The 57,671-nt window shown below is 43.4% G+C and carries 48 protein-coding genes (1 of these 48 running past the window's edge); 39 read left to right on the forward strand and 9 right to left on the reverse strand.

The window, feature by feature from the left end; translation table 11 throughout:
- Positions 1-39: 39 nt before the first annotated feature.
- Positions 40-498 (forward strand): HipA N-terminal domain-containing protein, encoded by a 459-nt coding sequence (locus BLT94_RS22690; protein WP_407641566.1) that lies wholly within the window; start codon positions 40-42, stop codon positions 496-498.
- Here the strand turns inward: BLT94_RS22690 and BLT94_RS18700 are convergent.
- Together BLT94_RS18700 and BLT94_RS18705 are read right to left on the reverse strand one after the other, a co-directional pair.
- A complete protein-coding gene (locus BLT94_RS18700) occupies positions 417-2,207 on the reverse strand; it encodes an SLC13 family permease (RefSeq protein ID WP_014958091.1) in 1,791 nt (596 codons plus the stop codon). The genes BLT94_RS22690 and BLT94_RS18700 overlap by 82 nt on opposite strands.
- Before the next feature lie 191 nt (positions 2,208-2,398).
- Positions 2,399-3,946, reverse strand: a complete 1,548-nt coding sequence (locus tag BLT94_RS18705) for an NAD(P)/FAD-dependent oxidoreductase (RefSeq protein WP_092237519.1) — start codon at positions 3,944-3,946, stop codon at positions 2,399-2,401.
- Between the two features lie 581 nt (positions 3,947-4,527).
- On the opposite strand from BLT94_RS18705, the gene dbpA reads away from it, so the two are divergent.
- Both dbpA and rsgA read left to right on the forward strand, forming a co-directional pair.
- Positions 4,528-5,904 (forward strand): ATP-dependent RNA helicase DbpA, encoded by a 1,377-nt coding sequence (gene dbpA, locus BLT94_RS18710; RefSeq protein WP_092237521.1) that lies wholly within the window; start codon positions 4,528-4,530, stop codon positions 5,902-5,904.
- Between the two features lie 13 nt (positions 5,905-5,917).
- Positions 5,918-6,841, forward strand: a complete 924-nt coding sequence (gene rsgA, locus BLT94_RS18715; RefSeq protein ID WP_092237523.1) for a ribosome small subunit-dependent GTPase A — start codon at positions 5,918-5,920, stop codon at positions 6,839-6,841.
- Positions 6,842-6,983: 142 nt separating this feature from the next.
- Here the strand turns inward: rsgA and BLT94_RS22695 are convergent, their stop codons facing one another.
- Entirely contained in the window at positions 6,984-7,166 is a 183-nt protein-coding gene (locus BLT94_RS22695; protein ID WP_083863673.1) for a YaeQ family protein, read from the reverse strand.
- A 234-nt stretch (positions 7,167-7,400) separates the two neighbouring features.
- Here BLT94_RS22695 and BLT94_RS18725 point away from each other — a divergent pair, with 234 nt between their 5' ends.
- The 34 genes from BLT94_RS18725 to BLT94_RS18885 all read left to right on the forward strand — a co-directional run bounded on the left by BLT94_RS18725 (position 7,401) and on the right by BLT94_RS18885 (position 47,764).
- Entirely contained in the window at positions 7,401-8,129 is a 729-nt protein-coding gene (locus BLT94_RS18725; RefSeq protein WP_014958095.1) for a LytR/AlgR family response regulator transcription factor, read from the forward strand.
- A complete protein-coding gene (locus tag BLT94_RS18730) occupies positions 8,126-9,286 on the forward strand; it encodes a response regulator (protein ID WP_092237525.1) in 1,161 nt (386 codons plus the stop codon). Before BLT94_RS18725 ends, BLT94_RS18730 begins: the two co-directional genes overlap by 4 nt.
- A gap of 261 nt (positions 9,287-9,547) precedes the next feature.
- The gene (locus BLT94_RS18735) at positions 9,548-10,126 is read left to right on the forward strand and encodes a DUF4255 domain-containing protein (protein WP_014958097.1); all 579 of its coding nucleotides are present in this window, start codon (positions 9,548-9,550) and stop codon (positions 10,124-10,126) included.
- A gap of 9 nt (positions 10,127-10,135) precedes the next feature.
- Positions 10,136-10,921, forward strand: coding sequence for a hypothetical protein (locus BLT94_RS18740; protein ID WP_092237527.1), 786 nt, complete (start codon positions 10,136-10,138; stop codon positions 10,919-10,921).
- A gap of 19 nt (positions 10,922-10,940) precedes the next feature.
- A complete protein-coding gene (locus BLT94_RS22405; protein WP_092237530.1) occupies positions 10,941-12,620 on the forward strand; it encodes a phage tail sheath family protein in 1,680 nt (559 codons plus the stop codon).
- A gap of 42 nt (positions 12,621-12,662) precedes the next feature.
- Positions 12,663-13,121 (forward strand): phage tail protein, encoded by a 459-nt coding sequence (locus tag BLT94_RS18750; RefSeq protein ID WP_092237533.1) that lies wholly within the window; start codon positions 12,663-12,665, stop codon positions 13,119-13,121.
- Positions 13,114-13,593, forward strand: a complete 480-nt coding sequence (locus BLT94_RS18755) for a phage tail protein (protein ID WP_092237536.1) — start codon at positions 13,114-13,116, stop codon at positions 13,591-13,593. Before BLT94_RS18750 ends, BLT94_RS18755 begins: the two co-directional genes overlap by 8 nt.
- Complete coding sequence (locus BLT94_RS18760; protein ID WP_092237539.1) at positions 13,583-13,792, forward strand: DUF5908 family protein; 210 nt, start codon at positions 13,583-13,585, stop codon at positions 13,790-13,792. Before BLT94_RS18755 ends, BLT94_RS18760 begins: the two co-directional genes overlap by 11 nt.
- 32 nt (positions 13,793-13,824) lie before the next feature.
- Positions 13,825-14,517, forward strand: a complete 693-nt coding sequence (locus tag BLT94_RS18765) for a CIS tube protein (RefSeq protein WP_092237542.1) — start codon at positions 13,825-13,827, stop codon at positions 14,515-14,517.
- Between the two features lie 3 nt (positions 14,518-14,520).
- The gene (gene vgrG, locus BLT94_RS18770) at positions 14,521-16,311 is read left to right on the forward strand and encodes a type VI secretion system tip protein VgrG (protein ID WP_092237545.1); all 1,791 of its coding nucleotides are present in this window, start codon (positions 14,521-14,523) and stop codon (positions 16,309-16,311) included.
- 17 nt (positions 16,312-16,328) lie between these two features.
- Positions 16,329-16,631, forward strand: coding sequence for a PAAR domain-containing protein (locus tag BLT94_RS18775; protein WP_092237548.1), 303 nt, complete (start codon positions 16,329-16,331; stop codon positions 16,629-16,631).
- 71 nt (positions 16,632-16,702) lie between these two features.
- Entirely contained in the window at positions 16,703-17,113 is a 411-nt protein-coding gene (locus BLT94_RS18780; protein WP_245743184.1) for a GPW/gp25 family protein, read from the forward strand.
- Positions 17,114-17,125: 12 nt separating this feature from the next.
- Positions 17,126-20,884 (forward strand): baseplate J/gp47 family protein, encoded by a 3,759-nt coding sequence (locus BLT94_RS18785; RefSeq protein ID WP_092237554.1) that lies wholly within the window; start codon positions 17,126-17,128, stop codon positions 20,882-20,884.
- 6 nt (positions 20,885-20,890) lie between these two features.
- Complete coding sequence (locus BLT94_RS18790; protein ID WP_092237557.1) at positions 20,891-21,646, forward strand: hypothetical protein; 756 nt, start codon at positions 20,891-20,893, stop codon at positions 21,644-21,646.
- Positions 21,636-21,935 carry a hypothetical protein gene (locus tag BLT94_RS18795; protein WP_092237560.1) on the forward strand — a complete coding sequence of 100 codons (300 nt, stop codon included), beginning with the start codon at positions 21,636-21,638 and terminating at the stop codon, positions 21,933-21,935. Before BLT94_RS18790 ends, BLT94_RS18795 begins: the two co-directional genes overlap by 11 nt.
- The gene (locus tag BLT94_RS18800) at positions 21,928-24,417 is read left to right on the forward strand and encodes a hypothetical protein (protein ID WP_092237563.1); all 2,490 of its coding nucleotides are present in this window, start codon (positions 21,928-21,930) and stop codon (positions 24,415-24,417) included. The genes BLT94_RS18795 and BLT94_RS18800 overlap by 8 nt, the downstream gene beginning before the upstream one ends.
- Positions 24,414-27,629, forward strand: coding sequence for a contractile injection system tape measure protein (locus BLT94_RS18805; protein ID WP_092237565.1), 3,216 nt, complete (start codon positions 24,414-24,416; stop codon positions 27,627-27,629). The genes BLT94_RS18800 and BLT94_RS18805 overlap by 4 nt, the downstream gene beginning before the upstream one ends.
- Positions 27,620-27,751, forward strand: a complete 132-nt coding sequence (locus BLT94_RS22560; protein ID WP_281243411.1) for a hypothetical protein — start codon at positions 27,620-27,622, stop codon at positions 27,749-27,751. The genes BLT94_RS18805 and BLT94_RS22560 overlap by 10 nt, the downstream gene beginning before the upstream one ends.
- Positions 27,752-27,924: 173 nt before the next feature.
- Positions 27,925-28,695, forward strand: a complete 771-nt coding sequence (locus tag BLT94_RS18810; RefSeq protein ID WP_092237568.1) for a hypothetical protein — start codon at positions 27,925-27,927, stop codon at positions 28,693-28,695.
- Positions 28,696-28,778: 83 nt separating this feature from the next.
- Positions 28,779-32,054, forward strand: coding sequence for an eCIS core domain-containing protein (locus BLT94_RS22210; RefSeq protein ID WP_217641252.1), 3,276 nt, complete (start codon positions 28,779-28,781; stop codon positions 32,052-32,054).
- Positions 32,055-32,173: 119 nt separating this feature from the next.
- Positions 32,174-33,124: a hypothetical protein gene (locus BLT94_RS18820; RefSeq protein WP_139169071.1), complete on the forward strand. Its 951-nt coding sequence runs from the start codon at positions 32,174-32,176 to the stop codon at positions 33,122-33,124.
- A 249-nt stretch (positions 33,125-33,373) separates the two neighbouring features.
- Positions 33,374-33,610 carry a hypothetical protein gene (locus tag BLT94_RS18825; protein WP_139169072.1) on the forward strand — a complete coding sequence of 79 codons (237 nt, stop codon included), beginning with the start codon at positions 33,374-33,376 and terminating at the stop codon, positions 33,608-33,610.
- Positions 33,610-34,257, forward strand: a complete 648-nt coding sequence (locus tag BLT94_RS18830) for a class I SAM-dependent methyltransferase (protein WP_092237577.1) — start codon at positions 33,610-33,612, stop codon at positions 34,255-34,257. The genes BLT94_RS18825 and BLT94_RS18830 overlap by 1 nt, the downstream gene beginning before the upstream one ends.
- An 81-nt stretch (positions 34,258-34,338) precedes the next feature.
- Entirely contained in the window at positions 34,339-35,358 is a 1,020-nt protein-coding gene (locus BLT94_RS18835) for a hypothetical protein (RefSeq protein ID WP_092237580.1), read from the forward strand.
- Between the two features lie 69 nt (positions 35,359-35,427).
- Positions 35,428-35,646 carry a hypothetical protein gene (locus tag BLT94_RS18840; protein ID WP_092237582.1) on the forward strand — a complete coding sequence of 73 codons (219 nt, stop codon included), beginning with the start codon at positions 35,428-35,430 and terminating at the stop codon, positions 35,644-35,646.
- An 8-nt stretch (positions 35,647-35,654) separates the two neighbouring features.
- Positions 35,655-37,568: a peptidoglycan-binding domain-containing protein gene (locus BLT94_RS18845; RefSeq protein WP_092237585.1), complete on the forward strand. Its 1,914-nt coding sequence runs from the start codon at positions 35,655-35,657 to the stop codon at positions 37,566-37,568.
- A gap of 69 nt (positions 37,569-37,637) precedes the next feature.
- A complete protein-coding gene (locus tag BLT94_RS18850) occupies positions 37,638-39,086 on the forward strand; it encodes an SLC13 family permease (RefSeq protein WP_092237588.1) in 1,449 nt (482 codons plus the stop codon).
- On the forward strand, positions 39,083-40,138 hold the full coding sequence (locus tag BLT94_RS18855; RefSeq protein ID WP_092237590.1) for an ABC transporter substrate-binding protein: 1,056 nt from the start codon (positions 39,083-39,085) through the stop codon (positions 40,136-40,138). Before BLT94_RS18850 ends, BLT94_RS18855 begins: the two co-directional genes overlap by 4 nt.
- Positions 40,139-40,156: 18 nt before the next feature.
- A complete protein-coding gene (locus BLT94_RS18860) occupies positions 40,157-41,086 on the forward strand; it encodes a hypothetical protein (protein WP_092237593.1) in 930 nt (309 codons plus the stop codon).
- 4 nt (positions 41,087-41,090) lie between these two features.
- Complete coding sequence (locus BLT94_RS18865) at positions 41,091-44,066, forward strand: ABC transporter substrate-binding protein (protein ID WP_092237596.1); 2,976 nt, start codon at positions 41,091-41,093, stop codon at positions 44,064-44,066.
- A 20-nt stretch (positions 44,067-44,086) separates the two neighbouring features.
- Positions 44,087-45,457, forward strand: coding sequence for an ATP-binding protein (locus tag BLT94_RS18870; protein ID WP_175530416.1), 1,371 nt, complete (start codon positions 44,087-44,089; stop codon positions 45,455-45,457).
- Between the two features lie 137 nt (positions 45,458-45,594).
- Positions 45,595-46,365: a glycoside hydrolase family protein gene (locus tag BLT94_RS18875; RefSeq protein ID WP_217641253.1), complete on the forward strand. Its 771-nt coding sequence runs from the start codon at positions 45,595-45,597 to the stop codon at positions 46,363-46,365.
- Complete coding sequence (locus BLT94_RS18880; protein WP_092237598.1) at positions 46,359-46,592, forward strand: hypothetical protein; 234 nt, start codon at positions 46,359-46,361, stop codon at positions 46,590-46,592. Before BLT94_RS18875 ends, BLT94_RS18880 begins: the two co-directional genes overlap by 7 nt.
- An 83-nt stretch (positions 46,593-46,675) precedes the next feature.
- The gene (locus BLT94_RS18885) at positions 46,676-47,764 is read left to right on the forward strand and encodes a (Fe-S)-binding protein (RefSeq protein WP_092237601.1); all 1,089 of its coding nucleotides are present in this window, start codon (positions 46,676-46,678) and stop codon (positions 47,762-47,764) included.
- Here BLT94_RS18885 and BLT94_RS22085 read toward each other — a convergent pair.
- Together BLT94_RS22085 and BLT94_RS18890 are read right to left on the reverse strand one after the other, a co-directional pair.
- On the reverse strand, positions 47,733-47,888 hold the full coding sequence (locus BLT94_RS22085; protein ID WP_175530417.1) for a hypothetical protein: 156 nt from the start codon (positions 47,886-47,888) through the stop codon (positions 47,733-47,735). The two genes, BLT94_RS18885 and BLT94_RS22085, sit on opposite strands and share 32 nt — an antisense overlap.
- Entirely contained in the window at positions 47,885-50,350 is a 2,466-nt protein-coding gene (locus BLT94_RS18890) for a cache domain-containing protein (RefSeq protein WP_175530418.1), read from the reverse strand. Before BLT94_RS18890 ends, BLT94_RS22085 begins: the two co-directional genes overlap by 4 nt.
- A gap of 310 nt (positions 50,351-50,660) precedes the next feature.
- Here BLT94_RS18890 and BLT94_RS22215 point away from each other — a divergent pair, with 310 nt between their 5' ends.
- Together BLT94_RS22215 and trmB are read left to right on the forward strand one after the other, a co-directional pair.
- Complete coding sequence (locus BLT94_RS22215) at positions 50,661-50,948, forward strand: VF530 family protein (RefSeq protein WP_092237608.1); 288 nt, start codon at positions 50,661-50,663, stop codon at positions 50,946-50,948.
- A gap of 2 nt (positions 50,949-50,950) precedes the next feature.
- Entirely contained in the window at positions 50,951-51,610 is a 660-nt protein-coding gene (gene trmB, locus BLT94_RS18900; RefSeq protein ID WP_217641254.1) for a tRNA (guanosine(46)-N7)-methyltransferase TrmB, read from the forward strand.
- A 31-nt stretch (positions 51,611-51,641) separates the two neighbouring features.
- On the opposite strand, the gene arsB is transcribed toward trmB, so the two are convergent.
- The 4 genes from arsB to BLT94_RS18925 form a co-directional block, all read right to left on the reverse strand.
- On the reverse strand, positions 51,642-52,826 hold the full coding sequence (gene arsB / locus BLT94_RS18905) for an ACR3 family arsenite efflux transporter (protein WP_092237614.1): 1,185 nt from the start codon (positions 52,824-52,826) through the stop codon (positions 51,642-51,644).
- Between the two features lie 198 nt (positions 52,827-53,024).
- Positions 53,025-54,308, reverse strand: coding sequence for a CDP-alcohol phosphatidyltransferase family protein (locus tag BLT94_RS18910; RefSeq protein WP_092237617.1), 1,284 nt, complete (start codon positions 54,306-54,308; stop codon positions 53,025-53,027).
- A gap of 256 nt (positions 54,309-54,564) precedes the next feature.
- Complete coding sequence (locus tag BLT94_RS18920; protein ID WP_092237623.1) at positions 54,565-57,126, reverse strand: ABC transporter permease; 2,562 nt, start codon at positions 57,124-57,126, stop codon at positions 54,565-54,567.
- On the reverse strand, positions 57,126-57,671 hold the 3' portion of the coding sequence (locus BLT94_RS18925) for an ABC transporter ATP-binding protein (protein WP_092237626.1). The gene runs 117 nt beyond the window's last position; only the last 546 of its 663 coding nucleotides appear in the window; the start codon falls outside the window, past its right edge — the gene reads right to left on this strand; its stop codon occupies positions 57,126-57,128. Before BLT94_RS18925 ends, BLT94_RS18920 begins: the two co-directional genes overlap by 1 nt.

The following is a 57,671-nucleotide window of genomic DNA, read 5'->3' on the forward strand; positions in this document are numbered from 1 at the left end:
CCATCTCATTAAACGTGGAGATCGCTGATATTGGATACCTTGAATGTTTTTTTTGAACAAACCAGAGTCGGTTCCCTAAGCATTAATGACAGGAGGCAGTTTCCATTTCAATATTCTAAGAAATGGTTGACATCACCTGATGCGTTTCAAATATCAATTTCTTTGCCGATGCAGGAAGAAATTTTTCCACATAACAAAGTAAAATCATTTTTTTCCAATCTGTTACCTGAAGCTGCCGTTAGAATATTAATCGCGAAACAACTTGGAATTTCCGATAAAAATGATTTTATGCTTCTCAAACGTATTGGGGGAGAGTGTGCCGGGGCACAGGAAAAGCTGGCACTTTTCTACAGGGTGTCAGTTTGTATCAAAAGTTTAATTAATAAGGTATTTTCTTCCGATCAAAAGAAGATGTTTCAAAAAGGCCAGAAAAAAGGGATCAAAATAGAAGAAAGGACAATCACAATTATATTCAGCGGCAGCCCTATTTTTATGTAATCTGAAAACCGGTAACGCCCGGGGCCGTATACCAGTAAATTGGTCTGATACCCGATGGGAGTTGCAAAACAGGCACTGGCACCAAAGCAGATACCAATTATAAAAGGTCGGGGATCGACACCAAATGACGCTGCAGTCGTCACGGCAATGGGCAGCAAAAGAACGGCCGTGGCATTATTGCTCAATATATGTGTACAGAAGCTGGAAAGAAAAATCACCCCGAGAAGAACAGCATGGGGACTTTTGCCGTCAAAAAGGCTTAAAAATGCATCGGCATAAAGCTGTGTTGCACCGGTTTTCTGCATGGCAACCCCCAGGGCAATCGTGCCGACAATCAGCAGCAAAACTTCGGATTCCAGGGAACGATAGGCATCTTTTAAGCGAAGACAATTGGTGAGTGTCATTAAGAATACTCCCGCAAGAGAACAGACAAGTATATCTGCAAGGCCGGTTGATGCACAGAATACCACACCTACAAATATAAGGGCTGCCATTCGGGCTTTTTCTGTATCAATCATGGAATAGTGAATATCTTCAATGACAATAAATTCATTGGAATTTCGTATTTTGGAAAGCTTTTCCCTGGGACAGCGCACCAGTATGGTATCGCCGACTTTAAGCTTTACCGTTGTTATCTTTCGGTATGAATAATGGTGACGACGGGTCCGGATAGCGATAATCTTAATTTCCGGATCATTTTGAAGTTCAGTAGACAATAGTTTTTCCCGCAGCAATCCAGACATGGGCGGTACAATCAATTCAACAATCAGGTCGTCCTTAAGACCGTGTCCGAAGGCCATGTTTTCCTCTCCATGTGCCAGTTCCATGATCTGCTTTTTCAGGCATGAAACAATATCTTCCGCAGAGCCTTTAACAAGAAGAATATCCTCTTGTTTGACGGTAAGCGGGCTTCGGACGGGATCAAAAATATTTCCATTCCGAAACACTTCAATGACACTCAGGCCCAGTTGCTCCCGGGCATATTCAATGATGTGTTCTTCACCGATCAAGGGACTGTTTTGGGAAACAATCAGCTCGGCAATATATCGGTTTGATTTTGTTTCATCCAGTTCACAGACCGGTGCTGTTCGCCCGGGTAATATTCTCGGAGAGATAAAAATCAAAAAAACAATCCCAATAATTGCGATGGGAATGCCTACCTGGCTGAGTTCAAACATGGAAAGCGGCTCAAAGCCAAATTGTGTTGAAAGGTCACTGACAATAATGTTGGTGGAGGTGCCGATCAGGGTGCAAGTGCCGGCAAGAATCGACACATAAGATAGTGGAATCAGCAGCTTGGAAGGTGAGAAATCGCACTCACAGCTCAACCCCATAACAATGGGGATAAACAAGACAACTACCGGGGTGTTGTTTATAAAGGCAGAGGCCAGAGCGACGGTTGAGAGAATAAGAAAGACGGCGCGGGTTTTGTTCCCTTTTGAAAAATGCAAAATACGCTCGCTGATAAACCCAACCGCACCTGTCCGAATCAGGCCATGACTTAAAAGAAACATTGCCCCCACAGTGATCACAGCAGGGTTTGCAAAGCCGGAAATAGTTTCACCAGGGCTTAGGATGCCAGTAATTGCAAGGGCAACCATAATGCCAATGGCAGTCTTATCAACCGCTATTTTCTCAGTTATCAGAAGGCTTAATGACGCTATCAGGATAGCCGTAACAACAATAATATCTAAATTCAGTTCAGGCATAATATATCCCGTCCTTGTCCATTTTCGATCAGACATCCTGTCAATTTCTAAGTATTTCTGAATATAAACATTCTTTTTTAATATACAAATCAACAGCAAAATTCATCGCATGTTCATTGCCTCTGCCCCCATTTTTAGACACCTGTGCCTCCCTGCTCATTCCAAGCAGTACCGTAAAAAACATTGCCTTGCTATAATAAGGCCGATGCTGCGTCAGCACCGGCTTCGCCGTCAAGAGCAGAGGATACAATACCGCCTGCATACCCCGCACCTTCACCGACCGGGAATAATCCCACAACCTGGGGGTGCATTCGTGTATTCTGAATCCTTGGAATCCTGACCGGAGAACTGGTACGACTTTCCACAGCCAGTACCACAGCTTCCCGGGTGACATACCCTTTTTTTTGCCGGTTAAAAATACCAAAGCCGGATTTAAGGACTTCTGTGATAACCGGTCCCAGGACTTTGCTTAAAGGATAACTGACTGCTCCTGGAATATAGGAGGTTTTGGGTAATTCTGCAGAAAGCTTGTCTTCCAGAAAATCCGTCAAACGCTGGGCAGGCGCTGCAAGAGTTTTGCCACCTGCTTCAAAAGCCTTCTTTTCCAACTCCTTTTGAAGCTCAATGCCTGAAAAATATTTGTGTCGGCTGTATTTTTCATGCAGGGATGCATCAATGGTTACAACCATTCCGGCATTGGCACGAGACAGATTCCTATAAGAATTCGACATCCCGTTCAACACCAGTTCTCCGGGACTTGTGGCTGCAGGGACAAGCATTCCGCCAGGACACATGCAGAAAGAATAAACCCCTGTTTTGCCAACCTGACAAGAAAACGAATAGCTGGCGGCGGGAAGATCATGGCTTTTGGCATTTTTCCCATACTGCATAAAATTGATAATCTCCTGGGGATGTTCCACTCTGACACCCATTGCAAAGGGTTTTGATTCAAGGGCAATGCCGCATCGGTCCAGCATCATATAAACATCTCTTGCAGAATGGCCTGTGGCAAGAATCACACCATCGGCAAGAAATTCGTCGTTATCGGTTCTGACACCCTTGATCCTGTCATGCTCCATGATAAGATCTTTCACTCGAGTGTTGAAATGAATCTCACCATTACAGGACAAGATCGTGTTCCTTATGGATTTTATAATCCCTGGCAGCTTGTTGGACCCGATATGCGGGTGAGCATTGACCAGAATATCCTGATTTGCGCCATGCTGAACAAGAATGGAAAGCATCCTTCCAACATTCCCCCGTTTTGTTGACCGGGTATAGAGCTTGCCATCGCTGTAAGTGCCTGCTCCACCTTCACCAAAACAATAATTGGAATCCTGATTGCAGATCCCGTCGGCATTGATGGTTTTCAGGTCAAATCGCCTTTGTTTAACATCCTTTCCCCTTTCCAGGACAACGGGAATAATGCCATGTTCAATCAATCTAAGTGCTGCAAAAAGACCGGCCGGCCCGCTTCCTACAACAATGATTTTTTTTGCACTGCTAACCGGTTTAAAGCTGACCGGTATCAAAAGATCCTTAACAGGCTCGCCTGAGTAGACCAATACCTGAAGCTCGAACACAGGCATTTTGCTCCTTGCATCCAGAGAACACCTCCGGGTCTGAACGGCATCAATGGCATCAACAGGAATCTTTAAAACTTTTGCAGCAGCTTTTTTCAGTGCCTTGGAGTCATGAACAGACTCCGAAGAAACTCTCAGGGTTATCTGTTTGATCATTTTGAATCCTTAAATTAATAAAAACAGAGCTGCCATTTCTTAAATGACCCCATATTTTTTTTAGGTTTTATATTATGACAAATCACATCAAAGCCAATTGACAGTTGAGTTTGTTCTCCGTTAAGCCGTTAAGAACTCATTAAAATATTCAAAGAACTCAAACAAATTTTAAAATATTTATAATTTCAACTGATTAGAGCCGCTCGAGTTTAATCCCCATTAATGGCTGAGTCAACGACAATAAAGCTTTTATCCGAAATAAAAATTGCCGGCAGATGTATGTCATCCAGAAACCCGGGCAGGATGCATGCATATCTTTCCACAAAAACATGCTGAAGTACAAGCCGCAGATGTTCAAAATTAAAATCACAGATGACACAAAAAAAAGTGACATCGCAATTGATTTGGTCAGGAAAAGAAAGCCAGACATAAAATCAAATCCAGATCTGATGAACCTGCAGACAGTTACTTTTATTGTATATCTATGATTTGCCTGCTATATTTACAATTCAATCACCGCTGGGTGTGATAAAAGAACACAAAAGGCCTTGCAGGTCTGTATTAAATAAAAAAAGGGGTTTATGAAAGCTTTTACCGCGTTACCATTAACCAAGCCAATGATCGAAAACCTGGAGACCCTGGGATACCAGGAGATGACTCCGGTTCAGGCGGGGAGTTTGCCCCATGTGCTTAAAGGAGAAGACCTGCTGGCCCAGGCCAAGACAGGTAGTGGAAAAACCGCAGCCTTTGGCATAGGATTGCTGCACAACCTGAATGTAAAGCGCTTCAGAGTGCAAGCCCTGGTGATGTGTCCCACCCGCGAACTGGCAGAACAGGTGGCAGGCGAGCTGCGGCGCATAGCCCGGTTTAAACACAATATCAAGATTGTAACCATCTGCGGCGGAGTGCCCTTTTTACCCCAGCAGATTTCTCTGGAGCATCAGGGACATATTGTGGTGGGAACTCCAGGGCGTATTGAACAGCATTTAAAACGCAAAACAATGAATCTTGATCATGTCACAACACTTGTTCTGGACGAAGCGGACAGAATGCTGGATGTTGGTTTTGCCGACAGCATTGAAATGATTATGGGTTATGTTCCAAAACATCGTCAGACCCTTCTTTTTTCCGCTACATTTCCAAAGCCGATCCTTGACTTAAGTACTCGGTTTCAGAAAAACGCGCATCAGGTGGTGGTGGATGTTGAACACGAAGAAAACGTTATTAGGCAATATTTCTTCGAAGCCGGGTGGGAATGGAAGCCCGTTGTTACGGCTCAGATTTTAGATGCATATAAACCGGCATCAGCACTGATTTTCTGCAACACCAAATTGCAGTGCAAGTCTCTTTCAAAGTTCCTTGAGGCAAAAGGGTTTTCATCTCTGGCCATTCACGGAGACCTTGAACAGAAGGATCGAACCCAAATATTGGTGCGCTTTTCCAACGGCAGCACCCCCATTCTGGTAGCCACGGACGTGGCAGCCAGGGGACTTGATATCTCAGGTTTGAGTGCGGTAATCAATTTTGACCTCCCGTTTGAGCCGGAGGTGTATATCCACCGCATAGGCCGGACAGGCCGGGCCGGAAAAGAGGGAATGGCTTTTTCCCTTATGACGCCCAAAGAACGCTTCAGACTCGAAGAAATAAACACCCTTATGGGCACGGCTTTTGAGGTATCTGATATAGAGAATCTTGAGCCCGCAACCGAAAAGCGCGCCACCCCTGCCATGGTGACCTTCTCCATCAATGGTGGGCGAAAAGCCAAACTTCGGCCTGGAGATATCCTGGGTGCTTTGACCAAGGATGCCGGAATCGACGGAAGCTACGTGGGCAAAATCGACTGCTTTGAGTTTTATTCCTACGTTGCCATTGAGCGCACCATGGCTGATAAAGCTCAAAAAGCGCTCTTTAGAAACAAGATCAAGGGGCGTAACTTTATTGTCCACAGACATGAGTAATGGAGATTAACATTTGAAAATCAAGCAAAACAACTCCCCGAGTCCTTCTCCTGGCCCAAAGGGTGTGATCGTTGCCCACCATGGCATTGCCGTGGATATATTGTTTGCATCGGGAGAACGGCGGAAAGTAAAGGTGAAAAGGCGCGCCGGTCATGTTGTCGGCGACAACGTGGCAGTGCAGGATCAACGCCTTACCCGGCTGCCGCGTAAAACTCAACTTTGCAGAAGGGATTCCCGGGGCAGTGTCCGAATTATCGGAGCCAACCTGGATGTTCTCGGCGTGGTGATTTCACACCTGCCTTTGCCGACACCCGGATATATTGACCAGGCAATTGTTGCCGCAAGAGAGGCCGACCTGACGCCGATACTGGTGATCAACAAGAAAGATCTTGAAGGTTCAGAACCCTTTATTGCTAAAATTAGAAACACCTACACAGGAATCGTGGATATTTTTGCTGTAAGCTCGTCTACAGGAGAAGGGCTTGACGAGTTAACCTTGTTTTTGGGACAGGGGTTCAGAAGCTTTTTTGTGGGCATCACAGGGGTGGGCAAAAGCAGCCTGCTAAATGCCATCTGCCCGACACTGGATCTCCAAATCGGCCGGCTCTATGAGGCAGGCAAAAGAGGCTGCAATACCACAACGGTTTCCACACTTCATTCACTGCCGGGCGGGGGAGAACTTGTGGACACACCTGGCTTCAACGAGTTCGGGCTGGTGGATATCTCGACAGAGGATCTTGCAGGGTATTTTCCAGGGTTTGAAGACGCTATGGAGAGCCGCTGCCGTTTCCGGGATTGCCGACACCGCACCGAACCGGGCTGCGCCGTGTTGCAATTGGTTGAAAGCAAAAAAATTACCCGGGAACGGTATGCCACCTATCTTGCGATCTTTGATCAGCTTGAAGCCGGAGAGGCCCGGTTTAAAACCCGGAGGTAGGCATTTTCAGGTGATGCCGGCTATCATTGCAATAAAGGCCATGACAGATCACTCTGCCACAACAAACAATGAAAGAGTTTTAATTTCAGCAGGTTAAAAGTTCTTTCAGATAAACACCCAGGGAACTTCGCAGTCACCATTTTCAGCAGAGACATAAACCATGCCGTCTAAAAATGGTAACAGAAAAATCCATGGTACGTTTCACTATACCTGCCAATGCCTGAATGCTTTTCCATTGAAACTGAAAAACAGATACCTTCAAATCATTTAATTTCTCTTGTTCTTTAACCCGCCAACTATCTGATTTTAAGTTAAACGAACACACCTTAACACTTGGTGAAAGCCGGGCTGTTTTTTTTTATTCTGTCAAAGGCCGGCTCCCCTATGTCAATCCATAACGAATAAACTAATCGTGCCAAAGATGTCAAGCAAATATCCCGGACCTTGGGGCCAGGATATTTACTGACCCTGATCACATTTTATTGATGAAGTATATGTATGGTAATAATTTTCTTTCGCTTACTCAATTTACGAAACCCACAATTGGAGAATTTTTGCAATGACACTGAAAACAATAATTATTGATGATGAACCTTTTGTCCGAAAGGATATTTCCAATATGTTATTATCATATAAAAAGGTTGTTGTTACAAGCCAGGCAGGAAGTCTTGCCGAGGCCAGAAAAAAATTATCCCAAAACAGGTTTGACCTGGTTTTTCTTGATATCTGCCTGAGCGGAGGAACTGGATTTGACCTGATTCCCTTTATTAATCCATCTGCAAAAATTGTGTTTATCACCGGTCATGATGAATATGCCATACGCGCATTTGAAGTAAATGCCCTTGATTATCTGCTCAAACCGGTTTGCCCGGATCGCCTTGACAAAACCCTTATGCGGCTCGAACCCGAGATAAAAAGCCCAGTTTCAAGAAACTTTGATCATCGAGTTCTTGTCAATCTAAATTCCGGTTATCAGTTTGTTTCCCCGGATGAAATCATTGTTATTTCATCCATAGGGGGCAATTACATCTGTGTTCATTTAAAAAACAATGAACAATTGGTTTGCAGAAAAACACTTTCCGAATGGGAATCCCTTCTTCCTGAATCCTGTTTTTTCCGCATCCACAGGTCCACCATTATTAATATGAAATATATAAAAAGCATGCTCCATGAAAAAGACGGTTCCTTTCATATCTTTCTCTTTAATCGGGACAAAAGTTTTACTGTGAGCAGACGTATGGTATCCAGCCTGAAAACAAAAATAAAAAAAATGACTTCAGAACAATGAACAATAATAGATCTTTCCTGTCAGGCCAGGCTGTTCAAGCAAAGCCTCCCGTCTGTAAAACTACAATGCCGGACTTTTTATTCAACCCTGGTGGCCTTGAGTCCCGCGAAGATTACCATGTGCTGGTTGTAGATGATGATCCAGACAACCGTTACTTTGTTAAAACCGTTCTTTTACGGGAAAATATCATATGTCAAACCGTATCAAACGGTCTGAATGCCATAGAAAGGATTAAATCAGGACAAATCCCCCGGCTTATTCTCCTGGATATTGTTATGCCAGGCTTATCAGGTTATGAAGTATGCCGTATATTGAGAAATTTTTTTTCTTCCTCTGAACTGCCGATTATCATGTTGACCAAAGAAAGAAGAACGGATGAACTGTTGGAGACCCACCAATTGGGAGCCAATGATTATCTTTTAAAACCTTTTTCCAAACATGAACTTATTGCAAGAGTCCGATGTCAGCTGGAGTTACTTCAGGCCAATAAAATTGTTAAAACCAACAGAGACCTGGAAAAGGAAGTACAACGGCAAAAACAAAAAAAAGAAACCGCCCGGCTCATGGCGGAAAAAGAAAGACTGGAAAAACTTCGTTACCAGATCAACCCTCATTTTCTCTTTAATGCGCTGTCATCCATTCGAGGTGCTGTTTTCAGCGATAAAAAAGCCGCCGGCCAGATGATTTCCCATCTGGCTGAATTTTGCAGGCTTTCCCTTTCCCATGGGACACAAAATCGCCTTACAGTAGACCAAGAGATTTCTTTCATACAACACTATCTGTTTATGGAAAAAATGCGATTTGGAGATTACATAAATATTTGTGTTGAAATCAAACCGGAAGTTAAAAACGTCATCATACCTGCCTTTGTTCTTCAGCCCCTTGTTGAAAATGCGATCAAATACGGCACCCTGACCAGCCCGGATTTTCTTGAAGTAAAAATAACAATAAAAACCCATAATACCGATGAAATTTTTATCCGAATATCCAACACGGGTTTCTGGATAAGCCCTTTTAATAAAGGGGGACACACAGGCATTGGTCTCAAAAACATCAAAGAAAGATTGAATAAATTTTATTCAGGCCGGCAATGCATAAAAAAACAAACAAATGACGGACAGGTAAGCATTATCATTATCCTGCCGGATACCCTTTAATTGTTTATTTCACCTCATTATTCATTTACATGGATTGATAGACCCTTTTTTAAAACTCTTTTTAACCGTTCATCACAAGATTCCTGCCGTTTATCACATAAAGCTTGAAAGATTACCTTCATGTGAGCATATCAAGAAAACAATTTTGCGAAAAATATTGTAACCAAAAGAGCGGAGCTGTGCGCATAAGGTTTTAAGCACCCCGGCTGACCGGACTATGCCGGAAGGCCAGCCAACACCTTTATAATGGGACACCATGAAATGATCCATTCTGCAGTCAGTCACATCACCCTTGAGCTGAACCAGTATCTTGGAAGGACATTCAGTCTTAACGAGGATATTGCCCTTATGTCCAATATCACGGAACAGGACGGAAGTGTTGCTGTAAATGCAAACAACAAAATAGCGGTGTTCATTGTTAACATTGAAAAAGATGTTACCCCTTCTCATCTAAGGAGCAACGGGTTTACGGATGCAAGGGAACAAATCATTGTATACCCGCCTCTGCATTTAAATCTGTTTCTCATGTTTGCGGCAAATTTCGGGGGACCGAATTATCCGGAAGCTTTAAAATTTTTGTCCCACACCATCCGCTTTTTTCAGAACAATCCTGTCTTTACCCGCCAGAATTCTCCCGACCTTGATCCGAGAATAGATAAAATGATTCTGAATATTGAGAATCTGGATATGAAGGATCTGAGCAGTCTCTGGAACATCATAAGCGGTAAATACCTGCCTTCTGTCCTTTACCGGGTAAAGATGCTCACTTTTGAATCCGAGGATGTAAAAGCAAAAGTTTGGTCGGCATCTGATCCAACAACCTCTGTAAATACCTTATAGTGCAGGTTTATGTCAGCATATAAATTATTATTCAGAATTCTGGTAAAGCACGAATATTATTCAGGATCGCCTGCTGGTGATCTTGAATTTTTGCCCACCCATGCTTGTGAAAAAATAATGAACAATTCAGGTTTAATTCTGAAAAAAGAAGCTGAAGGCATAAGTATGTTTTTTGATGAAACAAGAACAGAGGCTTTAACCCTTTATGCCGCAGATCCTTTTGACCCCCTCTTGTTAAATTTTAAAGTTTATTCAAAAAATCCATTATTTGAAAATTTCACGGGACTGCCTTCTTTTACACAAAAAAATATCCTGTTTTTTAATTCAGAAAAAGCCTTATTAGAGCCCATTTTGCCCTTTTTAACCCGATCCGACAAGGTGATCAGGCCTCTGTGTGTCATATCCATTCATTTTGGGGCTGAATCCGGGTCCTTGTTTAATTCAAGATCATATTATCTTAAATTTCCCGTCAGAAAAACCTTTTGGAAATATTACCTTTTGGGAAAATACACAAAAGAGACCCTGTCAATTGTTGATCTGGATAATAAAATTATTTTTACCCAAAAAGACAATGCATTGATTCCCGGTAACCGGAAGGCCCTGGTTTTTGAATCTGACAAGCCCATACCATTAACCCAGATGCCTTTATGCCGGTTTCAATTAAAAAAACAAACCGCAACGATCAGCAGGATACTTGTCAAACGACTTCCTGTTGCATCGCCGAACCAGACAAACAAAAGAATGAACAAAGAGAATAAAAAAGAATATGTTTCAGAAATTTTTATCAACCCTTAATTTTTAAAAAGAGGTAATTATGGGAGCAATGAAAACACCGGGTGTTTATATTGTAGAAAAAAATGCCTTCCCCAATTCGGTCGTTGAAGTCGCAACAGCTGTCCCTGCTTTTATAGGGCATACACAGTTTGCTGAAACCAGAAAAGACAAAAAAGATTTGGTCAACAAACCATGGAAAATCTCTTCCATGGTTGAATTCCAGCAGTATTTCGGTGGCGGCCCCGACCCAAAGTTCGGCATAAGCCAAATCAATGCCACGGTCGATAATAAAGACCCTGTCACCCCGGAGGCTCCTGACGGCACAGCGGCTCCTGACGGCACAGAGAATCAGGACGGTACGGCTGCTCCTGCCGCGGCAAAAGAAGCGGCTCCGGCTACCGGTCCAGAGGATCTGACTGATTCGGACTTTAATTTTGATAAAAAAGGCTATCGATTAAAACTGGAACAGGGAAATTACCTGCTCTATTATTGCATGAAATTATTTTATCAAAATGGCGGAGGCCCTTGTTATATTGTTTCTGTTGGCGGATATGAACAGAAACTGGAAGCACAGACACTAACAAAGGGCATAGATTTGCTGATTAAAGAGCAGGAACCCACGATGGTTATCATCCCTGAAGCCGTATTGCTGGATGATAAAAATTGTATCAGTGTCCAGCAGGCAGCGTTACAGCATTGCGGCGATAAAATGAGAAACAGAATTACCATTCTGGATATCCACAAGGGTTATAAAGACCGGAAAGATCTTTCAGCCGATCCTGACAAAGGAGAAAAAGAAGGTAGCTGTATAGATAATTTCAGGAATGCACTGGGAATAAATTTTCTTAAATTTTCAGCCGCCTATTATCCCTGGATAAATACCACCATAATCCAGGATACGGATCTGGGATTTGAAAATTTTACGGATGAGGCAAGAAAAACCCTGCTGGCACTTATTGAAACGGAAAAGGGAATAAGCCAAGCAAGTGCGGATGATCCCAAAAAAGCACAGATGGCACTTGAGTTAAAGAAAATGATTGATCCTGACCTGGATGCGGACGAAAAATCGTTGCTGAATACAACCCTGGTTGAGAACAGCGCTCTTTTTAAATCCATTTTAGATGAGATCAAGACCAAGCTGAACCTTTTGCCACCCAGTTCTGCCATGGCCGGCATATACACCATGGTGGACAATTCAAGAGGAGTTTGGAAAGCCCCGGCAAATGTCAGTCTCAATTCGGTGGTCTCTCCTTCAGTCAACATTACCCATGATGACCAGGAAGATCTCAATGTCACGCCTCAGGGCAAATCCATCAATGCCATAAGGACCTTTATCGGAGAAGGAACCCTTGTGTGGGGAGGACGTACCCTGGACGGCAACAGCCTGGACTGGCGTTATATTCAGGTTCGAAGAACCATGATAATGCTGGAGGAATCCATCAAACTTGCCACAAAAGCATATGTGTTTGAAAACAATGTGGCCAATACCTGGGTGACCATCAAAAGCATGATACGAAATTTTTTAACCGGTATCTGGAAACGGGGGGGCCTTGCCGGGGCAAGCCCGGATGATGCGTTCAGTGTCCATGTGGGACTGGGAGAAACAATGACCGGAGATGATATCCTTGAAGGCATTTTAAGGGTCACGGTTCTTGTGGCGCTTATCAGACCTGCTGAATTTATCGAAATTACCTTTCAGCAGCAAATGCAAAAATCATAACTACCCCCCCCCTAATATTCAATATGTAAAAGGAGATATATTATGGCTGATGACGGTTCAGCACAATCCACAACGGTTTGGCCTTTGCCAAAATTTTACTTTGAAGTGAAATGGGATTCACAAGTCATGTCTTTCCAGGAAGTTTCAGGACTTGATATCGAGGCCCAGCCCATTGAATACAGACATGGCGACAGCCCGGAATTTTCAGTTATCAAAATGCCGGGAATTAAAAAATCCGGGAATGTTACCATGAAAAAGGGAATTTTTAAATCAGACAATAAATTCTGGGACTGGTTCAACCAGATCAAGATGAACACCATTAAACGGTTGCCGATCACCATCAGCCTGCTGGATGAGGCAAAAGCCCCCACAATGGTGTGGACACTTGCCAATGCATGGCCCACAAAGATAACCGGCACTGATCTTAAATCAGAAGGCAATGAAGTGGCCATTGAAAGCATAGAGATTGTCCATGAAGGCATCACCATAGCCAATGCATGATAAATCTCAATCAAACGGATACTATCCGCCGCCGGCCTTTTATTTTAAAGTTGAATTTACGGCATTCCAGGGCCAGGACACGTCCTTTCAGGAAGTCTCAGGACTCAATGCAACCATAGAGTATGAAAAAGTGGCGGAAGGGGGAGGAAATTTTTTTTACCAGCTCCCCAAACCGCCCAAATATGACAATTTGATTCTCAAGCGGGGCATGGCAGGCATGTCATCGCCCCTTGTCTCCTGGTGCAGTACTATTTTGAGCCCGAACTTTACAAAACCTGTGGAACCCAGGAGCCTGAATGTATTCCTCCTGAATGAACAAGGTGAGCCCTGCAGGGCATGGAATGTTGTTAATGCCTTGCCGGTAAAATGGCAGATTGATGCTTTCAATTCAACCAAAAACGATGTGGCAATTGAAACCATTGAGCTGACCTATCATTATTTTACAAGAGAAGACGGCAATTATGGTCATTGAAATCAATGAAATTGTGGTCAAAGCCAGTACAGGAGACGACCCGTACGGATCATACCCGTCCGAAAAAAGTCAGTTAAGAGAACAGGAACGTGACAATACCCGGGAAATCTCAAAAGATCTGGAAAAACTTAAACAACAGATACTTTTAGAATGCCGGGAAATGGTTCTGGAAATTTTCCAGAACCAGATGGAAAGATAAGAGACGCAAAGATATGGGACAGATAAATAAAAATGCCTGAAGGAGACAGAAAAAAACTTTCCATTACCAGGTGTAATGTTGATGACGGCATCATAAGTGTTCAGGAAGGCGATGAAAACCGGTTTGATGTCATGCTTAATCCAACGGATTATTCCCAGGAGCGTTACATAGAGTATGACCAGACAAAGGCCATGGGACAACTGGGTTCGGATCAGAAATTCAGTGCCATCAAGCCTGAAAAGCTCTCATTTAAAATCCTGCTGGACGGCACCGGTGCAGTCCAATATCCAGGTGCCGGATCATCTCCCCCGTCTGTGAAAGACCTGTTTCAAAAACTTCATAAAATCACCTATGAATATATAGGAGACAAGCATGAACCCAGTGTTGTCCAGGTACTCTGGGGTGAACTGGTTTTCTACGGCCGTCTTAGTTCGCAGAAATCTGAAAACATCCTGTTCAACTCTGAAGGAGAATCCTTAAGGTCATGGACTACCCTTTTCTTTGAAAGTTTTATCAGCAAAGAAGAAGAAGCCAAAACAGCCAACAAATCTTCCCCGGATCTTTCCCATGCCGTGACCTTCATGGATGGGGATACCCTGCCCCTGCTGTGTTACAGGATATATAAGGATGCCTCCTATTACGCAAAGGTTGCCAGGGCAAATAACATTATTAATTTCAGAAGGATTAAACCGGGCACCCGTATCTGGTTTCCTCCTTTAAGGTAAACAATGGCAATCTCACCTAAAATTGAAGGAAGCGGTATAGTCAGTCTGAGTATCTCCTGCAATGGCAATGAAATGGACGGCACCCGTAAAATTATTTCACTGACGGTAGACAAAAGAGTCAACCAGGTTCCCAAGGCAAGGATTGTCCTGGCTGACGGAGATATCGCCAATGGGGATTTTCCCGTCAGCAACTCCGATGAATTCAAGCCGGGCAGCGAAATTGTTATTGATGCGGGGTATGAGCAAGAGACAGAGACGATTTTTAAAGGAATCGTGATCAAGCACGGCATCAGAATCGGAAACAACAATCAGGCACAGCTGATTATAGAATGCCGGGATAAATCCGTAAAAATGACCATTGGCCGTAAAAATGCAAATTATACGGAAAAAAAAGACAGTGATATCATCGCAAATCTCATCCAGGGGTACGAAGGATTATCCCAGGAAATTGAAAATACTGAAACCACATACAAAGAGCTTGTTCAGTATTATTGCACGGACTGGGATTTTATGCTTTCCCGTGCAGAAGCCAACGGGCTGATTGTCATTGTGGATGATGGTAAAATATCAGTAACCTCTCCCAAGACAGATGCTGAGGCCCAGCTGAAAATCAGTTACGGAACTGACATCATCTCCTTTGACGCCCAGATGGATGCCAGAACCCAGGTGTCACAGGTCACAGGGACCACCTGGGATCCAAGTTCCCAAAAAGCGGTTGAGCAGGAAGGCAGCCAACCCGAATTAAATACCCAGGGAGATTTAAGTTCCAGTGATCTTGCCGGGGTAATAGGGCTTGACACATTAAACATCCAGGCTGCAGCCCCCCTGGATCAGACCGGGCTCAAGACCTGGGCAGATGCCCACATGCTCAGGGCCGGGCTGGCGAGGATACGGGGAAGAATACAATTCCAGGGCAGTGCAAAAGCCAAACCCGGAGGTATTTTGACCCTGGATAAGCTGGGAAACCGATTTAACGGGGATGTATTCATCAGCAGCGCCACCCATTCTTTTCCCACGGGCAACTGGATTACCGAGGTTGAATTCGGGCTTGATCCGGATTTATTTACCCGAAAACCCGATATTATCTACCCTTTGGCATCAGGACTTTTGCCGGGAGTTGAAGGGCTTCAGATCGGGATTGTCAAACAACTCAGTGATGATCCTGAAAAAGAACACAAGGTACAGGTATCCGTCCCGGTGATGAAGAATGAAACCCAGGGAGTATGGGCCAGGATTGCAAAATTCTACGGATCAAACGGGATCGGGTCTTTTTTCATGCCTGAAATAGGAGATGAGGTGGTGTTGGGATATTTTAATAATGATCCCTGCCACCCGGTGATCCTGGGCAGCCTTTACAGCAGCAAAAACCCGCCGCCCTATACCATTGATGATGATAATTTTTTCAAGGCAGTTGTGACCCGGAGCGAACTCAAACTTGAATTCAATGATGACAAGAAAATCATCACCATTGAAACTCCTTCCGGCAATAAAATCATCCTGAGTGATGAGGACAAATCCATCAGCATACTGGATCAGAACAGTAACAAAATCGTACTGAACAGCAGCGGAATAAAAATGGAGAGTCCAAAAGACATAGAGGTCTCAGCCAAGGGAAAAATCAAAATGGCCGGGGCCATGGGAGTTGAAATCGGCTCTGACATGGACATCAAGCTGGAAGGTCTGAATATAAACAGTACGGCCAAAGTCAGTCTTGCTGCCAAGGCCAACGCCTCTGCCGAACTTTCCGCATCAGGGAATACCACCATCAAAGGTGCCATGGTGATGATCAATTAATATATAAGGAGAAGTTTATGCCGCCAGCCGCACGAATTACAGACATGCATACCTGCCCCATGCAGACCCCTGCCTTTCCCTCCCCCATTCCCCATGTGGGAGGCCCGGTGGTCGGTCCCGGCGTGGCCAATGTACTCATTGGCAAACTGCCTGCTGCCGTGGTGGGAGACAGCTGCACCTGCGTAGGGCCCCCTGACTCCATTGCCAAAGGGTCTGCAACGGTTATGATCGGCAAAAAGCCGGCTGCACGCGTGGGGGATACCACGGCCCACGGAGGGAGTATCGTCCTGGGATGTTTCACCGTCATGATCGGCGGATAAAATCGGCGGAAAATAAGATCAGCTGATAAGACCATCAGATAAGACCGGAAAACAAAACAGGAGGTATGGATATGAACAAATCATTTCTGGGCACAGGTTGGGCATTTCCTCCGGAATTTGATCTCAAAACAAGGCAGGCAAAAATGGTATCCCAGGAAGCGGATATCATGGAAAGCCTGAAAATCATTCTGTCCACTTCACCTGGAGAGCGGGTCATGCAGCCGACTTTTGGATGCGGCCTGAGACCACGGATATTTGATAATATCAATCCAGGCACAATCACCCTGATTTCAGATATTATAAAACGGGCCGTTCTTTTTTTTGAGCCCAGAATAACGTTGAACAGCATCCGGGTGGATACTCAAAACCAGTATGAAGGGTTTGTCAATATCCTTCTTGAGTATACCATAAGAAGCACAAACAACAGGAACAACATGGTCTATCCTTTCTATTTCAAGGAAGGGACGGATATCAAAATTTAGGATGAACCTTCCATGAAAGACCTGATAATTCGTGACGGCACAGACCAGAATCACCGTTTTCCCGTGGCATTGGAAACCGGGTATTTCAATGTAGATGAATTAAAATTAGAAAGCCTTGCCGGCATGGGCGCTGATTTTTCAAGCAGTTTAAGTTATTATACCCTTGAAAACACAGTCCAGGGTAACTGGAAGGAATTGTTTTCGTCTGATGAAGCCGTTATCTTTGCAATGATAATCAGTTTTGATTTAAACCGTCAGATGACATGGTTTACCCATCTGTCAAAACAAAAGGAAAACAGGAATCTGGTTCTGCAAAATTATCGCCTGGCTGAAAAAATTAATTATTGGTATGAAACTCTTTTAACGATCAATAATAACCTGGCAAGGGATTGCTGCCGCAGAATCAGACATTTGATTGAAAAAAAACTGAGACCGGATCTCAACATGCTTCAGGCTCTTTATACGAATTCAAAAAAAGGAGATGATAACCACCAAATTGATTTTACACGGTTGAAGGCAATCTGGCACACCAATGAAACCGGCCATACAAAAGATCATGTAGCAGATCAGAGCCCAGAGGAAAACGATAACGACAGGTTGCATTCTCTAACCACCTGTTTTTACAGTTTTTACAATGGCATTATGCTTTTAAAAGACTATACCGCCATTTTGCTGGAGAAATCTTTGAAAAGCCAGATCCATTCACCTTCTACAGGATTATATCTGGCCTTTCTTCGCCTGTTTGAAAAAATTCAGGAGGAACAGAACCTCTTCACCAGTAGGCACCTTGATTTTTATTACAATGAGATACTCAAATGCCGGGTTCAGAACCCTGTTCCCGACAAGGCCTATCTCTGCTTTAAAAAAGCCCCCGGGACAGAAAATGTTTTCCTGCCAAAGGGGACAGGTTTTTCCGCCCCAAAAGGCAAGAACAATCATCCACGGGCATATCTTTCAGACAACGATCTGGTTGTGGGCTCCGCAAGGGTTGAGTCTCTTAAAACACTGTTCTATGAACGTGACGGGCTTGTCTCCCCGGAATCCGACATGAACATGATCACTTCGGCAAGAATCAATACGATTCCACTGATGGAGAGCATGGACTTGGATGAGACACAAACCGGATGGCCCATATTCGGGGCTGAGGCCAACAGGGCCATGTCGGGAACACAGCAGAATGCCTCCCTTGGCTTTGCCGTTGCAGCACCGGTTCTGCTGCTCAGGGAAGGCAAACGCAAGGTATTTGTCTGTCTTCAACTGGCTCGGCACAAAGAGGCGCTAAAAGAAGATGCGCTTTTTGCATTTTTTTTAGAAAAAGCAGCCTCCCTTATCGAAACAACCCCGGAAGATATATTTTTCAAGGTTTTTTCAAAAATTTTCAATATCAGCCTTACAACGGAAGACGGTTGGCTCGATATTCCCGACTATATGCCGGCCATCAACCGTGTGGATAAAAAATGCGACCCGAACAATTTTGATATCAGCTTTGAACTGGATTCCGAAATCCAGCCCATAGTACCCTGGTCGGAGGAGATCCATGGCAAGGGCTATGACACAAAATTCCCCGTCATACGCTTTACCGTCAACAATGAAACATATGCATATCCCTGCTCTATCCTGGAAGATTATTTTATCAAAGAAATAGAGATCCATGCCCATGTCAACGGGATAAAAAATCTGATTTTGCATAATCATCTGGGACGGCTTGACCCCAACACCCCTTTTCAGCCCTTTGGCCCCATGCCTGCGGTGGGTTCCTATTTTATCGCCGGCAGTTATGAAACCTCCATTAAAAAAACAAGTGATTTTAACATTGAACTGGAATGGGGTGAACTGCCCCCGGCAAAGGGCGGATTCAAAACCCATTACCGGGAGTACGGCATGGGAATTGACAACACGTCTTTCAAGGCGGGTGTTTCAGTTCTTCAGGAGGGTCAGTGGCAACCGCCTGCCCCTGATCTACAACCCAGAATTGATCTTATGGGAAACTCAACCGACAAAGACAAAAAAATTGCCGGCAAAACCCAATGGATAACAAAGGGAATCGATCTTTCCAGGCTTGACCCAAACACCACCCCTGAAAAGGACTATGGATTTGATATTAAAACACGATCCGGTTTTTTTAAATTTACCATCACAGATCCTGAACAGGCCTTTGGCCACGGCGAATACCCTTTTCTGCTGACAAACGTACTCGTCCACAATGCCAAGCCCCCTATGTTTACCAAGCCCAAACCCATGCCAAACCCTCCATACACACCTATGGTCAACACTATTACGGCCAATTATAAGGCATTTTCACTGATCAGACCCGACCTGACCGCTTCATCCGCAGACAGGCAGGGCGAAGCCTTGTTCAGTCTTCATCCCTTTGGTATAAGGCCGCTTTATCCTTTGCCAAAACAAAAAAAATGTTTTGTCATACCGGATTATCACAAACAGGGACATGGAAACCTTTTTATCGGACTCTCTTTGCTGGAACCCGGTTCACGGCTGACACTGTTCTTTCATCTGATTGAAGATTCCAGGGCAGATTCCACAAATGCCATGCCTTTTGTCCGCTGGTTTTATCTTAAAGACAATCAGTGGAAAGAGTTTACCGGAAAACAGGTGGTTTCAGATACCACCAGCGGATTTCTTTCATCAGGCATTGTCACCCTGGATATCCCGGAAGATATAAATTGTGACAATACATTGTTTGATGAAAAACTCTACTGGATCAGGGCCTGCGCAGACAAGTACCTGACCGGGGCCTGTTCCCTCTTTTCCGTACAGACCCATGCCGTGGGCGTCACCCTTGAAGACCCGGCAGCCCATGACGGTGTTCTGGGTCCCGGCAGCATCAACCAGCCCCTTTCCAACCTGCCCGGCATCAACAGCATCACCCAGCCGATACCCGCCTTTAACGGAAGGGCAAAAGAGACGGAACACGCCCGTAAAACAAGAATAAGCGAGAGACTCAAACATAAAAACCGTGCCGTCACCCCCTGGGATTACGAACGGCTGATACTTGAAAAATTCCCTGAAGTTTTCAAAGTAAAATGCTTTCCCGGCATCAACTCCATCTCCTGGCAATGCTGGAAGCAAAGGCAGATGTGTCTCAACACAAAACACTGGAACTGCAGCAACTGCAAGACATTTAACACTCAAAATCAACCGGGGCATCTTCTTGTCACCGTTATTCCCCGGTTTAAAAAAAAGGACCGCTCTTTTTCCAAAGACCCTGAACCTATTGCAAACGCTATCCTCCTGAACCGGATAAAATCTTATGTAAAAAGACTTGCATCTGTTTTTGCTTCCATTGAAGTCCAAAACCCTGTCTATGAAAAAATCCAGGTACGGTGTACGGTTCGATTTAAAAACCGGGAAAACTTATGGGGAAATAAAAGCAGACTGAACAAAGCTATTTCAGATTTTATTTCTCCCTGGACAGACGAAGGATACAAAGCCCGCTTTGGCTGGTGTATCCGACGGTCAGAACTGATGTCGCATATCCGGGAACAGGCCTGTGTGGATTTTGTCACCAATTTTTCAATGCTCAGGATTGCAGGAAACAGCCAGAGCCGGTTTGAACTCTTTGACACGGTTACCGGCAATGACACACGCCCCCGTGAAGACGAAAAACAAATTGTTCCCAGATACCCCTGGAGCATTGCCGTTAATGCAGATCATCATTTTATAGAAACAACCAGTGACGTCAGGTCAATCACACCTCAAAAGACAGGAATTGAAGAACTGGAAGTGGGGAATACCTTTATCATTACCGGGTAAAAGGCCATGGATAAAAAAAACAGAGAAACCTTAAAAAAATACTTTAAAAAAGGAAGCCTTCCTTCTGAACAGGAATTTGCCTATTTAATTGATTCAATGCTGAACACCATTGATGACGGGTTTGAAAAAACAAAACAAGAAGGGCTCAAAATATCCTCTTTGGGCAATTCCGATACCCTGGCCGGATTTTACAGGGACATTGAAAAAAAAAGCCCCATCTGGTCCATTGAATTTGCTGATCCAGGCAATCGTCTGCTTTTCAAGGGAAAACAAGGAACCGTTCTTTCCCTTGACCCCACAGGAAAGGTGGGTATCAATACTGATCAGCCGAAAACCCACCTGGATGTGGAAGGAACCATTGCATCCAAGGGAAGAATCGGCAAATACAGGAACGGGAAGGTGCCTGCCGACGGGAAACCCCACACCATTATAGAGGGTCTTGACGGCTGCAGGGCATTTGAAATCATGGCAGGGGCAGGAGGAAAGGAAAAATCGGGTCAATATGCACTGCTACATGCCTTTGCCTTGAACACCTTCCAATCCAAGGGTTGTATTGTCGATCACCAGGCCCATTACGGTTCCCGGTGCAACAGGATAAAGCTCTGGTGGGAAGGCAGCCAACACAATTATGCTTTGAAGATAAAAACAAAATGCTGCTACGGAGATGGGTTTGCCATCCAATACCAGATAACGGAACTCTGGCTTGACCATTTCATGAAAAATCGTCGGCTGCAAACGGAGACCTTGGCAGATGAAAAATAATTTCATATCCATACCCCTGTCCGTGGATGACGGACAAAAGATTTTCCAGGCATTGTCAGAGCTGCCCTTTAAATATGTATATGAACTCATTGGAAAACTTAACCGCACAACCAATGAAACAGCGCAGCTCAACAGAGACTCAAACACCTGTTATGAATATGCACTGGTAAAAGAAGAAATTGATTTGATGATCCAGGCCCTTGGACAGATGCCCTACAAAAGTGTCCATAAGGTTATAGCACACCTTGAAAATACGTTGAACTCCCATGGGCAGGCTGCCAATGATTGACCAATCATTCATTGAAAAAAACAAGCCTGAAGAGCGCTTGTTTGAAATCCTCCGGAAAGAAGGAATAAAACTTATTCAGGAGCTTTGCGGAAAGGTCTGGACAGACTATAATGTCCATGATCCCGGCATTACCATTTTAGAGCAGGTTTGCTATGCCATGACCGAACTGGCTTACCGAACCGGTTTTGACGTGGCCGATATCCTGACCCGTGAAGACGGAAAAATTGATTTTGAGCATCAGGCCATTTTTGCGCCCCATAGGATTTTCCCCAACCAGGCCCTGACCCCTCTGGATTATGAAAAATTAATTCTTGATTCCCTGCCTGAGATAGAAAACATATGGGTGGAAAAATCCGGTGAAATCTCCGGTCTTTACCGGATAAAAATAAGAGCGGAAAAAAACATATCCCAGTCAAAAGCAAAGACGCAAGCCCTCATCAAATCTGTTAAGCAGGTGTTCTGCAAATCCAGGAATCTTTGCGAAGACATCAGCGATGTTAATATGGTTAAAAACAGGTATTGCAGACTTTATGCCGACATAGAGGTTTCCGGACATCGTAATCCCGCCCACATACTGGCACAAATATATGATCAATGTGCAACACTCATTTCACCGGGCATAACTTACAATTCCCGGGATGATCTTATTCAGCAAGGGAAAACCCAGGATGAATTTTTCACAGGTCCGCTATTGGAACACGGGTTTATGGCTGATACCCCTGCCGCCCGGAAACAGGCCTTTGTCAACATTTCCGACCTGCCGGCCCTGATCCTGTCTATTAAAGGGGTAGTCAGTGTGAACTCGCTTTTTCTTGAAGACTGCCAAACCCATGAAAAATATTATGATATTATCAAACAGGATGAATCCGGCTCAATCCTCTGTCTTGAGTTTCCTGAAGAAGAGGATCATATCTTTGTGACCCTGTCCAAACGTCTTCGGCAATATGATATTTCCCTGAATGAATTGACCCGGCAATACGAACGGCTGAAATCCACCCATGGGAGGCTGGGGATTTCAACGGAGGAAGTTGTCAAAAGCCGGCGACTGCCTTCGGGCAGATTCAGGGATCTTGGACAATACCATTCCATTATGGACCAGTTTCCCAATTCATACGGCATCAACCGGTTCGGCATTCCTCCCTCCTATCCTGAAAATGAAAAAGCAAAGGCAAAGCAGTTAAAAGCCTATTTGCTTTTTTTTGAACAACCCATGGCCAATTTTCTTGAGACCCTTGGAAATATTCCGGATATTTTTTCCCTGGACCCTGATCTTGACAGAACCTCTTTTTCCAGGTTGCTGGACAATACCAATGCTCCTGAGATTGAACAACTTTATGTTGACGGCCCGGAGGCATGCGGCCGAAAACTGGACCGGATCATTGAACAATACGACAATTTTTATGACCGAAGAAACCGTGTTCTGGATTATCTGCTTGCCCTTTACGGAGAAAAATTCACCCAAAATTCGCTGGGGGCGTTTAACTATTATTATTCAGAAAGAGGCCTGGCCCGCTGGTTTATCAAAAATAAAATCAAATTTCTGACATATCTTCCCGAAATCAGCAGCAAACGGGCATCCGGCTATAACTACAGGCAAACCTCATGGAATACGGAAAATATTGCGGGATTGAAATTAAAAACAAGCATCCTGCTGGGTTTTCAACTCCACCATTCAAGATCCCTGACCATTGCCTTTACCCGGCACGGCCTGGAATTGATTCCCGATGCAAACCTTTCCGAACTCAACCATGGAACCGTTGAAATTCAGTATGTCACACCCGGCGACATTGCGGAAAGAATAGAAACACCGTTTCAAAGAATAGAATTTAAGCACCGGGAAAAAAACCTGAACGACACTGACATACAAAGTCTTTTTAAAAAAATAATTTTTCTGAAAAGCCATTTTTTAAATGAATCTTCCATGAAAAACGGGCTGGATTTTAATAATTACAGGATCGGCCAGATTTCAGACGACACCTGGCAGATCATTTTCAAACCCCATGCCAAGTCAAGGTGGTGTTATTTGTCGTCGCACAGGCATAGAGATTCGGCAATCAGATCAGCCAATCATTTGCGCTGTTTTATCAAAACCCTGAATATCATGAGTGAGGGCATGCACCTTGTCGAGCATCTTCTGCTAAGGCCGGAGGATATTTCCCGGGGCCCGTCTGAAACACCGGATGATTTTTTCTTTTTCAGGGTCAGTGCGGTGTTTCCTTCCTGGACAGCCCGGTGTGCCAATCCAGGGTTCAGGCAACTGGCAGAGGAAACCGTGCGTATCAATGCCCCGGCACATATTGCCGTTGATTTTTACTGGCTTGGGTTTCAGCAGATGCTTGAATTTGAAATCCTTTACCATGACTGGCTTGAAAAAAAGAAGGCTGAAAAAAATTCATGCCCTGAAACCCAAAAACTTGCCAACAGGATTGTCCGATTTCTCATAAAACATAAATCCCGGAAAAGTACGACCTGTTTTCTATGAACACCCGCCACCGCATACACCATATGACTGCGGACATCCATTTTGAACGGCCAATGGATGCGCTATTGCATCAGCAAAACCTGCATGGTTTTATTCAGCATGATCTGGCACGCGTCATGGAAGAGGTGTTTGATGAAATATCCCCGGGCAATGATCATATACGCATCAGAAAACTGCTGGTGGATCTTGGAAAAATCAATTGCCGAAATTTTGAACAGGAGATGGCATCAAAATTAAGGTCATGTCTTTGGGATGCCTTACGCCGGGAAATCCAGTCCGTAAAAACAGCCCGTCCGTCATCTTTTGATTTTATGGCAGCCAAACTCATTGAAATTATCAGAACAGGCAGCCACCAGGATATGGATCCATACTGGATACCCCTTATTGCCACCCATGGCAGGCGAACCAGGGAACTGCTCTTAAAACAGGGCAAAAACCCTTTTGTACGCAAGCATATTGCCTGGTTGTTTCCCAAAGAACGGCTCAGGGAACTGATCCTTCTTTTTGAGCCCTTCAACCATGGATTCATTGATTATTTTCTGGACAGACCGGAACGCCTTTTGACCTGGGAAACCATGCGTACCGCCAATCCCGGCAACTTTAAAAAACAGGTTGCGGAATTCATACTGGCCTATCTTTTCATTGAAAAAGGAAGCCGGTTCAATAAAAAATTTTTTTTATCCAGCGTGATCCGGCAGATTTCCGGGCACTATAATATCCGGACCAGTGACTTTTTATTTTCACTAATCCATGTATTTGAGACCGTAAAAGATCAAAGTCCGCTAAGAAAAGAGATCCTGGCATTTCTCCTGGAACTTGAGCAGGAGACAAAAGACCCGGAACGGCAAAAAGATCCGGTGGACCAACGTGAAAAAAACCTTGTTTTCAATTATCTTCTTGACAAGACCGGCCGGGTTGAAAAAGAGTCATCACAAATCATAGAGCGCCTGATCATGACCGATCCAAAATCCATTGCCGGGTTTCTGGATCAGCACCGTAATTTTCCCGGCCCGGTCAAAAAACTGGTCCGTATTCTGTCCCCCCCCATGCTTGGCAGTCTTTTGAATATCCGGCACCCGGGCAGGCATGCCGTGATGACAAAATATACAGGCATTTTAAACCAGGCCTATTATTCACGGCTTTTTTCCGGTTCTGAAAAAACAGCACATTTTTTGTTATGGGAAGCAATATTGCGTTTTGAACCCCCTTTTGAAGAACAAAAATTTTGCAGGCATCTTTTGCTGGAGGTATCTGCAAATTCAAAGATTTCAGGCCAACGGGAACGTTTTTTCAACCAGCTGATCATCCGCCTGGTCCTGGATCTGCGGAAAAACCGTGAACATTATTATCTTTTAAAGGCGGTGCTGGAGCTGAAAGGGATAAAGGCCGGTCTTGAGCTGCTGGGTGAAAAAGGGTTTGAAAACCTTGACAATGCCGTGTCATTTTTAAGATTTTACCTGAAAAAAGCCGGGAGGCGAAAACAAATCGCAGCCTCTTTTTCCCAAACGCGTATCACCAGCATGATCCGGCTGATCCAGCCCTTCCAGTACGAATTTATTGACGCCGCCATAAAAGAATCCTGTCTTTTCCTTAAACAGACCACTGCCCTGGATCAGGGAGAAACCGCTTTTAAACGTCTTTTGCATGAATTTGTCCTTGATTTTCTTGTCCATGAAAAAACAGGTGGATTTAACAAGAAAAATTTTATGGCCGGAATTATCCGGCAACTGGCCCGCCACACCGGCATTAAATATAAAAAACAGGTGGATCTTTTTAAAGCCTTTGTTGAGAAAAGCCCGGCCCAAAATCCCGTGAAGCACCAACTGGGAAATGTTATCCTGGCCCTTGAGACGGATTTGATTTTTGACGGCAAAACAAGGGATGAAAAAGAAAGCGCCCAGGTTCTGGTCATGTCTTTTTTAACCCAAATTCTGCCTGCAAAGGGAAATGAAACCTCTTACCTGATCAATGCGGTTAAAAAATTTGAGACAAAGGCAAAGAATAAAACCGCCTATTATTCCGCCATCCTTGAAAAACTGCTCCAAAATAATACCATTGATTTTGACCGGATACTGGATGAAAAAACGCCGGAGCCCCCAGGAGATAAGACAAGTTCCCGGAACCGCATTTTCCAGGAAAAAATCAGTGGCCTGCTGACTGCAAACCCTGTTCTGCTTCATGGCTTTATTGAAAAGCACCTGCACCGTTTGGAGTTTATCGTGCTTTTGATGACCTCCCTGCGCCCTGCCCTGCTAAACCGGATTCTATATCTGTTAAGGCCCAGGGATTTTGTCTTGATCACGCGATATACAAATATCTTGAAAAAAAGCATCGGCAGCGCCTGCGGATTAAGTGACGGTCAAGAAATGGAAACCAATGCATGGCAGGCAATCTTCATGAGCATCAGAGAAAAGAACCTGTTGCATTGCTTTGATGAAACAGTTTTTATTCATAGTTTTCTTAAGCATATGGCAAAAAAAATACCCAAATACAGTACCAAGGCGTTTTATGACCGGATTGAAAAAAACCTGTCTCAACGCCGTTTCCCGCCATCGGCCAAGAAGGAATATATTGAGGCCATAAAGGTTGTATCCAGCCTTGGCAAAGCTCTTGATCAGATTAAAACACCCCGGTTGCCCCAAAAAAGTCCATTGCTCCGGCCCAAATCCCTGCAAATGCCAAAACCGGAAAATAGAGAAGATGTCATGGAAACCCTGTATCCGGGCAATTGCGGACTGGTCATTGCCGCCCCCTATCTTCCTCAACTGTTCAAGTCCCTGGGGCTTATGGAAAATTTACGCTTTAAAAACAGCCAGGCTGCCCGCCGGGGAGTTCGCCTTCTCCAATACATGACAGACCGGACAACGGACACCCCCTGGCAATTGCTGGCATTGAACAGGATTTTATGCAATGCCCCCCCCAAGACGCCAAAGGATGAGCCTTTTCAAATAATGCCCCATGAACAAGAAATCATAGAAAGCCTTATTTCAGGGATGATCCAGAACTGGAAAGCCATCGGCAACACCTCCATTCCTGGGTTCAGGGAATCTTTTCTCACCCGGAATGGTGTACTCACCCTGGACCGGAACGATTGCTGGCGCCTTAAGGTCGAATCCAAGACCTTTGACATGCTTTTGGATTCACTCCCCTGGAGTTTTTCAACCATCAGGCATCCCTGGATGGATCGGGTGATTTACGTTAAATGGCGTTAAAAAAAGGAAACGGCATTGAGGGAAGGGTCAACACCACCACCCAGGTCAACGGAATGCAGGTCAATGACAATCCCTCCCTTGAAAAAGAGGCTGACATCCTCGGCAGCAAAGCCGCCGGATAAAACCGAATATTTAAAAAAAGGTGTCTTTATTCACCCGGATCGGCAGAATAAAGACACCTTTTTCAATGATATAACTAAAATAAAATCCATAACATGCCGGTACTATAATTGTTATAGGCAACTGAAGACAGCCTATAACAACCACTAAAAAACAAATTTAAAAGGTTTGAGATATGTATGCACAAGTAGAGAAACCGAAAGAGAATAAAAGTAGGGCGGTTGCTAATACTGTTGTTCAGAAGAAAAGTGGTGTGAACCAAGGTTTTGGGTTCGTAGATAATCGTTCTCTTTACCAACCTATTCAGAAAAAAGAAAATAATGTAATTCACAATTCAAGTAAAAGCATAATTCAGCGAGGCAATACACCTTCTTCAGTGGGAACTAAGGAGGAAAAAGAACTGAAAACTCAACGTAGAGTGGACGAAATATTGTTAAAAAATCCACAAATCATTGTAGCTCCTAACCACAAGCTGTCTTCCAATGAACTTGGAGTGTTAGAAAAGTACTTAAAAGGCGAGTTAGTACTTCATCGAGCTACTCAACAATGGTATCGGAGTTTTCCAAAAGACGAAGAGTATCTTGAATTGATACCTAAAGGACCAAAGGAAGAAGGGACAGATCCTATGCCTGACTTTGCGGAGAACAATACTAATTGGATTCCGTTTACAGATGATAAGCAGTATGCAATTAATATTAGTCTTAGTGTTGGTGATTTATTTAGAGAAATATGGAAAAAAGGGGAGATTTCTGGAGATAAACCAATGGTAATAGTTCAGTCAATTAATGTATTACCAAAAGAACCAATTGCCTTCGGTATTGAAGGAGAGTATCAACTAAAAGGTAAGAAAGTAGCTACTGAGGTTTTGAAGATAGGGGTTAATGACGATTTAGGTAATTACAACTTTGCATACCAGGGGCTTACATTTGCAGAATTATTAAAATAGCCCATAACAAAACCTAAAAATCATTAAAACGCTTTTTAGCCCAATTGTTATAGGCAATTGACCAAAACTGAAAAGAAAAGATTATGAATACGCACGCTGATCAAACACAAGAGAATAAAAGCCAAGCAGTTTCTGCTGTGAACTCTCAGATGCAGAGCGGTGGTAAGTCTACTTTTCAATTTTTTGATAACAGGCCAGAGGCTGTTGCAAAAAGAAAACTGCAAGAGATGGCTAATAATAGCCCTATAGCAATGCAATTGAAAGCTTTTCAGGACATGGCCAATGACAGTCCTCAAGCAAAACAAGTGGCTCAATTACAGGCAATGTCAGATAACCATTCTGCTCAACAACAACCCATCCAAAAAAAAGCAAACAAAACGGGCTTACCGGATAATTTAAAAACAGGTATGGAAAACCTCTCTGGGATGTCCTTAGATGATGTGAAAGTACACCGTAACTCTGACAAACCTGTTCAACTGCAAGCTCATGCTTATGCACAGGGTACAGATATTCATTTAGAGCCCGGACAAGAAAAGCATTTACCACATGAGGCATGGCATGTGGTGCAACAAAAACAAGGCCGCGTAAAACCAACTAAACAGCTTAAATCAAAGGTCAATATCAACGACGATGCTGGTCTAGAAAAGGAAGCTGATATAATGGGTGCTAAGTCGCTGCAGATGAAAGTCAATGCAGACTCCATCCCTACTTGTAATTCTCAAAGCACTACAGCGAACACCGTTCAACGTGTTACATATAACGAAGCGAAAACAGCTGTTGGTGCTACAATGGAGGCCAACCTAGCAGCTTGGGTTAAGGCTAAGTCCGGTTCCGATGTGGAAGGAGAATGGGACACCTTCCTCGAACACATGACAGGCGGTGATGTAAAGGGACGCTTAAATGATTATAACAACCAAGGAGGACTCACCGAGGCCGTTAGCAGTTACAAAGACTATAATGCGCTTAAGGTTATGACACTATCTGCAATGCACTACTATGCAGAAGAGCAAGTAGACTGGCATGCCAGCGATAGTATATCAGCCACCGAAAGAAAAACAGTTCGTGAAATGCTCATGTTCGGAAGAGCCGGAAACCTAGGTCCATGTGGAGGTATGACAATAGAGAATTTAAAAGCACAAGCTGATATCGTTGGGGACGAAAGCGAGTTTTTCGAAAAGATAGGTATATACAGCAGATCAGTCAGTCAATCAACACCAATTAAAATTGCCAGAACCTCTGATGTTGACAAAGCCATAAAGATAGGAAGCAACTTAAAAAAGTTAAATGACTCCTTTGGTGCTACAATCCTTAAAGGTGCCATGCCGGAAACTGAGTTCAATTTAATCATTCAAGTTGATAAGACGGATGACCTGGTTGATTACTACACCAACGTCAACCCCACTCCCCTTTTTCAATCTAAAAATGGAAGGGACTTCAGAGGATACACACAAATGCAAGTATTGGACAATGCAGATCCAAAAACTTATGATGCCGGTGATTTATCGATAGCAATCAGGAACTACCACCGTTTTACAAAAGCAACACTTGATAAGCTGAGAGCTAACTATGCAGATACCAGTAAAGCCAAACCCTTAACACTAATACTACATACCGCCATTGACCACAATGGTGCCTTTGTACGTGACCCAAAACTTGAAGCTGTGGTCACCAATGGTAACATCCACGCCATTATGATCGAGGGTAAGGAAACTTTAGATTCGGTAAAATCAGAAATCCAGCCACTTGCTGCCAAATACGGAAAAAACAACAAATTAGATCAGGTCATGATCGCTGGACATGGTGGTGCTCAAAGCATTGAGCTAGCCGGTAAATTACAAAACGGTGGAGAGTTGAACGCGAAAGAAGAGCTGATAGAAGATTCAAACGCTGTAGACCTCGTAAACGACAAAGCCAAGGCTCAAGAGCTATTTGACGAAATCTTGGACAACATGGATATCAAACCCACACTTGGACAAAGGTTTGGCTCTATATTCGGACCAGACCTTCCCGCCCGTCAAGCTCATCGCAGAATAATGTTTAACGCCTGCTTAACAAACTCCAACTATATTGGTGACAATTTAAATCAAGCAAGTGTGGGTGATGTAAGAAAGGCTATTCGCAAATACATCGAAAACCACGCCAACCTTGTGAGTTTTGCGGAAAGCCGTGCTAAAGCAAAAGATTCAAACGAAGTCACCGTACGTGGATCTAATGCTTCACATGGTCGTCTAGATATGTTGGATGCACAGGATAGCTTAGACCTTATTAGTGCTTCAGATCCTAAGTTAACCGCTCCCAAATTAGAATATGCTGAGCACGGAACAGAACCAACCGGTGCCCTGAGGGCAGTATTAGAATGTTGGGCCTCTGATAAAAACAGCGAACGTGATAACTTAAAGGCAGCTATGAGAAGGAGAATAGCTAAAAACTCCACAGATTGGAGGGACCGAGTTATCGAGACCTTATATGATATGATAATAAGGTATGCCTGGGAAGATGGCCAAATAATCAAATACATGTCATTGCTTGCAGGAGAGATCTCGCATGCGCAAAGCGAAACAGAATGTAAACCCCGGCATTTTATTTATAGCAAGCAACTTGGCGTCTGGACTGATGCCTTATTTAAAGGCATGAGAGCGGCTGATCATTGGTCTAATAGACACTATATTCCTTTGGTGTTTTATCAGATCTGGATTATGATTGATAAAACAGTGAAGCCTAACAAAGAGTTCGTCGATCAACTGGGCACTCATTTTGATTGTTCTACGGCAGAAGAGTTTGTAGATATACCATACATCGCTACTAAGATACCTGCTATGTTAGCTAGCGGAGGAAGCGATAAAGGTAAACTTACCCTGGCGCTTTTAGGTGTTATTAAAGAGAACCAAGCTGCTTGTAGAAAATTCCTGACCGATCGCCTTGATGATCAGGACCCTCCTTTGAGTAAAGATGCTTTTGATCCTGGAGATGGTGTAAATGCTCTTCTCAACGGCTTAAGTACCGAAGATGATATACTCATCAAAATAGGTAAAAAGCAGGCCCCTGTTCTTGATATAGGCGCAGATATAGACCTTGACCGTGGCCCTGATACCAGAACCGGAAACATCAAATTAGAAGGTGATGCCAGCAACAAGCACTACATAGACTCCGTCACCAAAAAAGGTAAGATCAAAAAAGACCCTAATACCAAAGCCTATAAAAAGCCTGATAAAGGATCTGGCGAAGCTGGTGAGCTTGCCAAAAATGCTGAGGTCTTTATTGTTGGAACTAACTATGACTGGTGGGCAATCGAGTATACCTATGTCGGTGATCGGGTTGGAACAGCATTTATTGAAAAAGGAGATATTGAACTCACTTGAACACTATTTCATCTGAGACAAAAACTTCTAAGCGAAAACAAAAAAGTTCCGGAAATAACCAACAATAAGAGCCTATGTGTAAATGCCTTTGAAAAAAATATTGTTTTAAACTAAAATAAATGTCAAGAGAAAACAAATCCAGGATTCAATTAAATGGCGGATGGGGACAGATTTTGGCCATCTCCAATAATAGTAAATACATTTTTGCGGCTTCCACAGGACGCCTTTATCTCTGGGAAAGTGCCATAAGCAATCCCAAGCTAATTATTTTGCCAGGGTTCCAAAAAGGCCCTGTTTATCAGAGTGAATTCACACAATTGCTTCATGCAGGAGTATATAAATATGATTTGAACACCAATCAACTGATTCTCCCTAAGTTCAACCTATTATCAATAGTGAGTAGTGAAGTTGGTCTTGATGAAGATCATTTATCAATTGATCTTGCTATTTGGAATTCTATTGGAACCAAATTGTTTTTTCAAGTCATGGAATCCCCTCTTAAATTAATCGAAGATAAAGCTACAACAGCGCCCTTAAAAGTGTGGAATGGGACTATCGATGAAAGTACTGATAAACTTACTTATGATATATTCGAAGTTGATGAAACTGGATGCGTTCAATCGTGTCAACCCATTGGGGATAAATTAGCAAAAGTGAAAACAGATAGGATTGAAATTTTTGATTTTACATCCGGTCCGGTGGTTCAAGAACACCTCGAAAAAGCTTTTTCATGCTTCGAACTGTCCATTGATTTTCGTCATTCAAAAATAGCTTGTTCTTTAATTGGGGCTGAAATTCTACTTTTTGATTTTTCGTTAAATCTTGAGAAAAAGTTCAAAATTTCGGACTCAGAGCCACGTCCCAGAATAACTTTTCATGCCATAAATGGGAACTTATATGTTGGAAGTGGGAACGTAATAACTGCTTTTAATCTAAAACAAATAGACAAGAAGGTTGAAGTTATTCATACTAAACTTCAAGTAAAGTCTTTAATCTGTTCGCCAGATGGCAAACAACTAGTTGTTGCATCAGGTATTAATGGAGAGGTTATTGAAGCGATTAAACTATAGTTTAATCAAAACATTAAATCGAATGAGCTAAAAAAAGTGCCGTATCTGATAAAAAATGCCTATAACATAAAATAAACACCATTAAAACAGATATTTATTCAGAACGTTAATAACGTAAACTTATTTAATTTCATCCGAACCCTCTGTGAAAGTATGAATGAGACACTTACCCATTGAAAAATTGAGTGATGTAATACCCGATATCCCATATTTAAACCAAAATAGAGTTTTTAAAAAAAACAACCGGCCATGGCTTTAATGCATCCTGAAACCGGAAAAATTATCCGTATTGAAAAAACAATCCATAATCGACAATATCGGCTTAAACTGATATTCGAACCGGACAACAGTATCTCCTTTTTGTTGAACAACCTGAACGATTTGAAATGGAGCCGGTCAATGGGATGCCGGGATATTTCATCTGGACAACCTGGATATCTGAAAAAAAACGGATCGAGCCTTGAAACAAAAATAAAAAAACGGTAATGAAACCTAAATCAATGCATCTGATCGAAAAAGCAACCTTGATTCATTTTCACCGCCACCGGCAGGAGCGGTTTGCGACAGGTTCTGCCGGCGCGCTGGGTTGGAAGCATGTCAACAGTCAGCAAAAACGCTTTGAGGTATTGGCATCCATCGGGAATCTTGATGATTGTGAAATACTGGATCCGGGCTGTGGCTATGGAGATTTGTTGACGTTTCTGGATGCCCGTTTCAAAGGCGTAACTTACAGGGGCATTGACCTGCTGCCGGAGTTTGTCAAAACCGCAGCCAAAAGTTTTGCCTGCAGAGCAAATACCTGTTTTATGATCGGTGATTTTTCCAGGATGGAACTGCCAAAGACGGATTATGTGCTGGCCTCGGGGGCATTCGGATACAAAACCGAAGACAAACATTATTCTTTCCGCACCATTGACCGACTGTTTAAAACAGCCCGCAAAGGCATTGGCTTTAATATGCTGGATAAGAACAAATTCCCGGATCATCCCCTGTTGACCGGGCACGATAAAAACGTTGTTGTCGACTTTTGCCAAACATTGAGTTCAGCAACAAAAGTTGTCGAAGATTATCTGGAAGATGATTTTACAGTGTTTGTGCATAAAAAAAACAGAACAAAAGCTTTCTATCGATGATGACTCCACAAAAAACTGCAATTTAAACCCTGGTATAAAACCTGCCGGGATTACTGAAGAAACATAACAAAGGAGAAGACCATGAGCAATTCAGATGTTCGTCAAGCTGAATTTGTAACCAAACTTGAAAAAGAGTGTATTGCAATGTTGGACTATGCTTTTGCCAATGGATTAAACGTTTCCCCGGATATTGCCCGGGCGCTTGAAGAGTTTAAATTTGAACAGCGCAAGACAGAGGAAAAATCAGAGGAAGAAACGCCGGACAAAATAACAAACGCTGCAGGAAAGGCCGAGGTACTGACAACCATTCATAATGAGTTATCAGAAATAGTCAAACCTGCCAAACCCCAAACGATTTTACTGATTGCCGATGAAACCGCAAGAAAGAGTCTGTTTTTTTTCGTGGGCAAGGTTCCACTTATTCGTCAAATGATGTTTGTGGCAATAATTTCACTGGTGTCCTTGATTGCCATAAGCCTGTCAAGCGATATCAGCGGGGAGCAGGTTGTAAAAAGCATGTTTGAGCTTAATGGCAGCAAATTGCTTATGGTTCAGGCTATTTTGCTTGCTTCTGCCGCTCTTGGGGCTTCTTTTACAATACTATACAAGGCCAATACATATATAGCCTCCGGGACATTTGACCCGAAATATGAAAGTTCTTACTGGGTTCGTCTGATTGTGGGATTGATCTCGGGCATTATTTTGACTCAATTGATCCCCCTTGACATTGGTGAACTCAGCGAGGGAATGGCAAAAACCACAGCAACATCCGGAGATAGTGTGTCATCAAAGGCGATGCTGCGGGTTACGCTTGCCCTGCTTGGAGGATTCTCTGCAAACCTGGTTTATAACATACTCAATCGCCTGGTGGAAACCGTACAGGCGCTGATAATACCTGACCCTGTACTTGACCCGATCATCATCGAAAGACAGTTTCTTGATAAATATAATGAAAAATTATTACGGTATCAGAATAAAATCACAGCGGACGCATCGCAGATTCACAAAAGACTTATGGAAGAAGGCAATCAAAATCATGCCAACATAAATGAGATTGTTGGAGGTTTTGTTCAGGAGGTTGCCAAAACACAAAACGCATAGATGATATCCAAGATTATTCCCGATAGATGCTTTGTTTAATGAAGCCCGGCAAGAAACTCATCGGCCTGTTTGCAATTCCGGCCTTGGACGGTGGAACTGCCTGAAACGGATTGCTTGACGGCTTCAGCGGCATTCGGATACAAAACCGAAAACAAGACTTATTCTTTCCGCCACATTTACAGACTGTTTGAAACCACTCTCAAAGACTTTGGCTTTAATGCTGCATGCCGCAGCGATCTGGTAAAAGGCATCACAGAAGAACTCATAAAAAGAAAGGAAACCGTTTAGGGAAAAGTATGATGATTCCATCTATTTTAAAAAAAATAGAAAGGTGCGGGGTCTGCGTATCTTTATTTTCGATTTTGATATTTCTGACGGTAGGTATTGGAGTCGTTTGTGTATGTCAGGCAGCCCAAACAGATTGCGACCAATTATTAATTGATTGCGACCGATTATTATCGGAAGAAGGATCAAAAGACTTCGACAGTCAGATGATCAAAACACTTCAAATAACGCTCGATAAAAAAGGTTATGATCCGTGTAAAATAGATGGGAAATTGGGCGATTTGACAAAAGATGCATTGCAAAGATATTGCGATGATCCCGATGAAACAAAAAATGAACCCGGGATGTACTACCTGTTAAACGAACAGGACATAAAGGATCTGGAGGAACTGGAGATACAAAATGACATAATAGAGCAGCTCAAAGCAATTAAAGATGTTGAATATGCAAACAAAAACTTATTGTTGAACGCCCTGCAGGAAAAAATCGACGTGTCTTGTGAATACAGAGAGTTGATTGCAGAAAAAACCAAAAAAAAATACGCGTTTGATGAAACAAAATCAATAAAATGGAACAACGGGACATGTGGCTGCGTACTTGATGATCTTTCCGGCATCATATACGGGTTTTATCCGTTCTGGATGGCGGGTGAAGAGCAGCAGCTGGATTTTGGTGTGCTGTCAAGAATCGGTTATTATGCCCTGACCTTTAATGATAAAGGCGATATTAAGGAGCGCTTGCATCTGGAGCCGGCACAGGCCCAATTTGTCCATAAAGCCCACAAACATAGAACCAAGGTGGACGTGGTCATCCAGAAAGATGACTGGGAAAAATGGACTGAATTGAACTCTCAAGAAAAGTCCCAACTTTTTGACAACCTCATTACCAATATCGTTAAATTAGTTAATACTAAATTGACCCATACTTTTTCCAAGATCAAACCATACGTTTCCTTTGGCAGCAGTCCGACGCCCACGATAGTAGACGGTGTAACCCTTTATTTTAAAGGATATCCTGGATATAAGCACGATGATCATGATTGGCAGTTATTTATAAAATTTATCAAAAAGCTGAAAGCGGAATTTAAAAAAATGCGCCAGGATTACCATTTGAACATTATGCTGTCCCTGTATGATATTAAATATGATTGTAATAATGGATTTTATGACTTTGGCATTTTAGATGAATTTGTCCCGGATCAAAAAAAAGAAGAAAATGATTACAACGATCAAAATGATGTGGATCATTTCCTTGTGTTTATCGGGGCTAACACAAAAAACACTAAAAAAACACTGAGGGAAAATATAGAAAGCTCTTTTACGGGTATGAAGCGAAGGAACATGCTTAGAAAAACAATTCCGATCATAAAGCACACCGGTGACAATGAACAACAGTTTATCGATGACATATTATATATGGAAGATAATTTCGGGGGGATTGGCCTCTGGACCCTCCCCGTCAGTGAGGGTAGCGGCGTGGAACTTATGACCTGTGTAAAGGAAATTTTGCCGTGGAATAAAATACAAGATGAAAATAAAGATATTCTGGCAGATGTTGTTAATGCTGATCTAACAAAATTTTATCGCAAAGACGGTGCAAAACCAATTTCCGGCTATCAAAATTTTGTAAGCCTGCACCGATGGGGATTTCGCATTCTGTTTAATTTACTGTTGGCTATCTTTATGCTTTACGCTTTGTTTCGTGCGTTTTCCTGCAGGTTAAGAGTTTTATCTGTGAATTTTTTCTGGTGGTTTATGAGTGTTTGCTTTCTGTTTGTTTGGGTCTTTTTTTCCTTATTGTATTTTGATCCGTCCTGGAAAAAATTGGCGGAAGGGAATTTGATTTTATTTTTACTCATCTTTGTCATCGTCGGCATCGCAATATTAGGATATGTAAAGAAAATAAAGCAGGGGGAAATCCCTTAAGCCATCCTAAAAAATAAAAACAATAAAATTAATCTATCAGACTGTTATAAAGGCAGTATTTAAATCACAATGAAACTACAGACCCAAACAAAGCCCGACCAAACAAATGATCAAATGTCTTCTATGGTAACCGATAATCCCATTGGATGGATAATGGCTATCCTCGTTCCAGCGGCCCTGTTCTTTGTCATCAGAAAAAACGGGCTGGATAACAACACCGCCATGTTTATCTCCATTATTTCTATCTCTCTAATCATGTGGATTTTTTCTCTTCTGGCCATCTTTATAGCCCCCCTGTTTGCCGTCCTGCTGATTCTGCTCTTCGATGTTGCTCCCCAGAACGTTGTCCTCTCAGGATTTTCTTCAGGCGGTTTTCTACTGACCTTCAGTGTTCTGGGACTGGGGGTCGTGGTGAGTTCATCGGGTCTCACTTACCGCTACACCCTGTGGATGATCAAACTTCTTCCTCGTAACACCTTCGGGTATCAGGCCGCCCTGTTCTTAACCGGACTTCTATTTACACCCATTGTTCCCTCCATACTCGGACGGACCGCTATCGCGGCTCCCGTGCTGGGCAACATGTTCAACAGCATGATACCTGAAGACCGCAACCAAGCAGCCCCTCTGCTCTATACAGGCGGCCTGGACGGCATCACCTATCTGGGGGCTGTTTTTCTCACCGGAGCCCCGGCCAACCTGTTTATCTTCGGACTGCTCCCAGCCCAGGACCAGTGGTCATTCCAATTTCTTCAATGGACCTATGCCGCTTCATTAACCGGCATGATCATGCTTGTATGCTACTTTATCCTATCCGGGCTCTTTTTTCGTTCCTACCGCAGAATCACCGTGAACCGGAATTCGATATGCAATGAACTTAAACGCTTAGGACCGGTTTCATGGCGGGAATGGCTTGCCCTGTTTTGCATCATCCTGCTGGCAGTAGGCATAGGCACCACCACCCTCCATAAGATCAAGATCCCGTTTATCGCCTTTACGGTATTTCTTGTCCTTCTGTTTCTGGGGATTCTTTCGCCCAAAGATTTCAAAACAAAAATCGACTGGGGATTCCTGTTTCTCCTGGGCAGTGTTATCGGAATTATCGCCACCATGAACCACCTGCATATCGACCGGCTGCTGATTGCCAGACTCGACTGGCTGGGAATATACATGCGCAATGATTTCAAAATGTTTATTCTGATGCTGTGCGCCATGATCATGGTCACGCGTTTTTTTCTACCCATGGGGACAACCAACTTCATCTTTGCAACAGCTCTTCTGCCCCTTGCCGATGCCAGCGGTATCAGTCCCTGGTTGATCGGTTTTATCATTCTGATCATTTCAGAAACATCTCTTTTTAATTATCAGTCCCCTCATATTGGGCTGTACAAAGATAAAAGCGGAGACAAACCCGAATTCAGTGAGCAAAAGATTTCTCTTTTCAGGGGCATGCTGCTTGTCGTCAAACTTTTGGCCATCTATGCATCAATCCCCTTCTGGATCGGAACAGGAATTTTATGAAGACGCAACAAATCAGCCTGGTTTTGAGTATCATCCTACTGCTGGCTCTTGTCACGACCGCCATCATTTTCAACACCAAAAAACCAAGGATCATGGTTCTGCATAGCTACGACACCAGCTACTCGTGGACCCGGAATGTGGATAAGGGACTCCGGCGGGAACTTAACAAGTATCATGATTATTCCATTCTATGGCATTACATGAGTACAAAAAAACACAAAGACCGGATGTGGCTCCAGCGTGCGGGGATCATCGCACGCAAAAAAATCAAGGAATGGGAGCCGGATGTGCTGATCATCATCGATAATCTGGCTCAGGAACTGGCAGGCAGATATTACGTTAACCACCCGAGGATCAAGATCGTGTTTGCCGGCATAAACGGTTCTATTGAGCCTTACGGATACGACAAGGCTGCCAATGTCACCGGAATACTGGAAAATCGACCGTGCCATGCTTTTAGAGAACTTATTGCAGCTATCGAAAAGAAAAAAAACGCAGACAATCCTGAACACACCGAAAAAAAAATACGGATCCGATACCTGCTCGACTCATCCAGCTCGGTACTTGGCGATAAAAGATATATCGACCAGTTTGACTGGAACCCCCTGATTTATACCGGTTCATTCATCGCAGAAAATTATGCACAGTGGCAGGAGGAAGTGCTTTCAAGCGCAGACAAAACCGATTATGTCTTCATCACCAACTACCGTCAGCTTTCAAGATCTGAAACAGATCATGAACTGGTGCCCCCGAAAGAAGTGATGACATGGAGCGAGAAAAACTCCCCTGTCCCGATTATCGGACTCAACCCGTTCAATGTGGAAGATGGCTGTATGCTGTCAATAGGGGTCTCCCCTTACGAACAAGGAGAAACAGCGGGACATATGGCCGAAAAAATCCTTAAAAAAAATATTACACCGGCAGAGATTCCGATCGTGCCCAACCGGCAGTTTATCATTGCCATGCGTAAATCAGCCATCTTAAAACGCGGGGTTGTCCTGCCGGATATCTATGAAGCATTCTGCCGAGCCACTGAAACTTATTTTGAATAGTGCGAAAACAAAATCATTATGAAACCCAAAAGCTACCAGACACACCCTGTTTTAAACCAGGATGTCATAGATCTGATCAACCTCAATCTGTCATCCTTTTCCAGGATTATCCTGGCCATCTCCACTGTAAGAAGCGGTTCCACAGCCCTGATGCGCGTGTTTGCGGCTGTCGGCATCCCCTCCTATTTTCAGGAGATTAAAAACACCCTGCGCTGGAAGATGATAGGTATAAATCATCCATGCACTTTACCCCAAATCCCATGCAAAGATCTTTTTTTAAAAGAGACCCTGGGACCTTATACACAGACAGAATGCACCTTCAATCCCCTGGAAATCCTTCTCAAAGCTGGGTTGCCAAAGGATCGAATACATCTGGTGATAATCGGTCGGGATCCTCTCCATACTTGGGCATCGTGTAACTCGCTGTGGGGGCAAAACACCAGGATAGAACTTATGATCCAGGCCTTTCACACCGTCGAAAAGATCCGGTGCTATGCCTTACAAAACAAGATACCCTCCACCTGCTTAACCCTTGAAACCTTCAAACATGAGTCGTCGGAAACCGTTATCAGAAAACTTTTTTGGAGGCTTGATATCCCCTTCCATATCCAGGCGGTTAAAAACTGGGAAAAACTTCCCTTCTTTGGAACAAAGGGTTCCAATATTTTCTTTCCCAAAGAGCCGGAGATATTTGATATGCCCCAGGGTCTTGCCGTCATAAAACAGTCATCTCGCTTAAACTACAAGGCCGGAATACGAGATATTTCCAGCTTGAAAAAAAGTGACCGGAACAAAATCTCCCAAAACGGTCTGCTTGAAATTTATAAACTTTGGAATGAAACATGCCGGATAAATTTATCTGCCGATTTTCAAAATGGATCATTATATTTGAAGACTGCGGGTAAAAAAACCTTCCAATCAACTAACACTCAGCCACGGAGCTTATGAGTTGATGAAACCTGTAAAAAATATACTTTCAACCATCGTGATCCTTTTCTTAATTATCCTGTCCCTATTTACTCTATACCTGTTTAACGGGAAAGCCTGTAACTTTTTCAGAAAAAACAAAGATAATATTCATATAGCTGTAGTAGCTCCTCAAAAATCAGCTGCCGGCAAATCACATATTCAGGGAATTCAGCTCTATGTGGATAGGATAAATAAAAAAGGGGGGATAAAAGACAGAAAAATAATTTTGGATATATATGACGATGCCAACGATAAAACCACAGCAAGAGAAAAAGCCCTTGAAATTGTTCATAAAAAACGTGCTGTCGCAGTAATCGGTCATATTTCAAGCGCCATTTCTATCAGCGGAGGTGCTGTCTATAAGCAACATAAAATCCCTGCTGTTACCCCAAGCTCAACCAGCGACAAATTAACCATGGAAAACAAATGGTATTTCAGAACTGTTTTCAACAACAGCTCTCAGGGAAAATTTCTCGCTTATTATGTGAAAAACATACTGAAAAAAACATCTATATACATCATCCGCGAAGATGAAGAACACAGTTCCGGAATCGCCGAGGTTTTCAAAAAGGAGGCAAAGGAAATTAACCTCCCTGTAAATTATGACAAGGCTTTCCGGGCAAAAGATCCAAACCTGGACAGCTGCCTGAAACAGATGGTCTATAACATAAAAAAAAACCTGGAACAAAACTCTGCCATCTTTGTCGGCACTCATGCCCGGGAAGGTATAAAAATCATCAAGTTGATCCGGGAAGCGGGAATCGAAAACCCGGTCATAGGACCTACCGCTTTCGCAACCCAGAACTTTAAACAAGGGTTTGACCAGTACCCCCTGGAAAAGGCGGAACCTGGCTATTACACCAATGGTCTTTATATGGGAGTGCCTCTTATCTACGACACCGCCAATGAGACAGCACAGATTTTCAAAAAGCGATACTGGGGAAAATACCGGGAAACACCTGACTGGCAGGCTGCCTACGCCTATGATACCGCTATGGTTATTGTTCAGGCCATCTTGAAAACCGGGGTCACAGGACAGCCCGAAACCATTGAAAACGACCGCATAAAGCTAAGAGACTATCTGGCATCCATGACCCTCATCAATGATGCCGTAGCAGGCACCACCGGCCTGAACTATTTCGATAAAAACGGAGACTGTCCAAAACCAATCACCATAGGCATCTACAGACACAAAAATATCACCTCTGCACAGGCCCAGCTGCAGCCAGTCCTTAACTCCAGACTGATCCCGGATATCGGGGCCGCTTTAGACAAGGGTTATATTCTGCCCTACAAAAAAGGGTATATATATAAAACCAATGTGGTTTATGTGGGCCTTGAGATGGGCAGCATTGATGAGCTGAACCTCAAAAAAAATACGGCACTCCTGGATTTCCATATCTGGTTCCGCTATCAAGGTGAATTTGATGCCCAGGATATCATCTTTCTGAATGCAATCGAAAATATCAGGATGCCGCCCCCAGACAGCTCGAAGAAAACAGCCCTGACCCCTGGAAAGTCAGAAGATAAAATCACCGCCACCTTTATTAAAAAAGAGGAAAAAGCAGGACTGACTTCCCTGCTCTATCATGTACGGGCCAACTTTCGGAACGACTTTGATAGCGACAGACAGGTCACTGAAGAATACCGGCAACTTGGCTTCAAATTCCGCCACCGGAACCTGAGCCGCAGCAACCTGATCTATGTCACGGATATTGTAGGCATGAAGCTGACGGATAAGAGCGGTTTCGTTGAAAAAATGAAAATGGATGCCGTCCTGTCTCCAGAATATGACTGGAAACTTGATGATGCTCATTTTTTTCTAAACAATGCCCTGAAAAATTCCAGAGGAGATCTAAGATACCTGGATCTCCAGAACAAGTTTATCGAATGCTCCCAGTTCAATATGGAAATCATTATCAAGGAAGACCGATTCAGCCTTAGAAGGAAATTTTCAGGCGGAGTTGCCTTGTGGCTGACCGCCATCAGCTTTCTTGTTCTCTCTATGTTGGTCATTTCTCAGTTTCAGACAACTTTCAGCCGTTTTGCCAAATCTATCTGGTTTTTCCAGGCCCTGTTTGTTTTTTTACTGCTTCTTTCAGCGGAAATTGTTTTACTTTCAAAAATGGCGGGAGATCCTGGAATCCAGAACTTGAAATACGCCATCCTGACCTTTGATATACTATGGTGGATTGTTCCAGCAATTTTTATTCAACTGGGTTTAAATACGTTCATACACAAACCCATAGAAAAGCAGACAGGGCAAGCTACTCCCAAGGTGATGCGCCTCATCCCGGTTTATATTATATATTTGACCACAGTTTACGGGATAGTCACCTTTGTGTTTGACCAGAACATCACCCATCTGATGACCACATCCGGCGTAGTAGCCGTAACTGTAGGGTTTCTGATCAAAGACAATATTTCAAAACTTTTCGACAGTATCTCGATTATAAAGGCATACGAAATCAAGACGGGTCAGTGGATACAGATCTGCGGTTTTGACGAAGGGATGGTTGAAGACATCACCAAGCTGAGTACCCGCATCAGAACCCGGGAGGGCTCACTTCTGAACATACCCAACAGCGTCGTATTAAGCTCGGCCATCAGGAATTACGGCTACAAGGATGACGTTTACTGGCAGAATTTCAAACTGGAAACAGTGACAAGCAAGTCTCCCGAACAGATCATGAAAGTTCTTAAAACAGCCATCCTGGAACCGGACGAGATATTGAAAATACCGGAACCCATGATCATTTTTGAAGGCCAGGGAGATTCTTCAGCCATCTATACGGTCAGATATGCCGTCAAAGACTACAGCAAGAAAAACGAACATCTGACCATGGCTTGGTCAAGCGTATGGCTTCATCTCAGCAAGGCGAACATAGAACTTGCAACGCCCCATCGTATCATCAAACTGGCAGAACAAATCTCTACAAAAACACATATAAGCGCTTAGGGACTAAAAAATAAAAATTCATGAACCCTGGTGACAATAATGCCCAAACCCTGGAACGGGAGCTTGCCTGGTTCCAAAAAATTCTGGATATCCGTATCCGGCTCTATTTTGAACAGGGCTGTGAATACACTTCCATTGAAGATGTCCCTGCCCCTGATCTTAATTCTGGAAACGATCCTGAAAAAGACAACTCTTTGTATGCCCGAACCATAAAAGAATTTTCCATGTCAGATGCGGAAAGGATTGTCCTGCTGCTGGCCCTCATTCCCCATGTCAGGCCCCAGGTGCTGGACACTTTTTTTATTGATAACCAGAACTTCAAGAGGCCCTTTACCGAATTTGGCGGATGGAAGGGCAATACACACAGCGGGTTTCTTCCCACAGGTGAAACAGTCTCCTTTATTCTGGCAGCCAACAGCCTTGAAAAAAGGTTTAAGATCATACAATTGTTTGAGGCGGATCATTTTTTTGCAAAAAATAATATTCTCAGGCTTGAAAACCGGGGAACCGGAGAACCCCTGTTCAGCGGTCAGCTTGTCATATCCATTGATTTTCTTAACCGGCTTACCACCGGCACCACCCACAAACCTGACTACAACATAAATTTTCCTGCCAAGCTTATCACCACCCGGCTTGATTGGAAAGATCTGGTTCTTCCCCCTGAAGTATTTGATGAAATCCAAACCATCAACAGCTGGATCAGGCATGGAAAAACCATTCTGAAAACCTGGGGGTTTGACCGGGTTATCAAGCCTGGCTACAGAAGCCTTTTTTACGGACCTTCCGGCACGGGAAAAACCCTGACGGCAAGCTTGATCGGCAAACGGGCAAAGGCTGATGTCTACCGGATAGACCTGTCCATGGTGGTTTCAAAATATATCGGGGAAACAGAGAAAAATCTTGCCAATGTATTTGACCAGGCTGAAAAAAAGAACTGGATACTCTTCTTTGACGAGGCCGATGCATTGTTCGGCAAAAGAACCCAGACAACAAACTCCAATGACCGCCATGCCAATCAGGAAGTTTCATATCTTCTCCAGCGGGTGGAGGACTATCCAGGAGTAGTCCTCCTTGCCACCAACCTTAAAGCTAACATTGACGAAGCCTTTGCCAGAAGGTTCCAGTCTGTTGTGTATTTTCCCATTCCAAATCCGGAGTTGCGTTATGCCTTGTGGAAAAATCACTTAAACAACCATTTTGACTCCTTACAGGAAGGAATGCTTGAAGAAATTGCCCATAAATACGAATTGTCCGGCGGTGCCATCATTAACGTAGTCAGATATGGCGCTGTCCGGGCTTTGCAGGAAGACAGGGATTTGATTTCAAGGAATGATCTTGTCTGCGGCATTGCAAAAGAGTTGATCAAGGAAGGCAAAACCTTGCAGGAGTAATTTTTCTAAAAATATTTTACAGAATCGAAAGCAGGAACCATGCGTCCTGCTTTTTTTTTGTTTATTGATATTTTTTATCAATAAAAACAAATTTAATACAAACCAATCATTTGCAATCATAAAAGGAGATGTATCGTATGAATAAAATAATTGGTTCCGTAGGCCGTAACGGTAAGAATCTTCCGGCAGATGTTGCTCTTATTCAAAAACTTTTAAATGCCCAAAAGATTCCAGGACAAGTAACACCTCTTAAAGTTGATGGAAAAATGGGCAGCAAAACAATATCCCGAATCGAGGTTTTCCAGAAAAAAATTTTGAAAATGGTTCTTTTTGACGGTCGTGTAGATCCTGATGGAAGAACCTTTACAAAACTTGTGGGCAGCGCAACCGAACCTGAGACAAAAAACTCGGATAACCATGAATTTAGCCCCATGGGCATGGACTTATTAAAATCCATAGAGCAGTTAGCCACCATGCCTTATGACGATCAAACCGGTGACGATATCACTGAATGGGTAAAAGGAGCCACTATCGGATACGGACACCTTATTTTAAATGCCGAGTGGCCTAAATACAAATACGGCATTACTCAGGATGAGGCGCTTGAACTGTTTCATTCCGATCTAACCCCATACGTCAATACGGTTAAAACAAAAGTTACCGCCGACATCACTCAAAATGAATTTGACGCCATGGTGATTCTTACCTTTAATATCGGCCGAACAGCTTTTACCAATTCATCAGTTCTGAAGATGGTAAATAACCCCTATGCGACAACCGCCTACACAAATCTGGAAGCGGCCTGGAAAGCCTGGAACAAATCACAGGGTGTCGTCAACAGAGGCTTAACCAAGAGAAGACAGGCTGAATGGGATATATTCAACAAAGGAATTTATCAAAAATGGTAAAAAAAAGGATCTCAGGCAAAAAAATTTCAAAATTGTCGTTATTTGTATTGAATCTGTATTTGCAGTGGATTGCTATCAGAATCAACAAAGACTTTCTATTTTTAAAAAACAGCCCGTATGATATGTTTGTGCTTTTAGATGCTGCCAGTGCATATATACTTGGTTTTGTCTTTTCAAAGGTGGTTGAGGAAGCACCTAATGAGAAAAATGTTGAAAATCTTTTTTAAAAGGCATGGGCAGCTAAGCGCCAATGGACAAAAAAACTTAGCGCTTTTATACATTTTTGTATCACAAAACATAGAGGTGAATCATGCAAGATCAACTTGACAAGTGTACTGAATGTGGAGCCTGTGATGAAGTTTGTCCTGTTTACAAAATAACAGGGGAACCAGTATTCTCTGCCATGAGCAGGCTTAAAACAGCTGAAATGATTTTTTACAACAAAGAGATAGATGATGCCAGAAAAGAAAGTATTTACAATTGCCCTAAATGCATGCAGTGCGAATCAGTTTGCCCTGAAGAAATAAAAATTACCAGACTTGTTCATGAAGCAAGAGCAAATCTTGCAAACAAGGGTATCGGTCCTCTGGAAAAACATGGAATAATAATTAAAGGAATCCAGAAAAAAAGCAATTCTGTTGGAGGTGATCCTGGCAAGAGACTTGATTGGCTTGATGAAAAATTTATCCAAAAAAAATCCGATACCCTTTTATATCTTGGATGCATTCCGGCATACCTTGTAAAGGATGCTGCACATGCAACCTATCATGTATTAAAAAAACTTGATTTTAATTTTATGATGCTGGAAGAAGAGGGCTGCTGTTATACCTATCTTTATGAATCAGGAAGAACTGATCTTGCAAAACAATATTTTGAAAAAAATGTGAAAAAATTTTCCAACCTTGGAATAAAACATATTGTTGTGCCATGCAACGGCTGTCTAAAATGCTTTAAATATTTTTATCCTGATCTGCTGGGTAAAATGGACTTTAAAGTTTCCCATGCAGTTGAAATTATTTATGAACTTTTGAAAAAACGGCCTGAACTTTTAAATAAAGTTGAACAAAAAATCACTTACCAGGACCCATGCCGTCTTGCAAGGGGTGAAAAAATAACAGAAGAACCCAGAGAACTTTTAAAAATGTGCGGTTCAACATTAGAAGAGGCAGAGAAAAACAGAGAAGATGCAATCTGCTGTGGAGCAGGAGCAGGTATACGGTCGGTATTTCCAAAACTCTCAATTGACATTGCGGAATCTCTTTTAAAATCAATCAGCACAAAAACCATTGCAACCTCATGCCCGTTTTGTACTTTTAATTTGAGTTATGCTTCAGAAAAAAAAAATCTTGAAAAAGAAATCATATATTTTACTCGTATAATTCTTGATTCTCTGGAGTAACAGCCATGGGCTGACCTGGCATTTCATCCGGGTTTGCCCACGACAAAGGTTGAAAGTCGCTGTTTGGATTTTTGAAGACTTTCATAAAAAAAATAAAAAGTGTTGTTCCCGTTTCACGGTTCATAACCGCCGCCTCTTCACCGGCAGGCTGATGATGAATTTCGTACCCTCGCCTGGTATGGATTCAACGCTCATTTTGCCGTTATGGTTCTCAGTTATGATGAAATAAGAAATACTCAAACCGATACCCGTGCCACTGCCGGTGGGCTTTGTAGTAAAAAAGGGCTCAAACACACGTTTTCGGGTCTTTTGATCCATACCGGGGCCGTTGTCCTCTATCTCTATTCTCACCATTCCAGCCTCAAGTTCATGAACCAGCCGCAGCACAAAGCAAGGTGTTTTTTGCTGACTGCCATCTGAATATTCCTGCATTGCCTCTGCGCCGTTGCGCAGGATATTGAACAAAACCTGCTGGATTTTGCCTGATTCGCAAGAAACAAGTGGCAGATCATTTTCATATTCGCGCACAATCTTGATCCGTCGAAAATCATACTTCTTTTTCAGATCATAGTCGGTCCCGGCCAACTCAACTATCTGGTCCAGCAGGTCTGCCAAATGGTAAGAAGGCCATGATGAATCGCTCTTTTGAGCAAAAAAAAGCATGTTTGAGACGATCTCCGCAGCACGGCTGCCCGATTCACGAATATTGCCCAACATGTCGATGATCTTGCGTTTTTCCATGAATGTCTGAATCTCTTCCATGGTTATACCTGTTTCCTCAGCTGCCTTGACATTTGCAGGAAGATCGCTCCTGGTCAAACGGTTGCTTAAGACTTCAGCTGTCTGCATCATGCCGGAAAGTGGATTGTTGATCTCGTGAGCCATGCCAGCAGCCAGCCCGCCCACAGAAAGCATCTTTTCCGACTGCACAATCATCTCTTCAATGCGCACTTGCTCGGTTACGTCGTCCACGCGGATCACAGTTCCCTCCACACCATTTGCAACAAGCGGATAAACCGACACATCCTCATAGCGCGTTTCGCCGTTCTCCTTCCTGACCTGTCTGGAATCAATTTGTACTTCCCGTGTCCTAATTGCCTCACGAACCCGCTCCATCTCCGAAACCAGACGCGGAAAGGCTTGTTCCAAAGAAAGGCCCAGTGCTGCATCAGAAGAAATGCCGGTTATACGCTGTGCCGCATTGTTCCATTGGGTCACCTTGCCGTCAAGATCTAAACCGACTATCACAGAAGGCATGGAGTCAATTATATTGGAAAGATAATTGCGCAGGCATCTGAGTTCCTCCTCCGTCTTTTTACGCTCCCAAAGCATCTTGTTGGCATCTTCGGCCATCCGGTCAAGCTCATCGAATTGAACAAGATCTCTGTCAATTAATTCATATGAAAAAGCGGCCCTGTGAAAAAACGAGCTGAACAAATTGAAATCATTCTTAAGCCTGCGGTTAAATCGGCTGAACCAGAATAGAAACAAAATGATTATACCCATGGAAATCAAGATAAAGCAGAGCGTATCCTCCTTAATATGGCTGTTTAATTCACCTTGCATCAAGGCAATATCATTTTCCACATCATCAATATACACTCCGGCGCCGACAAACCATTGCAAATCAGGAATTCCATAAATAAAAGAGACTTTAGGCGATTCCTTATCAAGTGTATTCAATTTGACAAACGAATAGTAGATATAGTCCCCTCCAGGTTTTAAAGCAATGTTGTACTCCTTATCGAAAAGGCTTTTCATATTTTCCGGATTTTTATTGAAAACCTCCCATAATTTTTTCGTTCCGGAAAACAGATGACCTTTTGAAACCAAGACATCCCCATTCATTCTGTTAATAAATATATATCCTTGTTCGCCAAACCTTATTCTGCTGATGGCCGAGAGCAGGTCTGCTTTTATCTGCTTTTCAACATCATCAACATAAAGACCGGCACCGACATACCAGTCATATGGCTCGATTTTTTTGACGAAAGTGATTTTCTCAAAATCATTCCCGGCTGAATTGGGTTTTGTCCAGTGATATTCATAAAATCCTTCACCTGATTTATTTATAATTTCGGTCATGTCTTTGCAGCCATATTGACCGCGCGTATCCGTCATATCCCAAAGATTCAATCCCTCAAACCCTGGTTTATCACCAGAAAGTATAACCATACCATCCAGATGATGAACAAAATAATAACCGATTCCGTGTTCAAACCGGATGGGTCTTAAAGCGTCTATAATCATCTGCTGAATTTCAGGTGCGGTTTTGCTGGATTTATTCTGTTGATAAATATTTTCAGCGATTGAACACGCCTCATAAACCCTTGTCTTGATCTTTGTTCTTGTCAGCGCTGTGCTTTGTTCTTTTTCATAATTAATCATATCCACAACACGCAGAACCTCCTGCTTGATGATCTGTTTCTGACGGGCAATGTAATTTGTGCGCATTTGATCGGCGCGAAAACAGCCAACACGATACGAACCTATAACATCAATGGCAATAATACTTGCACCAGTGCCTATCAGAAAAACAATTCCCCACAACTGAATGAATCTGGTAAAAATAGTTTTTTGTTTCATTGTCATGCTCCTGTCAAGGCCACAATACATACAAACAAATGCATTATCGACTGGAATAAAGCACAATCCCATCAAATTTTCCAGAAAATTTAATATTGATACCAAAAACCGGGAGCTGTTTTTTTTGATGTGACCGGTAATTTTTAATGCTCTGCTTCCTTTTTTTGCTAAAATCAATTATGATATCGAGCTTTGGTATTTTTTGCACACCTGATTCAAACGGTTCGACTGCAATGGCATAATACTTGAGACAGATGATACAATAACGGTTAACAAGAATTTAGACGTAAAAGGAATTTCAGCAAGCTTCATGAGAAAACAACAAGCCAACAACCCATTACACGGCGTGGTTCTTAAGCAGATCGTAAACAGTCTGGTTGAACATTATGGGTGGGACGAGTTGGGCAAACGCATAAATATCCGATGTTTTATCAGCAACCCCTCATTAAAATCCAGTCTCAAGTTCCTGCGAAAAACGCCTTGGGCAAGAAAGAAAGTAGAAGACTTATATATCAACACACAACAGAGTGTTTGGAAATGCTCACACGTTTTTTCACAAAAGTACCATGCACCGACAACAGACAAACAAAAATCATAATCATGGCAAAAAACAAACTTCACAGATACGAACGAGTCAAACATCTGCCCAACGTTACTTTTTCCGTATTCGGCGATTCAAGATTGCCTTGCACATACCCTTGGTATGATGAGCGTTACAAAGGTATGGAAAGGATTCTCGAACTGGGTTGCGGCAAAGGAGAGCATAGTCTTGCATTCGCCGCTGCCAATCCTCTCAAACTTTGTGTGGGAATCGACAGTAAGAGTCATCGCATATGTGTCGGCGCAGAAAAAGCAGTTGCAGAGTGCCTTGAAAATGTCCTCTTCCTTCGTGTTCGTATTGAGCGTATCAAGGAATTCTTTGCTGAAAACTCGATACACGAAATATGGCTCACCTTTCCTGACCCGCACCTGAAGAATCGGGCAATCAAATCCAGGTTGTCCGCCCCTCTGTTTTTAGACCTGTATGCACATTTGCTCGTGCCCGGAGGTATCGTGCATTTAAAGACTGACAGTGACCTGTTCTACGACTACACCGGAAAATCTGTTGAACAATTTGGCGGGCGAGTGGTCGCAGCGTCAGATAATATTCATGCAACAGATTGCAACCTGCCTGGTGCCCGTGACATCGTTTCCGCTTTCGAAAATACTGCCCTGTCAAAGGGATTGAACATCAAATACATGGCATTCACACTAAACTGACAAAGTGGTCCCCTCCCAAATGGGTAACCCATTAATTGTCAAACCAGAAGACAGTGCGTTTGCAAAAACCCACCAGCATCAACATGACCGGAACTTCGATCAAAACACCCACGACTGTTGCAAGCGCCGCACCGGATGAAAGACCGAACAGCATAACGGAAGTGGCAATGGCCACCTCAAAATGGTTGGATGCTCCGATCATTGCAGCAGGAGCAGCATCTTCATATTTTAACTTTAATAGCTTGGCAGCACCATAACCAAGGGCAAAAATAAAAATGGTCTGGATAAAAAGCGGAATGGCGATCCAAAGGATTGTTAAAGGATTGGATGTAATAACCTCCCCTTTAAAGCTGAACAATAATACCAGAGTTAAAAGCAAGGCGATTATGGTGACCGGAGTTAATACCTGCAAAAATCTTTCTTTAAACCATGTTTCACCTTTGACACCAATAATCCATTTCCTGGAAAAAAAACCTGCAACAAGGGGAAGAGCCACATAAATACCCACAGATAAAAGCAATGCCTGCCATGGAATCGGAAGTTTCCCTACGCCAAGCAAAAAACCGCCTAAAACGCCGTATAAGACAAGCATGGCAAGAGAGTTGATGGCAACCATAACCAGAGTCAGGCCGTCATTCCCGCGACAAAGGTATCCCCAGACCAGAACCATGGCAGTACACGGTGCGATTCCCAAAAGAATACATCCGGCAAAGTAACTTCGCCATAATGGAATCTGCAGCATTTTTATGCCTTCCTGCAAAACAACTACCCCGGCACCATGATGGGCGCCAACAGGAAGATCAAGGCCGAAAGGCAATCTGACCAGATCAACCGCATCCGATCCTATAAATGATTTGAATAAAAATCCGAGAAAAAATATTGAAATGGCATACATTGTAAACGGTTTGATGCACCAGTTGATAAAAAGTGTTAAAAAAACAGGTTTCCCGCTTTTACCCGCCTTGATGACCGAGGCAAAATCAATTTTTACCATTATTGGATACATCATAAAAAAAAGGCACACCGCTATGGGTATGGAAACAACCGGAGCGCCCTTAACATTAATCGACATTCCATCCAGTGTTTTGGCCAAATCAGGAGCAACCTTGCCCAACAGTATGCCGCCAACTATACACAAGGTGATCCAGACTGTCAGATACCGTTCAAACATACTGGTCATTTTGCGATCATTCACTGCAATATTTGCTTTGCCCATTTTTTATTTCTCCTTTTGTTTTCAAAAATTATCCGAAAAATCTTCAATAACTGCCTTAGGCAGACATGCTATTTCACATTGGTTTTCCCACAACAAAGCATGAAAGTATTTGTTGTGATTTTTTGAAGACTTTCATATAAAAAATATTTTGGATAAAATATTACATGCCCATTGCGAATCTAATGTGAATTATGCGTGTCAAGCGCGTACCCACCTCCTGCCCACAACCATATAGACAACAACAGAACCCAGAATAAGATATCCGAACATCTGGGTATTTTTTGTTTTTAAAATAAAAGAAAGCGTAACAATAACTGTTGCACTGATCATAAAAAACAAGGGTTTAGGAATCTTCTTAAGGATAACCCGGCCAAAATGGGCAAAACGAATATGACTCACCATCAAGCCGATAGAGACACAGGTAATGCCCCACAATATGCCAGGAGTTGATACAAGAGAAGCGCCAAGAACAATCAATGCTCCCGCAGGACTGGGAAGTCCGTTGAATATCCCCTCGGGCAGATCGCTCCGGTTTTTATCCGTCCGGACAAACCGTATGAGACGAAATGCAACCCCGACAACAAAAAAACCGCCGACAAACCATGCTAATGAACCTCCTGTTTTTACGACCACAAAGGCCGGGGCCAGCCCAAAGCTTACAAAATCGGCAATGTCATCCATTAAAGGGCCATATTTGGTTCCACCATGTTTTAGAGCCATCCGCCCATCGAACAAGTCAAACAATTGTCCGACAATGATGATACAAATTGCCCAGGCAAAATAATGATGATGGGTCAGGATAAGGCTGGTGACACCACAACAAAAATTAAGTGAAGAAAGAATATCCGCATAGAGCCGGTTGGGGATAAATTTAAAAACCACGGAAGCGGATGAAAGGATAAGACAGGCCATGAGAACCCCATCGCCAATGTTTATGATATCAGGATTTTTATCCATCAATGCACATAAAATAACAAGGCCAAAACAGATGATGGCTTTTATTTTACCAAAATTATTGGCTGCCCCGGAGAATTTGATCCAGGTCAAAATCCGCCTGGCAAAAAACTGGCCCACAAATTCAATGGCCACAAGAACCCATACCAATTCTATTGATATGATTCCTGCATAGGCAAATCCAATCAATGGCGGCAAATAAGTCAATTTGTCACACATGGGGTCCAGCCATTCTCCCCAACTGGATCCAAGATTGCACCCCCGTGCCACTACACCGTCAGCACCATCAAGAATTGCCGCAAAGGTAAATATAAAGATGGCAACGGATTGATAAGAGGTGAAAAAGTAGAGGGCAAATCCAATGACAGCCATGGCAGTCCGCCAGTAGCAAATTGAGTTTGGATGCAACAGCCACTGGTGTGCCAGTATATATTCCTGCATGGATTGTTTTTTAACAGCCCGGGAAAACCATAAGAAAAACGCCGTTCCAACAGCTGCAGAAAAAACAATAACTAAAAATCTTTCCATTTTATCATCTCAATTATTAAATTACTTTTTTGATGCTGAAACAGTTTTTCAGCATCAGCATATGTTTCTTAAATTTCAGTCTACTTATCATTTTAGCCGTCAATAATCCATCCAAAAAAGCCCCGAAGGCATGATCTTCACCAATCTTATGACACTCTTTGTGCTTTATAAGCACAATAACATCAAGAAAATCTGAATAATCCTTGAAATATAAATCTAACACATTGGCGGTTATTTAATTTCATGAAACCAATCGTTACTCGGCATTTGTCAAAAGCTTGACCGGCTTTGAGTTCATGACCTTGCGGGAGGCGGCAAAGCCCGCACCCATGCAGATGCAGGTGGTCAACACCAAAATCAAAAAGGAAAGGATCAGGTTGACCTTCCAGAGACTGTCAAAAAAATACCAGGAAACAGCCCATGAAAAAACATAACTCAACAGGATGGCAAACAAGGCTGCGGTAAATCCAATAAAACCGAATTCCAGCAGGTTGATGGCCTGGATGGCCTTAAAATCAGATCCCAGCACTTTTAACAGATTGATTTGATTTTCATTTTTCCGGGCCTGATGACGGGCAATGGAAAAAATGGAGACCAAACCTGCAGCAATGGCCAGCCAGGCCATGAACCGGATGGACAAAGAGAGCCTGTCCGTGATATCCAGCAGGGTCATGGCCATTTGGGTCACATCAATGACGGAAACATTGGGGAAGGCATCGACAATTTTATTTTTCAGGTCTTGTCTTTTTGCCGGCGGCACTTGAGAGACAGCTGCCAAAAATGTTTTGGGGGCAGTGTTCAAAACGCCGTCCTGGAAGAGCAGAAAAAAATTGGGCGAAAAACTGTTCCATCGAACCTTTCTTAAATTTTTCACGCGTCCTTGAAGGGGGATTCCCTGGATTTCAAAACCCAGCAGATCCCCGATTTCAAGATCATATCGCCGGGCAAAGGAGTGTTCAACAGAGACTTCAAACGGGGTTTGCGACTCAAACTCCCAGGGGATTTTTGACAAAGGAAGTCCCTGGACAATGGTTTCCGACACATCCAGATCCGGACGATAGGAAAAATTAAACTCCAGTCTCCGGCCACGCCCCCGGTATCCGGAACCCGACGGCCTGGTTTCACCATAAAAGGACTCCTGGTTTTTTGTCAGAATTCGTCCACGGACCATGGGGGATAAATTGACAAGTTTGGCATCCTGGTTCCTGATAAATTCCATAAAAGGTATTTTTTGTTCATCCTGAATATCCACCAGAAAAAAAACCGGAATTTTCAAGCCTTCCGGCCGGACAATTTCGTTTTGCAGTCCTTTTTGAACCTGGGGGATAAGGGATATTAAAAAAGCGCCCATGGCAATGGTGACAAAACAGGACAAAGAGGCCCACTTGTTTCGAAACAGGTTCCGAAAGGCGATTTTTACCACAGGATAACGGGTGTTGGAAAGATGTTTGCAGCCTGAAAACAAAAGCCTTCCCACGGCGGATAAAAATGCCAGGGCCAGGACAAATCCACCCACAAAAATGCTACCGTTTTTAACGGAACCGGCTGCAAAAACAGAGATCAGTAAAAACGCTGCCAGTCCGGGTAAAACACTTGCTATCCGTAGCAGCAGATTAACGGAATTTTTTGTGGCTGTCATATGGGTTCCGCCAAACAGCATCACTGGTTTTACACCAAAGATGCGGACAAAAACCGGCAGACAGAAAATCAGGCTGCCCGTCATCCCCAGACCCAGGGCCAGAAGAATGGTGTTAAAATCCGTTGCAAGCCTCACCTGATCCGGGATCAACCCCTGGAAAATAACGGGAAATGCAGGAACCAGGAACAGGGAGACAAATATGGCCAGAACAGAGGCCAGGGTGCCCAGAACAAAGAGTTGAAAACTGATATACAGATAGATTTCCCGGTGTCTTGCACCGATGCTCATCAAAATGGCGATCTCCCGCTGCTTCAGGTTCAAATAACCCCGGAACAGATAAGCTGTGGCAATGCCTGCCAGAAAAAGAGTCACCACACTGACCAGCCCCATATACCCGGTAAAATATCCGGTTAACCGGCCAAGCCTTTGATTGATATCACGGCTGTCATGGACATTCACCATTGGTTGACCAGGATGGACTCGGGCAAATTCCTGCCGAAGGGTTTGGGCCAATAAAGGGACATCCGCATCCCTGCCAAACCTGTAAAACCGGGAATACCTGATCCTGCTGCCGAACCGGATCAACCCGGTGCCTTCCAATTGTTCAATCCCCATATAAATTTTGGGTGCCAGTTCAACAGCGGTCAAGGATTTGTCCGGGTCGGTGACAAAATAATCGCGTACGACAAACATTTTATCGCCCAGTTTAAGGGGGGTATTTTCATCAGTGTTATCCCGGAGGCCAAGCGCATAGGCCGTGTCCCTGGTCATGAACACTCCGGGGGAGTTCTGGATATTTGCTTTCAGGGTTTGTTTTTCCAAAGAAAAGTCACCATACAGGGGATAGGCAGTATCAATCGCCATGATCTTTACCAGACGGGCGTTGGGGCCAGCCTTGACCATGGTATAAAAGCTGACCAGCCTGGCCAGGGTCTTGTTATTTTCAAACACCTTGTCCACCAGCGCCAGATCCTCCGGGGTCAAGGCCCGGTTGGAGGACACAACCAGATCTGCCGTTAAGATCTCCTTTAAATTTTCATCCATATGGCGGTCCAGGGATCTGCCAAAAGAATGAATGGCAATGAATCCTGCAAGCCCCAGAGACAAATTTAATATAAAAAAAAGAGCAAAACCCCTGTTTTTTATCAGCTCCCTTACCCCCATGCGTATCCAGAGCATCAGGCCAGCCTCCCCTGCTCAAGCTTCCTGATTTTTTGGCATTGATTTGCCAGATCCGAATTGTGGGTCACCAGGATCATGGTTTTATTTTCTTTTTCCACCAGGTCAAACAGGAGACCGGCAATTTTATCCCCGGTCTTGATATCCAGGTTGCCGGTGGGTTCGTCTGCCAGCAGCAGGGAGGGTTTGACAATCAAAGCCCTTGCAATGGCAACCCTCTGGCACTCTCCGCCGCTCAGCTGTCCGGGCAGATGATGTTGACGATCCTGCAAACCTACCTTTTCCAGCATAACATCTACCCGCTCCGTAATCTGCTGCTGTTTGAGAATCTCCAACGGCAGGCTGATATTTTCACGGGCAGACAGATGGGGCATTAAATGAAACTGCTGAAAAATGATCCCTATTTTCATGGCCCGGTAACGGGAAAGCCTGTCCTCCTTCATTACGCACAGATCCTCACCTTCCAAAAGAATTCTGCCGTGATCCGGGCTGTCCAGTCCTGCGATCAGTGAGAGCAGCGTGGTTTTCCCGCTGCCGGACTCTCC

The organism is Desulfobacula phenolica, assembly GCF_900105645.1.
Taxonomy (GTDB): domain Bacteria; phylum Desulfobacterota; class Desulfobacteria; order Desulfobacterales; family Desulfobacteraceae; genus Desulfobacula; species Desulfobacula toluolica.

Coding starts and splice junctions, on each gene's coding strand:
- BLT94_RS18765 (WP_092237542.1), top strand. CDS start 13,825: ATGCCTGAAGGAGACAGAAAAAAACTTTCCATTACCAGGTGTAATGTT.
- BLT94_RS18870 (WP_175530416.1), top strand. CDS start 44,087: ATGAACCCTGGTGACAATAATGCCCAAACCCTGGAACGGGAGCTTGCC.
- BLT94_RS18835 (WP_092237580.1), top strand. CDS start 34,339: ATGAGCAATTCAGATGTTCGTCAAGCTGAATTTGTAACCAAACTTGAA.
- vgrG (WP_092237545.1), top strand. CDS start 14,521: ATGGCAATCTCACCTAAAATTGAAGGAAGCGGTATAGTCAGTCTGAGT.
- BLT94_RS18825 (WP_139169072.1), top strand. CDS start 33,374: ATGGCTTTAATGCATCCTGAAACCGGAAAAATTATCCGTATTGAAAAA.
- BLT94_RS18750 (WP_092237533.1), top strand. CDS start 12,663: ATGGCTGATGACGGTTCAGCACAATCCACAACGGTTTGGCCTTTGCCA.
- BLT94_RS18885 (WP_092237601.1), top strand. CDS start 46,676: ATGCAAGATCAACTTGACAAGTGTACTGAATGTGGAGCCTGTGATGAA.
- BLT94_RS18875 (WP_217641253.1), top strand. CDS start 45,595: ATGAATAAAATAATTGGTTCCGTAGGCCGTAACGGTAAGAATCTTCCG.
- BLT94_RS18830 (WP_092237577.1), top strand. CDS start 33,610: ATGAAACCTAAATCAATGCATCTGATCGAAAAAGCAACCTTGATTCAT.
- BLT94_RS18810 (WP_092237568.1), top strand. CDS start 27,925: ATGTATGCACAAGTAGAGAAACCGAAAGAGAATAAAAGTAGGGCGGTT.
- BLT94_RS22560 (WP_281243411.1), top strand. CDS start 27,620: ATGGCGTTAAAAAAAGGAAACGGCATTGAGGGAAGGGTCAACACCACC.
- BLT94_RS18785 (WP_092237554.1), top strand. CDS start 17,126: ATGAAAGACCTGATAATTCGTGACGGCACAGACCAGAATCACCGTTTT.
- dbpA (WP_092237521.1), top strand. CDS start 4,528: ATGAAAGCTTTTACCGCGTTACCATTAACCAAGCCAATGATCGAAAAC.
- BLT94_RS18705 (WP_092237519.1), bottom strand. CDS start 3,946: ATGATCAAACAGATAACCCTGAGAGTTTCTTCGGAGTCTGTTCATGAC.
- BLT94_RS18855 (WP_092237590.1), top strand. CDS start 39,083: ATGAAGACGCAACAAATCAGCCTGGTTTTGAGTATCATCCTACTGCTG.
- BLT94_RS22215 (WP_092237608.1), top strand. CDS start 50,661: ATGAGAAAACAACAAGCCAACAACCCATTACACGGCGTGGTTCTTAAG.
- BLT94_RS18780 (WP_245743184.1), top strand. CDS start 16,703: ATGAACAAATCATTTCTGGGCACAGGTTGGGCATTTCCTCCGGAATTT.
- BLT94_RS18845 (WP_092237585.1), top strand. CDS start 35,655: ATGATGATTCCATCTATTTTAAAAAAAATAGAAAGGTGCGGGGTCTGC.
- BLT94_RS18860 (WP_092237593.1), top strand. CDS start 40,157: ATGAAACCCAAAAGCTACCAGACACACCCTGTTTTAAACCAGGATGTC.
- BLT94_RS18790 (WP_092237557.1), top strand. CDS start 20,891: ATGGATAAAAAAAACAGAGAAACCTTAAAAAAATACTTTAAAAAAGGA.
- BLT94_RS18890 (WP_175530418.1), bottom strand. CDS start 50,350: ATGAAACAAAAAACTATTTTTACCAGATTCATTCAGTTGTGGGGAATT.
- BLT94_RS18725 (WP_014958095.1), top strand. CDS start 7,401: ATGACACTGAAAACAATAATTATTGATGATGAACCTTTTGTCCGAAAG.
- BLT94_RS18820 (WP_139169071.1), top strand. CDS start 32,174: ATGTCAAGAGAAAACAAATCCAGGATTCAATTAAATGGCGGATGGGGA.
- BLT94_RS22405 (WP_092237530.1), top strand. CDS start 10,941: ATGGGAGCAATGAAAACACCGGGTGTTTATATTGTAGAAAAAAATGCC.
- BLT94_RS18775 (WP_092237548.1), top strand. CDS start 16,329: ATGCCGCCAGCCGCACGAATTACAGACATGCATACCTGCCCCATGCAG.
- BLT94_RS18740 (WP_092237527.1), top strand. CDS start 10,136: ATGTCAGCATATAAATTATTATTCAGAATTCTGGTAAAGCACGAATAT.
- BLT94_RS18910 (WP_092237617.1), bottom strand. CDS start 54,308: ATGGAAAGATTTTTAGTTATTGTTTTTTCTGCAGCTGTTGGAACGGCG.
- BLT94_RS18880 (WP_092237598.1), top strand. CDS start 46,359: ATGGTAAAAAAAAGGATCTCAGGCAAAAAAATTTCAAAATTGTCGTTA.
- BLT94_RS18760 (WP_092237539.1), top strand. CDS start 13,583: ATGGTCATTGAAATCAATGAAATTGTGGTCAAAGCCAGTACAGGAGAC.
- trmB (WP_217641254.1), top strand. CDS start 50,951: ATGGCAAAAAACAAACTTCACAGATACGAACGAGTCAAACATCTGCCC.
- BLT94_RS18920 (WP_092237623.1), bottom strand. CDS start 57,126: ATGCTCTGGATACGCATGGGGGTAAGGGAGCTGATAAAAAACAGGGGT.
- BLT94_RS18795 (WP_092237560.1), top strand. CDS start 21,636: ATGAAAAATAATTTCATATCCATACCCCTGTCCGTGGATGACGGACAA.
- BLT94_RS18755 (WP_092237536.1), top strand. CDS start 13,114: ATGCATGATAAATCTCAATCAAACGGATACTATCCGCCGCCGGCCTTT.
- BLT94_RS22210 (WP_217641252.1), top strand. CDS start 28,779: ATGAATACGCACGCTGATCAAACACAAGAGAATAAAAGCCAAGCAGTT.
- BLT94_RS18805 (WP_092237565.1), top strand. CDS start 24,414: ATGAACACCCGCCACCGCATACACCATATGACTGCGGACATCCATTTT.
- BLT94_RS18800 (WP_092237563.1), top strand. CDS start 21,928: ATGATTGACCAATCATTCATTGAAAAAAACAAGCCTGAAGAGCGCTTG.
- BLT94_RS18730 (WP_092237525.1), top strand. CDS start 8,126: ATGAACAATAATAGATCTTTCCTGTCAGGCCAGGCTGTTCAAGCAAAG.
- BLT94_RS22085 (WP_175530417.1), bottom strand. CDS start 47,888: ATGAACCGTGAAACGGGAACAACACTTTTTATTTTTTTTATGAAAGTC.
- BLT94_RS18735 (WP_014958097.1), top strand. CDS start 9,548: ATGATCCATTCTGCAGTCAGTCACATCACCCTTGAGCTGAACCAGTAT.
- BLT94_RS18700 (WP_014958091.1), bottom strand. CDS start 2,207: ATGCCTGAACTGAATTTAGATATTATTGTTGTTACGGCTATCCTGATA.
- BLT94_RS18850 (WP_092237588.1), top strand. CDS start 37,638: ATGAAACTACAGACCCAAACAAAGCCCGACCAAACAAATGATCAAATG.
- arsB (WP_092237614.1), bottom strand. CDS start 52,826: ATGGGCAAAGCAAATATTGCAGTGAATGATCGCAAAATGACCAGTATG.
- BLT94_RS18865 (WP_092237596.1), top strand. CDS start 41,091: ATGAAACCTGTAAAAAATATACTTTCAACCATCGTGATCCTTTTCTTA.